Consider the following 57671-nt stretch of genomic DNA (forward strand, 5'->3'; position numbering starts at 1 on the left):
GGTTTATTGAGCATAAAAACACCTCACCATTTCTTATGATGAGGCTATCATACCGCGGCCGATACGCTATTTATAGTCGGTCTGTTATTGGGTGCTTACCTTAAGACTATTCTTCTTCCTGATAATGATACGAGCGTGAGCCAACCTTCCAACTTCCAACATTCTGTCTCCCAGCTTGCTGGCAAACTATAATTGAGCTGCAATCGGTTAGTTACGCTTTGACGATAGGCGATAGTCCAGTAGCTAATTGTTGTTATTAAGACGGAATCTATTTTTGACTGGTCTTTACTATAAAGATCAGTCAAAATAAAGTTAGTTCAAAATAGAAAATAGTTTTGGCACAACAATTAAAAAGAATTCGACAAAAGCGTTGTCTCAGAATACGATGTTGATTTCTTACCAGAGAGTTACTTGTTGGGAGAATGTTACCAGGTTAACTGAATCAAATTTGTGGCTGGCTTAGCTGGTTTTGCTAATAAACTATGCGCAGGCTTCCTTAAGTTGAATAGCAATCTCGAATTATGAGCAACAAAAAAGTCCACCAAGCGGTGGACTTTTCTTGTTACACTCAATTTTTCAGGTAACCTATTACTTAATTACGTTCTCTTTTCTTGAAGCCGAATAGTGAACCACCTAATAATAAGGTACCTAACATAGCCAGAACACCAGCTTGGGCAGTGTCATCACCAGTTTGTGGTAAAGCAGTTGCCTTGAAGGCACCAGTTGCTTTCAATTGTGATGCGCTGGTTGTCGCTTTGTCAGCAGCATCTAAGGCAACGTTGATTGCTTTAGCAGTAGCGGTTTTAGTGCTTTGTGCCTTTTTAGCAGCTGCGGCATTGTCAGCCTTAGTTGCAGCTGCTAAAGTTTCTTCAGCTTTGTCCAAATCAGCTTTAGCAGTAGTTAAAGCGGTTTGGGTTGTTTTAACCTTAACATTAGCTATAGCTAGAGCAGTTTGAGCTTCTAACAAGGCCTTACGAGCAGCGGCTAAATTAGCGTCAGCATTCTGTAATGCATCTAATTTAGCTGTGTCGGTAGCCAAAGTTGATTTAGCAGTAGCCAAAGCTTTTTGAGCAGCCGTTAAAGCCTTTTGAGCTGTAGTTAGAGCAGCATTAGCTTTGTCTAAAGCAGCTTCCTTAGTTGTGGCAACGGCTTGAGCAGCAGTTAAGGTAGCTTGTGCATCAGCTAACGTTGCTTTAGCAGCCGCAATAGCAGCAGGTAAGTCAGCTAGCTGGCCTTGATAAGTGGCTAATGCAGCCTGATCAGTGGCTAATTTATCTTTAGCAGCAGTTTGAACGTCTTCGGCAGCGCTTAAGATAACTTGTTTAGCATCTTCATCTGCAGTAGCAGCGTCTAAGGCTTTTTGAGCAGTATCTAAAGCTTTGGCAGCAGTATCAGCAGCGGCTTGTTTGTCTTTAGCTGTTGCCGTAACGGAAACCAAGGCAGTCTTAGCGGCAGTTAATGCGTCCTGAGCGTTTGCTAAGGCGTCTGGGTCGGCTTGTTTAGCTTGTAGATCAGCTAAGGAAGCTTCGTCGGCCGCTAATTTATCTTTAGCAGCAGTTTGAACAGCTTCAGCAGCACTTAAGACAGCTTGCTTAGCATCTTCGTCTGCTGTTGCGGCATCTAAGGCAGTTTGGGCATCGTCTAATGCTTTGCTGGTCTTGTCAGCTGCAGTTTGTTTTTCAGTGGCAACTGCTTGCGCCGCGGTCAAAACTTGATTGGCGTTATTAAGTGCCGTCTCGGCTGCAGCTAAATCATCAGCTTCTGCAGCTTGCTGGGCCTTTAGCGTATCGAGTGTGGCCTGATCTTTAGCCTGTTTGGCCTTCGCCGCAGTTTGAACTTCCTCAGCAGCGCTTAAGATTGCTTGCTTGGTATTTTCATCAGCAGTAGCAGCATCAAGGGCTTGTTGCGCCTTAACAATTGCGGACTGATCGCCTGATTTTGTTGCTTCATCTAAGGCATCTTGTGCAGCAGCAGTAGTAGCCTCAGTGGCTTGCTTGTCTTTCAAAGCAGCTTGAGTTGCGCTGCTAGCAGCATCAACGTCGGCTTGGTCGCTAACTAAAGTTGCTTCAGCAGCATCAATGGCCGTTTGTGTTTTATTGAAATCATCAACTGATTTTTGTGCGCTGTCGGCTTTTCCTTGAGCGGACGTAACGGCAGCATTAGCAGTGGTCAATTCGCTTTGAGCACTGTTATTAGCCTCAGTAGCAGTATCAACATCAGTTTGAGCTGCAGCCGTTGCTTTTTCAGTTTCTTGTTTATCAGTTAAAGCTGCTTGGGTTGCGCTGCTGGCAGCATCAACTGCTTCATTATCATCGGAAACTTGTGTGGTCAGTTTATCAATGTTATTTTGCAAAGTTGTTGGATCTAATTCAGTAACAGCGGCTTGAGCGTTGTCAACGTCAGTTTGAACACCAGCGAGAATTTCGTTAGCGGTATCAGAAGCATTCTGAGCGTCGTTGTTGGTCTTTGTTGCGTTATCAACATCAGTTTGAGCTGCAGCTGTTGCTTTTTCAGTTTCTTGTTTATCGGCTAAAGCAGCTTGAGTTGCGCTGCTGGCAGCATCAACATCGGCTTGATCATTCACAATGTCAGCTTGTGTATCTTTGATTTTATCTTGTAATTTATCAACTGTCAGATCATCCAAAGCTTGTTGATCGTTGTCAACATCAGTTTGGGCTGCATCGACTGCTTTTTGTGCAGTTGTTGCGGCCGCGTTAGCATTGTCAGCGTTAGTTTTGGCTGTGTTAGCCGCAGTTTGGGCCGCGTCCGTTGTGCTTTGAGCTTTATCGACGTTGGTTTGATCAGTTGCAACTTGTGTTTTTGCAGCACCAATCGCTTCATCAGTTGCAGCTGCTTTATTAGCAACGGCTTCATTAACGGCTTGGCTGGCGTCACTAACTTGTTGTTGTGCGTTAGCCTGGTCAGTTTTGGCTGTATTAGCCGCAGTTTGCGCAGTATTAACATTAGTTTTAGCTGTGCTGACTGAATTTTGTGCAGTTGCTTTAGCTGCTGTTGTGTCAGTAGCTTTAGCAGTAGTGGTTGCTGCTGTAGCAGTTGTCTTAGCTGCAGTAGTGGTATCCGTCTTAGCTGAGGTATCAGTTGTGGTTGCAGTATTATTAGTTGTTTGCGCTTGATTTTCGGTTGTTGGTGTATTTTCTGTAGTAGTAGTCGACGATGAGCCGGTTGAAGCAGCAGGTACAGTAGCACTGGTTGCAGCGTCTGCATTTTGAGTATTAACTGTGAAAAGTGCCCCAGCAGCGACAAGTGTGCCTGCTGCTAAAACGGTGTGACGTAATTTGGTTGTTGTTGACATATGATGTTCCCCCATATCCATTTTTTTAATTTTGATACACAGATGAACTTGGAACCCGACCGGCAAGCACCATAACAGCGATTGCCCTAAAATTTGTGATGAAAAAAACTACCAAACAATTAATAAGCATAGTCTACCATTAATTCGCTTACATTTACATTCTTTTTTGAACATTATGTGAATTTTTTTTGAAATCATGTGCATTAACGTGTGTTTGTGAAGCTATCCGCAATTTTTAACCGAAAAATAGGCACAAAAAACAGTTCACAAAAGAAGTGATATAGACCATTACAATAGGAAATAAGTTGCTGATCAAGTTGTCGGCGTTTGCGGTGATTTTAGTTTAAACGTTTGCTTGAAAACGAAGAACATTATCTTTCTATAATCAGACTAATAAAATAAATAAGCGCAAATAGATTACTTGTCTGGACACTGATCGGCCGATCCCATTAAAATAATTATCAAAAGCTAATTAAAACAAAAACTCTGGTCGTTAATTTAAGTGAAAAGACAATGGTCTAATCGGGCTGAATGGCGGCAAACTAGTACAGCTGACTGGCCTTTTTAAAATTGATTTTGCTACCACTATGTCTAGAAAAACATTGTTAATGATCACTATTATGCAGATAATGATCATTTACCGAACAGGAGAAAATGATCAATATGACCAAACAGATAAGCTATTTTACCATGCCATTAAGCTGATCTTTTAATAAAAAGTAATCAAGCACTTTTGTGAATTAATGAATATTTGAATATCTTTTAATTCTATTCATAATAACTTAAATAGAATTTCACAGGTGATGATGTCACGATTAAGCGACAGCTGACCAGCGTGTTGATGAGATATTTTTAATCCTAAATGGCTTTACAAAATGCTAGAATCCTGTATAATTATTTATGTTGTTATGGCCCGTTGGTCAAGTGGTTAAGACACCGCCCTTTCACGGCGGTAACATGAGTTCAAATCTCGTACGGGTCATGTCTAATGCCGTCTTAGCTCAGTTGGTAGAGCATCGGTATCGTAAACCGAGGGTCACAGGTTCGACTCCTGCAGACGGCATAATTGAAGAAGCACGCTAAGTCCTTGATACAAAGACTTAGCGTGCTTCTTTTGTTTTCAGAGCTGAAAAATTGATCACAGCAGATTTAGTGCCGCGTTTTGAGATAGAAGGGATCCAAATAACATTGTTGACATCATTTGGATTTAAACATTCCATTCAGTTGTTTAAACATTTGCCGATCAAACATTTTATACGATAATTTACGGGCGGCAATAACTAACATTGTCATTGCGAAATTAGGCTGATATCTGGTTTTTGGTTTTCTTGCGTTAATTGACTTTAGAATCAACGCCGCGATTTGTTCCGGTGTAGTGGAGAAGTTAGCAAAGCTACCGTTGGCGTAGTTAGTGACCCAGTCACGATAAGCAGAGGCTGGCGGTGTTTGTTCCAGTAAATTCTTCATTGCGATGTTACCCCACTCGGTTTTTGTGCCCCCTGGTTCAATGATGATCACATCGATTCCAAATTGTTTGACTTCCATTCGCAGCGTATCACTTAGTGCTTCTAGTGCATGTTTCGAGGCGTAATACCAACCGGCGAGTGGGGCGTACATTTGACCACCGACAGATGAAATATTGACAACTTTACCGAAATGCTGCTGGCGCATGAGCGGTAACACCAGCTGGGTCAGGTTCATCAGGCCAAATACATTAACCGCAAATTGATTTTTTGCTTCTTCTGGGGACACATCTTCTAAGGCACCTTGTGAGCCATAGCCAGCTGAATTCACGATCACGTCAATTGATGAACACTGTTTTTTTACGGCGTCTATAAATGCTTGGTTTGATGCTGGTTTCGTAACATCAAGTGCGTGGATGGTAATATTTTGAGCGGCGAGGTCTTGCATATGATCAACTCTACGAGCACCGGCAAAGACTTGGTAACCTTGATTGTGTAAAAGGATTGCAGTGGCCTTGCCAATACCTGCAGAAGCACCAGTAACGATGGCGGTTTTTTTATTCATTTTTTAGTTGCTCCTTTTTATAAGTGATCGGTCAGTTATAAAACAATCAAAAAATTAAAGCTGATCACTGATCAGCTTTAATGACCTTCCAACATAAATTAGTTGCTTTTTCAATTTGTTCGCGAGTTAAATTTAAATTACGTGTGTAGGTGACTTCAAGTAAGGAGTTAAGCGCATTAAACGTGAAAGCAACGATCACATCTAAAGTTAAATTTTCAATTTGACCTATTTGTTGCCCATACTTGATCAAATCGATAATATCATGATTGCGGTTCGTTAGCGCTTGATAAACATTGGTTTCGATAAGCTCAGGGGTGTTATTAATGATATTCATAAACAGTGCCTGTTTAGGATTATCCCACAGCGCTTGACAGTAATTTGTAAATAATCGTTTAATTTCTTTTTCAACATTTGGTGGTTTCGCGACAACTTTTGTATGACTAGCGAGCATGTCCCTTGTCTCAACGTAAATTGAAGTCAGCATTTTTTCTTTACTTTCGTAATTAAGGTAAATAGTAGCTTGTGGGACGTTGGCCTGCTTAGCAATTTTGGACATACTAAGATTTTGATAACCATCGTTGATCGTAATGTCATAAACTGCATTTTTGATTGCAATTAGATTTTGAGGATTTTTTTTTCGCATGAGGCTAATATAACTGATCGCTCAGTTATTGTCAATAAATATGGTGTTGTCAGGCCAGAATCAATTGGGTAAGTGAGCATAAAGTTGTACTTTTGGTCGTGTCAGGGGGCTTAGGTTTTGTCTGTTGTTTCTTTCGATAAACTTAAATTTAATTACTTTTACTGTGATAATAATTGTGTATTCTTGAATACTTATCAAATAAGGAACCGTAACATTGGCGTTTAAATTGGCCGCCATACAAGCGACTAGTTTATTCAAAACCCAGCTGGATACTAACCACTAGCGGTTTTGCACTACTATTTTTGTGCTATAGTTGAGCATAAATAACGCTGTTAGTTGCTGAAAGCCATCATACTTGGCCTGGCAGCTTTTTTAGAACAAGTATCAGAAAGGGCGGGTACAGGATGATTATATAAATTGTCGTGGACTGCTGATTTAAAGGGATGAGCAAAATAGTAGACAGTAGAAATTTACGCTTACGCGGTATTGGCTTGGCAATTGCTGGGCCACTATTATGGGGATTTTCTGGGATCGCCGCACAAGCATTATTCACTTCCTATCAGGTGGCGCCACAGTGGTTAGTATGTGTACGTATGATCGGTGCGGGCATATTACTGTTATTATTTGGTTTTGTTACTAGGCCTAAAGTAATGCGCACATTATGGCAGCAACCGCGGGCAATCGGTGCGTTGGTCATTTTCAGCTTTAGCGGCATGTTGCCAGCACAACTGACTTATTTCATGGCGATCAAGTACAGCAATGCGGCTACAGCGACAATTTTACAGTTTCTTAGTCCGGTATTGATCATTATTTATTTAGCTTTACGGCATTGGCGGATGCCGCGCAAGGTGGATATATTCTCATTGGTGTTGGCCTTAGTGGGAACTAGCTTATTGGTCACACATGGTCAGCTTGATCGGCTCAGCATTTCCCATGTTGGTTTTTTCTGGGGGTTATTAACGGCACTGAGTACAGCAGTTTATACGATTTTTCCTAGGCAGCTATTACGTGAATTTGGTGCAATTGCCGTTGTTGGTTGGGCAATGTTACTTGGTGGCTGCGGTTTATTACCTTTTTTACACGGTACGCCAACGCCAGTGCTGAATTTTCAAAGTATTCTGTTGCTCGTTTTTGTGCTCGTATTTGGCACTTTATTTGCTTACTTATTTGTTCTACAGAGCTTGCGCTTTATTGCACCAACCATGACCAGTTTGTTAGGCGCCTTCGAGCCGCTTACAGCAACGATTTTGGCGGTTTTGATTTTTCAGATTCGCTTTGGTTGGCCGGAATTGCTGGGCACCTTATTGATCCTTGGTACTACTGGTCTACAGGCATTGGCTACTTCAAAAAGTAGTATGTAAGAAAAATAAGCAGACGTGACCGTCACAACGGCTTCTGATATTGAAAGTTAGTTTGATAATTTAAGAAAAGTAAAAAAGATAATAGATGTTGATGCGGCGGGCTTAGCTTCGTTTTTTTGTTGCTGACTGGACCTGATTGTTCAAGTTATTTTGGTTCATTGATTTGTTGGCTAGTTTTACAAAGTGAAGAGGTTCAGGTATGAAGAAAGCGACTAAATTAACGCTTTATTGTGTGAGCACGATTATTGTTTTGCTGCTGATCGGTTATCTGTACATCGATTTTCATACTGATGTGACCACTTTTCTTAATGCTTTTGAACATAATCATGAATTGCGACATGATATCCAACGGCATCAAAATGACCCATTGATCATGGCCCTACTTGTTATCTCGATCGGTTTGATGGCCGCAATTCCATTTCTGCCAATTTCAGTTTTTTGTATTATTATTGGCGGGGTTTATGGTGTTTACTTTGGCGGCCTGATCAATTTGTTAGGCATTGCGCTTGGTAATAGCTTAGTTTTAGTGAGTCTACGCTACACGCATTTATCACATAAACTGCAAACTCATCCCATGCGCTTTATTGATAAGATAGCCCAACGCGGTCATCCGCTGATCGGATTAACGATCGGTTATGGTGTACCAGCACTGCCAACTATTTTTGTAAATCTAATGGCGATCCATTTGCAGTATAAGCCGAAACAATTAATCGGACCAATATTAATTGGCAGCGCACCGGTGGCTTTTGTCTATGCTTTTGGCGGCGATCTTTTCAGTAATGGTAATATTATGATCGGAATTTTAGTGTTACTGTTGCTCACTTTAAGCCTGATCGTATTTTTTAAACGAACGGCGGCTACTAAGTGATTTTAGCCTTCACGACATGGAAGCATAATTGTGGTGGCTGCCTTTTAGTCACGCAGTGCTTGTACGATTGATTTTGTTAGTAATTTATTAGTTAGGCAGCCTTTCCCACAACTGACATTTTCACTTACAAATGATAAGATACAGCTGAAACTAACTAAGCTAAGGAGACTCAGATGAAAACTTATTCGATCGGCGAAGTAGCCAAAATGATGAAGCTGTCGGTAGAGGCCATTCGCTATTATGACCATGCTGGGCTGTTGCCATTTGTTAAACGTGATTCAGGTGGTCGACGGCGTTTTACTGAAGATAATGTGCAGTTGATGCGTATGATTCTTGATCTTAAAAAGGCAGGCGTACCGATCAAGGAGATTGCTTATTTTGTTTCTTGGCGGCTGGATGGAGATGACTCGTTAGCTACACGATATGATTTTTTGAGTCAGCATGAGCAAGTACTGGAGGATCAGATCGCACAATTGGAATCTTCACTAGCTTATTTGCGCTTCAAGAAATGGTACTACAAAACCGCCGCTGCCGCCGGTACTGAGGCAATTCATTTGTTACCTAATTCCAAACAAGTCGATCCAAATACTTATAAGAAATACGATCACCTACTGGCTTCAGGTCACACGGCACGGGAACTTGGCGATAAATAGTTAAACAAAGTGCTTGACCTATAGTTAACTACAGCTTGTAAGATACACTCATTGACTTATCAATAATAAGTATTAAGGAGTGATCTTATGTTTTTACTTGCGTTAGTTCCAGTACTGATGGGTGGTGGCCTAGCAATGCAGACGGCCGTTAATTCGAAGTTACGGCAATATGTTGGTTCACCATATTTGGCTTCGGCGGTGTCGTTTACCGTCGGTGCGTTATTCTTGCTTATTTTGACCGTATTTTCAGGTGTCGCGCCGTTTATTTCGTTAAATATTTTTACGAGTAATCCTTGGTGGATCTGGCTTGGTGGCCTGCTAGGTGTTTTGGGGATGACAGTTAATTTATTGTTATTTCCGCGTTTAGGCAGTATTCAAACGGCAGTGTTACCCTTATTTGGTCAGATCATCATGGGAATTCTGATCGATCAGTTTGGCTTGTTTGGTTCACTACGATCTGGGCTTACCGTGGCGAAGATGATCGGTGTCTTGTTAGTTACGGTGGGAATGGTCGTTGCAACTGGGATGCTTGGTGGATCAACGAAGTCAACTACAGCTAAAGCGCCTAATCATTTTCTATTACAGTTATTGGGCATCGGTTCTGGTTTTTTGATGGCTAGTCAAACTGCGATCAATGGGCATCTGGGCGTTGTACTTGGTTCTTCTGTTCACGCAGCCTTAATTTCCTTTTTTGTCGGTGCAGTCCTATTGCTATTTTTATTATTGGGATTACATTTACCGTTGCGTGAATTGGGTAAAGCCGTTCAGGCCGGCGGTTCGTACTGGTGGATCTGGCTCGGTGGCTTCCTTGGTGCGCTGTATGTGTTTGGCAGCGCATGGCTGGTGCCGCAGATCGGCACCGGCCAAGTCGTGGTCATTGCCTTATTTGGTCAATTATTTTTTAGCGCGTTGATCGATCATTTTGGATTATTCGAATCGATCGTCAATAAAGTAGCGCTGGCGCGGATCTGCGGTCTAGTGACGATGTTTCTAGGCGTTGCCGGAATTCATTTTCTATAATGCTAGTGTTGATCATCTTCCTTGGAGGATGATTTTTTTGTCCCCAATAATACGGATACACACTGATTTACTTTTATCGGTATCCAATAATAATAAATACTAAATACAATATAAAATGTTTGGTATACCTAAAAAAGTATTCAAATTATCTAATTTACGTTGTATAATGGTGTTGGTCGAATGAATCGATGGCCAGAAAGGTGTGTAGTAGTATGGGAAAAAACGAAACAACACCGCGTAAGCATAAATTGATTCAATACGCGAATGGGCCTTCATTAGAGGAGATCAATGGCTCGGTCGAGGTGCCTAAAGGCAAAGGGTTTCTAAAGACTTTGTTTATGTATTCTGGACCGGGGGCGTTGGTGGCGGTTGGTTATATGGATCCTGGGAATTGGTCGACGTCGATCACCGGCGGGCAAAATTTTCAGTACTTATTGATGTCTGTTATCTTGATGTCAAGTTTGATCGCGATGTTACTGCAATACATGGCGGCTAAACTTGGCATCGTGAGTCAGATGGATCTTGCCCAGGCGATTCGTGCGCGTACTAGTAAGGCATTGGGAATCGTGCTGTGGTTACTGACGGAGTTAGCGATCATGGCGACCGATATTGCCGAGGTCATTGGCGCTGCGATCGCCTTGTACTTACTTTTTCACATTCCGCTAGTGATCGCCGTTTTTGTCACAGTGTTAGATGTTTTGTTATTGCTATTATTGACCAAAATTGGTTTCCGCAAAATTGAAGCGATCGTGGTTTGCTTGATTTTAGTTATTTTACTGGTATTCGTTTATCAAGTGGCGTTATCGCATCCTGATTGGGGCGGGGTTTTTGCTGGTTTGATGCCCCGAGCAGAAACTTTTTCCAGTGCAACTAAGATCGGTGGCCAAACGCCTTTGACTGGGGCTTTAGGGATCATCGGGGCCACGGTGATGCCGCATAATTTGTACTTGCATTCGGCTATTTCACAAACGCGGAAGATCGACCACAATGATGAAGCCGATGTGGCGCGGACGGTGCGGTTTGCTAGCTGGGATTCCAATATTCAGTTGACGGCGGCTTTCTTCGCCAACGCATTATTGTTGATCATGGGCGTGGCCGTATTCAAAACTGGTGCGGTCAAAGATCCGTCATTCTTCGGTTTATTCCAAGCTTTGTCAGATACGTCAACGTTAAGTAATGGTTTATTGATCAGCGTGGCGCGGTCAGGTATTTTATCAACGTTGTTTGCGGTCGCTTTGTTGGCCTCCGGGCAAAATTCAACGATCACCGGAACGTTAACGGGTCAGGTGATCATGGAAGGCTTCGTTCATATGCGGATGCCACTATGGTTACGGCGGTTAGTCACGCGCTTGATCTCTGTGATCCCAGTTTTGATCTGCGTTATGATGACCAGCGGTAAAAGTGCGATCGACGAGCATACGGCGCTAAATACATTGATGAACAACTCGCAAGTCTTTTTGGCCTTTGCCTTGCCGTTTTCAATGTTGCCGTTATTAATGATGACTGACAGTGCTGTGGAAATGGGTCAACGATTTAAAAATTCACTTTGGGTCAAGATATTAGGCTGGATCTCAGTTATCGGGTTGACTTATTTGAACTTGATCGGCTTGCCTGGTCAGATCGAAGGGTTCTTTGGCACGAATGCAACCAAAGGTGAGTTACATTTAGCGGATAATATTGCTTATTTGCTGATCGTTGCTGTGTTGGCATTATTAGTATGGACGGTTTATGATCTGTACCGCGGCAATAAAAAATACGTTGCCAAACTGGCAGCAAATATTGGTTAGGAGGCGTGTTGATCAATGAAATTTTCCCGAATTTTAGTTGGTGTTGATGATTCTGATGATGCTTTATTAGCGTTTAAATATGCGATTGATCGGGCTAAAACCGATCGGGCCGAATTGATCATTGTTTCGATCTTAGAAAATGAAGAAATGAATGTCTATGAAGCGCTTAGTAAAGACTACGTTCATGGGCAACGGGCTGATCTAGAAAAGCACATTCTAGACTATCAACGGCAAGCTCGGACAGCGGGTGTCGAAATTGTGCGCACCATCGTTTCTGAAGGTGAACCAGGTGAAGTGATCGTTAAGGATATTATTCCGCACGTTAAGCCTGATTTATTAGTTATTGGCTCTGAATCGAAGAAGGGCTTAGCCCAACATTTTGGTAGCCAAGCCGCCTATATGGCTAAATACGCACCGATCTCAGTGTTGGTGATCCGGTGAATTAATTTGTGACGGCCTTAAGTGAAACGCGATTGCGGCGTAGCTTAAGGCTTTTTTATTTTGGCTAAGTTAATTCAGTGCATTTTCCAGCTAATTCAGTAATAATACAGTTAAAATCTTGGCGCAGTGAAAGGAGCACCGGTGATGAATGCTGAACAAACTGACCGGCTAAACGACATCTACAACTTGATCCTCAATCCAGCAACCCGTGATTGGGAACGGCAACAATTAGTTGTTCTGAAAAGCGCGGTTGAAAACGGTGCTAACTTTAAGGCGGAATTAGCGCGTTTAGAGGCTAGTTTGCGGCCGTTAGCGGTGCGCAACAATCTGACCCCTGATCTGACTGATTTTTATCAACGGATCACAGGAAACACAGTGGCGACGTTTGACTTAACGCGGCACTATGCTGTTGATGGGCCAAATGAAGAACGCGCCATTTTTGCTGGCGGTTGTTTTTGGTGTATGGTCGAGCCGTTTGATACGCGACCAGGGATCATCGCGGTGATCTCTGGTTATACTGGTGGGCACACAAAAAATCCCACTTATGAGCAGGTGGTCGGCCAATACACCGGTCACGTGGAGGCGGTGGAAATTATTTTTGATCAGCGGATTGTCAAATACGTCGATTTAGTCAGTTTATTTTGGCAGATCACTGATCCCACCGATGACCAAGGCCAAATGGATGACCGCGGTAACCATTATCGACCGGTGATTTTCGTGCGTAATGCCCAACAACGCCAGATCGCCACTGCTTCTAAGGCAGCGTTGGCAGCCTCCGGTAAATATAAAAAGCCGATCGTTACTGCGATTGAGCCGGCACAAAAGTTTTGGCCAGCGGAAAATTTTCATCAGGAATTTTATAAGAAGAATCGCCAGCGGTATAAGCGGTTGGAACACACGCGCCAACAGTATTTGGCGCTGCAACATCTGCGTAGTAAGATTCGGGTAAGATTACAAAAGTTTAAGCAGAAATTTTAGGGCAAAAATTGTGGTCAATTTGGTTGCTAAATGTAATTAAAAGTATTACAGTTAAAAACGTAGAGCCATGTTTCTTGCGGCGCGATTCTTGCCACAAGAATGGTCACCGTCCGTAACATCAGGAAGTTATTAGCGTCTTTTGCTAATAACTTATCACTTTTTGTGGAGTAGAGCCATGTTTCTTGCGGCATGATTTTTGCCACAAGAATGGCCACTGTTGCCGGTTTTCGACAACCCTGTTTAGCAAGTATCGGCTAGACCATTTATTCGCCAAATAGAACTTGCTTCCCGTTGTCGATTAGACTAAGCCGAAAACCGGCAAGTCTAAGTCGCATCGTCCGTAACATCAGGAAGTTATTAGCGTTTTTTGCTGATAACTTATCACTTTTTGTGGAGTAGAGCCATGTTTCTTGCGGCATGGTCTTGGCCACAAGAATGGCCATCGTCCGTAACATCAGGAAGTTATTAGCGTTTTTTTGCTAATAACTTATCACTTTTTGTGGAGTAGAAAGGAAGGATATCATGAGTAATGTATTGATTCTAGGGGCAGCCGGCAAGATCGCTCGGTTGGCTGAACAGCAGTTGTTAGCCGAAACCAAGGCCAAATTAACTTTATTTTTGCGCCAGTCGCAGCGTTTGGGAACCGTTGATGCTAGTCGGGTGCAGGTGATCGATGGGGACGCCACAAATCAGGCTCAGTTGGTCAGCGCTATGGACGGTCAAGATATTGTTTACGCCAACTTGGCCGGTGCTAATATTGAAGAGCAGGCAACTAAAGTCGTGGCCGCCATGCAACAAACTGATGTTAAGCGTCTGCTTTGGATCTCCACATTAGGTATTTATGATGAGGTTCCCGGCGCGTTTGGTAAATGGAATCATCAGATGTTAGATGGTGGTTATTTGCAGACATATGCCGCTGCGGCTAAAGTGATCGAAGCCTCTGATCTGGATTATACGATCATTCGGCCTGCATGGTTATCCAATAAGGATGAAGTTAAGTTTGAAACAACGGAAAAGGGCGAGCATTTTAAAGGGACAGAAGTTTCCCGTAAAAGTGTTGCTGACTTAGTCACTAAATTGATTCAAAAGCCAGATCAAGAAATTCGCCACTCAATTGGGGTCAATAAACCGAATACTGCCGGTGATAAACCTGAATGGTATTAAAAATAACAAAAAATGAAAGCTGTTTTAGAATTTACTGATTTAGTCGGTAAATTCTTTTTTTTGCGCGGAATTATGCGGATAGGCTGCATTAATATGAGAAAAAGTCAGCCCATAATTGACGGTGTTTACTACTTTGCATTATAATACTAATTATGTGACAACTCTAAGAAGAGGATGTGAAGCGCCGGTTAAATTGATCATCGGTTTTAATACAACTAGATACATATTAGTAAATTTAGTTGGGTGACTATGAGTAGTGTGTATTTACAGTTAAGAAATTAATGAGATAAGTAAATGGTGAAAGGAAGTTAAAATTGAATAACAAAGAGGAAAAAACCTTCTTGGGCCAACCACGTGGCTTGATGACACTGTTCTTCACTGAATTCTGGGAGCGGTTCAGTTATTATGGGATGCGTGCGTTATTGGTCTTCTACTTGATCGACACAGTCAAACGTGGTGGGTTAGGTTTTGATGAGGCAACGGGTGCCTCGATCATGTCGATTTACGGTTCGTTAGTGTATATGTCTAGTGTGATCGGTGGCTTTATCGCTGACCGTTTACTAGGTAGTCGCCGGACGGTTTTTTGGGGTGGCGTACTGATCATGTTTGGGCATATTGTTTTGGCCATGCCATTTGGCCAGGGTGCACTGTATGGTTCCATCGCCCTGATCGTATTAGGGACCGGCTTACTGAAGCCTAACGTTTCTGAAATGGTCGGTACTTTGTACACCAAAGACGATGTTCGCCGTGATTCTGGCTTTACGATCTTCGTCATGGGGATCAACGCCGGTTCACTTTTGGCACCTTATGTTGTCGGTTCAATTGGTCAGCAAGTTAACTATCATTTAGGTTTCTCACTCGCTGCGATCGGGATGTTCTTCGGTTTGATCCAATACTGGCGTGGCGGTAAAAACTTAAGTGAAGCCAGCATGCGGCCTGGCGATCCAGTTTCAGAAGATGAAAAGGCTGGCTTGATCCGTAAAATTGCTGCGATCGTGATCGTCGCGTTGGTGATCTTCGGTTTGATGGCTGTTGCCGGTAAGTTTAACGTGACTAACGTTATCTTAGTCTTCAGTATTTTAGGTGTCTTACTACCGATCAGTTACTTTGTCATGATGCTTTCCAGTCGTAAAACGACTAAGGTTGAACGTTCACGGGTTTGGGCTTACGTGCCATTGTTCATTGCCAGTGTTCTTTTCTGGTCAATTGAAGAACAAGGTTCGGTTGTTTTAGCTTTATTCGCTAAAAACCAAACTATTTTAAACCTTGGGTTCGTTAATCTGTTACCATCTTGGTTCCAGTCATTGAATCCATTATTCATTATTTTGTATGGACCAATTTTTGCTTGGTTCTGGGTTAAATTAGGTAAACATCAGCCATCAACACCGGCTAAATTTGCCTATGGTTTACTTTTTGCTGGGGCTTCATTCTTAGTAATGATCATCCCAGTTTCATTGTTCGGTCAGCAACGGGTCAGCGCTTTGTGGTTGGTTCTCAGCTGGGCGATCGTCGAAATTGGTGAAATGTTGATCTCACCAGTCGGCTTGTCCGCAACCACTAAGTTGGCGCCAAAAGCGTTCCAGTCGCAGATGATGAGTATGTGGTTCTTAGGTGATGCTGCTGCCCAAGCAATCAACGCGCAGATCGTGCGCTTGTACACACCAGCTAACCAGATCATGTACTTCGCAGTGATCGGGATCATTACCGTTGCTTTCGGGATCATCCTAGGATTCATGGTACCGAAGATCAAAGGTTTAATGGAAGGAATCAACTAGCAGGTTAAAAAAGTATTGTTGCGAGCAAGCGACAATACTTTTTTTACATGTTTCCGCAAAATCAGTTTAAAGCATAAATCTAATCAAAAATGTGTTAGGCTTAGCCTGACACATTTTTAGTGCCTTGAGAAAGTAGGTGGGTGAAATGCGTAAAGTGGCGATGACCAGTGACAATCATTTTGATATCAATCGAGTAGATATTGCTGCAGTAGTGGCGCAACAAGTGACCTATTTACTGACACAACAGGTCACCGATTATTTGATCGCCGGTGATCTCTTTAATGATTTTCGTGAAACGGTGGCTTACGTTGAGCAAATGGCGCAGCAATTGCAGCCGCATTGTCGGGTTTTCTTTATTGCTGGTAATCATGATATGGTGCGCGGCACTGATTTTAGCGAATTACAAAGTCGCGTTAATACGCATTATGCCCATCAGAAGTTAATTACTTTTCCCGGCACCGATTATGTTTTGATCGGTAATAATGGTTGGTACGATTATCAATTTGCCCAGCTACCAGGTAAAACGATGACCGATTTTGCCCACTGGAAAAAAGCGTTTTGGATCGACGGGGTGATCGAACAGCCGCTTAGTGACCCAGAAAGAATGGACCTGGTATTGGCGACCACAGAAAAGCAATTACGGCAAGCAAAGGCGCAGCATAAAAAAGTATTATTTATGACGCATTTTGTTCCCCAAGATGCTTATATCATTCACCAACAACGTGCACTGCTGGAAACAGGGAATGCGTATATGGGTTCGCCACGGTTAGGTGCCTTGTTGCAGCAATATCAGGTGGCATACGTGTTGTTTGGGCATACGCATTTTAAATATCCGCCGCATCAAATTGCCGGCACCACTTATTTGTGTCGCCCAGTGGGCTACGGAACAAAGCGGCGGCATGAGTGGCGCTTTGGCCGTGACTTTATCAGTGAATGGCGCGCATGTTTGCAAATTTTAGATTTGACTTAGGGTCTGGCTGGCTAGATAGAAAAAGCTTGCATTTTGTAGAAAAATTAGATAAACTATTTAGTGTTGAAAAACTTATGGAGGAGTAGCGAAGTGGCTAAACGCGGCGGACTGTAAATCCGCTCCTTCGGGTTCGGTGGTTCGAATCCACTCTCCTCCATTGATTGGGATATAGCCAAGCGGTAAGGCAACAGACTTTGACTCTGTCATGCGCTGGTTCGAATCCAGCTATCCCAGTAAAATAGCGGCGCTTTGAGAAGTAACGGTAAACTTTGCCGTTACTTCTTTTTTTGTTGACAGTCGCGCAAATTTTCGCTAGGCTCAAATCAACGCCTAACTTTTTAGTTGGTGCAGTAGGTTAATGAAGTTAGTTAAATAGTTATTATTTGCCAATGAATTTGGCGTAAAGGTGGCGCGAAATAACCGCCTTTTGAGTGTCATGTATTATTAGCTTAGGAGGCTTAGTATGAAAATTGGTTTTATCGGCGCTGGGCATATGGCGCAAGCAATCATGATCGGTTTGTGTCAACAAAAGTACGTTCCCGCGGCGGATATTTTGGTTCATAGTGCGCATGAAAGTACTTATCAACCTTTTGCTGACGAATATGGGTTGACCGCCGTTGCCAGTAATGCTGAGGTGGTCAAGCAGGCGGAGATCGTGATCTTAGCAGTACCAGCGGCCCAAACGCTGGAGATTGTGGCGGTTTTACAGGAAGAATTAGCGACTAACCGGCCAATTTTAGTTTCAGTTGCTGGCGGGATATCGCTGGCGCAGTTGCAGGAAAACGCTGATAGCACTGGCCTGAGTATTATTCGAGCAATGCCGAACGTTAATGTAGCCATCGGTCAAGGCATGACCGCTTTAGTAACTGGTCAGGCAACGCCAGCCGCGGATCTAACCCAGATCGAACAATTATTTAAGGCCTTAGGTGATACCACACCATTAGCGGAAAAGGATTTTGCCACTTTCAGTGCTTTGGCCGGTAGTGCGCCTGCCTACGCTTATCTCTTTATTGACGCATTAGCGCGCGCGGGGGTCAAATACGGTTTGAACAAACAGATCGCGACTAAAATTGCGGCGCAAACGGTGTTAGGTAGTGCGGCTAACGTAGCGGAAAGTGCCACTAATCCGTGGAATTTGATCGATCAAGTTTCTTCACCTGGGGGCACGACCGTTGCTGGTTTGTTGGCCATGGAAGAAGCAGGGTTAATGACGGCGGTGGTCAAGGGAATTGATGCCACCATTGCCAAAGAAAATAAGGCCTAGTGGTGTTGTGTCACCGCTACCAATAGTGGTTAAGCTTCAGAAAAAAAGCAAAGCGTTTCTAGATGCGGCTTGCCAGGTAAAGTTAAGTTGGCTTGAAATTTTGGTCTATACCGATTATAATGTGATTGTTGATTAAAACAGTTGGCAAAAGGTGCTATTAAAATTGGAATTGAAATGAAAAGGTGGAAGATAAGTAATGACTGTAAAAGTGTTAAAGCACGCGACGATCTATACCGGTGACGATATCATCGACGATGGTTTTGTACGGTTTGACGACAAAATTTTGGCGGTTGGCGCAATGGAAGATTTCAAAAATTATCCTGGCGATGAAGTTATTTTAGCAACCGGTAAGACGATCATCCCTGGTTTCATTGATGTCCACAGTCATGGTGGCTATGGCTTTGATGCCATGGACGGTAACGCTGACGAGATCGACGCTATGGTTCAAAAAATGACTAAAAACGAAGGTATCACCACTTATTTTGCTACAACCATGACCCAATCTAATGCTAACATCGAAAAAGCGATGCGCGGTGTTAAAACTGCTGCCGATCGCAACCCAGTTATCAAAGGGGTTCATTTGGAAGGCCCATTCATTTCTGCTAAGTTTAAGGGTGCACAGCCTGAACAATATATTAAAGATCCTGATCCTGAATTACTCGATCACTGGAACGAATTGGCGGGCGGTTTGGTCAAATTGATCACTTACGCCCCAGAAGATGATCACGCTAAGGAATTTGAAGATTATTGCTTAGCCCATAATATCGTGCCGGCCGTTGGTCACAGTAATGCAACCCGGGAACAATTATTGACCAGTAAAGCTAGCCACGCAACCCATTTGTACAACGCTCAGCGTGAATTCAAGCATCGTGAACCTGGTGTTACCGGCCACGTGATGTTGGAAAATAACATGTACGCCGAATTGATCATGGATGGTTTCCACATTGTGCCAGACATGCTTGAACTAGCTTTCGATCAAAAAGGCCCAGAACGGATCGAATTAGTGACTGATTCCATGCGTTCAAAAGGGATGCCTGAAGGCGAAAGTGAACTGGGTGGACAAAAAGTCTTCGTTAAAGATAAACAAGCCCGCTTAGCTGATGGGACCTTAGCTGGTTCCGTTTTGGAATTCCCGGACGCGTTTAAGAATGCCATGAAATTTACTGAAGCTGATTTGTACGATGCTGTTTTGATGAGCTCGGTCAACCAAGCTAACGAGTTTGGTTTGACCAGCAAAGGCGGCATTGCTGTTGGCAAAGATGCGGATATGAATATTATTGATAATGCAGCTAATTTATTAGAAACATACAGCTACGGCCGGCATTTTGTTCGTGATGCTGACTAAAATTTTAAAAAAACAACGACAGAGTTCGCCGATCATTGCCGAACTCTGTTTTTGTTAGGTGTGCCCTAAAAGCAGTTAGATTTTAAGCTATGGTGCTACTAAGTTAATTGGTCAACCTTGTTTTCCAGCATACTTTAAGTTAATAGTTGCCTTTTTGCGCTAAATTGGACTATATTATTCTTAATTAAGCGATTGTTGGGGGAACCAGGTTTCTTGCGGCGTGGTCTTGGCTACAAGAATGGTTAGCGACCGTAACAGCCATGCTCATTCGCCTGTTCGGCCAATGAGCAACTTATGATGTGAAGTAGAGAGGAGGTAAGCTCATGGAATCACCGGTTTATATCAAGATTCATAATTCAATCAAACGCGATATCGAAGGCGGTAAATGGGCGGTTGGTGACCGCATTCCGGCGGAACGTGAACTAGCCGTGACTTTTGGCGTCAGTCGGATGACTTTACGCCAAGCCATTCAGACTTTGGTGGATGAGGGGATTTTAGAACGACGCGTAGGTGCCGGTACTTATGTGGCTAATCAGAAAGTTCAGGAAAAAATGTCGGGCGTCACTAGTTTTACTGATATTATGTTGGCGCAGGGTAAAACGCCGTCTAGCAAAACGGTTTCCTACCACGTGGCCAATCCATCCTTATCAGAAAAAGAGAAATTGAAGTTAGCTGAAGATGCTCAGGTTTTGCGAATGGAACGTATTCGCTATGCGGATGGGGTACCGATCAGTTTTGAAGTGGCGACGGTACCGGAAGCTTTAGTTCGGCAATTCAGCAAGCCAGAAGTTACTAGTTCGCTGTACCGAACTTTAGAGCGTAAAGCTGGCTTAACGCTAGGTGGTGCGCAACAAACGGTGACCGCGCAGACCGCGTCAGAACGTATTGCAGAATTATTGGACATTAAGCGCGGCGATCCTATTTTGCGTTTGCGGCAGCTATCCTTTTTAAAGGGCGGCGAACCTTTTGAGTACGTACGCACACAATATGTAGGTAGTCGTTTTGAGTTTTATCTAGAACGCTAAATAAACCGCTTACCGGTCAGTCTACTGGTAAGCGGTTATTTTTTAACAGATTAAGGGCGCTTAAATTTTGCGTTTAAGTTAAATTTAGCGGAAATTAGTGCTATTTTTGGCGTAAATTATATACAATAGGATAAATGGCTGTCGTGCTTGGTGCGCGCAGCAAACTCGGTACCCGAAAGGTAGAATTTTAATGAATACTCAAGTAACGGCAGTGATCGTCACCTATAATCGCTTAGCATTGCTCAAAGAAAGCATCGCTGCGGTATTGGCGCAGACTTATGCGGTGACCAAATTACTGGTGATCAACAATCATAGCACTGATGAAACGCAGGCCTATTTAGCAACACTTGATGATCCACGGCTACAAGTGTTTAATCTCAGTGAAAATTTAGGTGGTGCCGGTGGGTTTACCTTAGGCTTACAACGGAGCTTCAACGAAACGCCAAGCGATCTAGTCTGGTTGATGGATGATGATACGATTCCAGAAACTGATACTTTGTTGGAGTTGGTTAAAGCGGCGCAGCAATTAAACGGTCAGTTTAGTTTCTTAAGCTCAAATATTCGCTTACTTGATGGTCGCCCGAATAATGTACCAGAAACCACTAAAAATTGGTCGGCCAAGTCAGCGGCTGGTTTGATCCAACTGCAGTCAGGGTCCTTTGTATCCTTACTAGTTGCCCGTTCGGCGGTAATGGCTGTCGGTCTGTCGATCCCTGAGTTCTTTATCTGGTTTGATGACATTGAATTTACGCGGCGCTTATCCCGTTACGCACCGGCTTATATGGTGTTAGCGGCTAATGTGTTACATAAAACAAAAGGTGGCCGGGAGCCAGATATTTTGACCGATAGCCCGCAGCGGCTACCATTGTATTTCTACTATTTCCGTAACAAATATTATTTAGAGCGCGTGACTGCTGGTCGCAAAGGCGCGTTTAAAGAGTCTTATCGGAATTTCGGTAAGTTGCTGCACGTGTTATTTGGTAAGCAACCACAGCGCTTCCGTAAAGCACGGATTATTTTACGTGGTTGGCATGCAGGCAAACAATTTCGGCCGAAAATTCGCCGGATCAAAGTAGAGTAGGTGACCGAGATGCAATTAACGGCGGTGGTCGTTTTCTACCAAACTGAATTAGCAGCTGCGCCAACACTACAGTCGCTGCAACAGGCAATAACGCCGGCATTGCAGCCTTTTTTGGCGCATATCCATTTTGTACTTTATGATAATTCACCTCACGCGCATACGACCGCAGCGTTGACTTGGTTACCGGATTTTGAATATCAACATGATCCCCGTAATTTGGGCATCGCTACTGCCTACAATGCTGGATTACAGGTGGCTAAGCAAAAGCAAAGTCAGTATTTATGGCTGTTAGATCAGGATACCCAGTTAACCGCTGCGTTTTTAACTGAATTACAACAACAATTGCCGACAACGACGGCGCAGGCAATTGTACCTCAGATCGAAGCCAGCGGCGTGCGAATGTCACCGCGCGATATTCGCTCACCTTTCAAGGTGGTTCCGCTGGCATCTGGCCTGCAGCGTCATGTTTTAGCAATCAATTCGGCGGCTTTGCTCCAAGTTGCTTTTTTACATCAGCTTGGCGGTTTTAGTGCGGCCTTTCAATTGGATTTTTTGGATAACTGGTTATTTTATCAATTAGACCAACAACAAGGAACGGTTCAAGTTTTGCCAAGTGTTTTACACCATCAATTGTCGGTGATGAATACTCAGCAGATCAAAATGCCCCGCTACCGCAGTATTATCACCGCAGAGTGGCGCTATTATCATCAATACCAGAAAATCAGTGAGTGGCATTATCGTGGTCATTTGCTATTGCGTTTTGCTAGCCAGTTATTACTAAAGCGCGATTTTACTAAGGCCAGTTATTTATTGAAATTTATCTTCGGGCGGCGGCCGGAGTAGTTTTTTACCCCTTGTGGTTTTGTGGTAAACTATTGGAGGTTAGACCGAGTTACACTTGGTCAGAAAAACGATTAAAGTGATTTAGGAGGAACGTTCAAATGAAAGGTATCATTTTAGCTGGCGGCTCGGGAACCCGCTTGTATCCCGTTACGCGGGCTATTTCAAAGCAATTGATCCCGGTCTATGATAAACCGATGATTTATTACCCCTTATCCAGTTTAATGCTGGCGGGAATTCAGGATATTTGTATCATTTCTACACCCAAGGACACCCCGCGGTTTGAAGAATTATTCCAAGATGGGCATGAATTAGGGTTGAACATTTCCTACAAAGTCCAAGCTAAGCCTAATGGATTGGCCGAAGCCTTTCTATTGGCGGAAGACTTTATTGCCGGTGATTCCGTTTGTTTGATCCTTGGTGACAATATTTTCTATGGCGGCGGGCTCTCCAAAATGTTGCAACAAGCAGCGGCTAAGCAAGTTGGCGCTACGGTTTTTGGCTACCATGTTAATGATCCAGAACGGTTTGGGGTGGTTGATTTTGATGAAAATCATCACGCTATTTCCATCGTCGAAAAGCCAGCGCACCCAACTAGTAATTACGCGGTCACTGGCTTGTATTTCTACGATAACCAAGTGGTGGATATCGCTAAGCAGATCAAGCCGTCACCGCGCGGCGAGTTAGAGATCACGGACGTCAATCAAGAATATTTGCGTCGGGGTCAGTTGGATGTCCAATTAATGGGCCGCGGTTTTGCTTGGTTGGACACCGGTACCCACGCGTCATTGCAACAAGCATCCAGTTTTATCGAAACCATCCAAACGCGCCAAAATTTGGAAGTTGCTTGTTTGGAGGAGATTGCCTACCGGATGGGCTACATCGGTAAGGATAAATTGCTGGAGTTAGCGCAACCATTGAAGAAAACTGAATATGGTCAGTATATGATCCGTTTGGCAACGGATCAATTGGATTATTTAGGCTAGTACGGCCCAAAAACACTTAGTTTTTACGCACCAGCCGACTATTTCACGATAATGGCCGTTTTATTTTATGTCATTAAGAAGGAGAAACTCATGAACGTACTAAAAACAAGCTTACAAGATGTCCGTATCGTTGAAACCGACGTATTCGGCGATCACCGCGGCTTTTTCACAGAAACTTATACGAAAAACAAATTCATCGCCGCTGATATTGATAACGACTTTACTCAAGACAACCAATCCTTGTCCGTTGAACCCGGCGTATTGCGCGGGATGCATTACCAATTAGCGCCTTACGCGCAAACCAAGTTATTGCGCGCCATTACCGGCGTGATCTATGACGTGCTAGTTGATGTTCGGAAAGGTTCACCGACATACAGTCAGTGGGAAGGTTATATTCTCAGTGAATATAACCATCGTCAATTATTAGTACCAAAAGGCTTTGCCCATGGCTTTGTCACCTTGACGCCAAACGTGAACGTGGCCTATAAAGTGGATGGCTACTACGAACCTAAAGCTGACCGTGGCATCGCCTATGATGATCCAGCGATTGGCATTAAATGGCCGATGCCGTTGGATCACTTAGTCTTGTCGGAAAAGGATCAACATCATCCATTGTTGAAAGACGCGGAATTAAACTTTACTTGGGAGGCTAAATAATGAATCTGTTAGTTACCGGTGGGGCCGGCTTTATCGGCGCTAATTTTGTCCATTACTTTTTGGCCGCTCATCCCGCAGATACGATCGTCAACTTGGACTTATTGACCTATGCTGGCAATAGCCATAATTTGGACGATCTTAAAGACGAACCGCGTCATCATTTTGTTCATGGCAACATTACGAATCGTGAGTTAGTGACCCATTTGGTTCATGAATTCAACATTGATGGCATCATTAACTTTGCCGCCGAATCCCATGTAGATCGTTCAATTTTACACCCGGAAGTCTTTATCGAAACCAATGTTCAAGGCACGTTGGCCTTATTAGATGTGGCCAAAAAAGAAAACGTGGGTAAATATTTGCAAGTTTCCACCGACGAAGTTTACGGCACACTAGGCGCTGAAGGCTATTTTGAAGAAACCTCACCGCTACAACCAAACTCACCATACTCCGCTAGTAAAGCATCCGCGGATATGATTGTGCGCGCTTACTATGAAACTTACGGGCTGAACGTGAATATTACCCGCTGCTCCAATAACTACGGCCCGTACCAATTTCCGGAAAAGTTGATTCCTTTAATGGTTTCCAACGGTATGGAAGGCAAGGACTTGCCAATTTATGGTGACGGCAAAAATATTCGCGACTGGTTATACGTCACCGATCATTGCCGCGCCATTGACCTCGTTTTCCGTGAAGGTAAAAAAGGCGAAGTCTACAATGTGGGCGGGCATAATGAACGGACCAATAACCAAATTGTCCACCGCATCGTTGAAGCCTTGGACTTACCGGATTCACGGATCAAATACGTGGCGGATCGTTTAGGTCATGACCGGCGTTACGCTATCGACCCGAAGAAGATCGAAACCGAACTGGGTTGGCAGCCGGAATACACGTTTGATACTGGCATCGTCAAGACCATTAAGTGGTTTGAGGATAATGAAGCTTGGTGGCAGCCGCTGAAACAACGGGCAGGGTTAAAATAAGCAGTGAAGTGCATTTTAACTAGCCAGTGTGATTTAAAAAATACCAGCGTTTATGCTTAACCGCGTTTGTGAATAGCGAGTGTTGAATTTGTTTTCTGATGCGGTTTGTTGCGCTACCTGTTATCAAGGTAGCAGCTTACTTTGTGGCGGTGAAGCGGCCGTTTTTTGAGCGATACTTCTAGTAAAAAGATACGAATAGAAACTGGGGGCAAATGACAACGTGCTTGAATAAAGCCGGAGCGTACGTTTGCCTACCTTGCTTTACCACGATCAGACATCATCAAAAAGGCGTTTGTCCGCTTGACTGGGTTTTAAGTCAGTTGGCCGGCAGCGGCTAACTTTATTTTGGAAAAGGAGCAGTGATCATGCGAATTTTAATTACCGGCGCTAACGGCCAATTAGGGACTGAATTGCGCCATTTGTTGGATGGTTGTGAAACGGCCTATCGAGCACCTAGTAGCAGTGAGTTAGATATCACCGATCAGGCGACAGTGACGGCTTATTTCACTGACTTTCAACCGCAGGTGGTTTATCATTGTGCGGCTTATACTGCCGTGGATGCGGCGGAAGAAGCACCTGGAAAAGCAATCAATCAGCGGGTCAATGTTGATGGGACTGCTAATGTTGCGGCGGCAGCTGAGCACGTGGGGGCAACCTTAGTCTATATCAGTACGGACTACGTTTTTGCTGGTGATCAGACCGCGGAGTACACAGTTGACGCGCAGCCAGCACCACGCAATGAATATGGGCGTGCGAAGTATGAAGGTGAACAGGCTATCCAGCGTTTAGTAACAAAATACTATATTATCCGCACATCTTGGGTTTTTGGGGAATACGGTAAAAACTTTGTTTATACCATGTTAAACTTGGCCAAAACCCATGATCAGTTAACGGTAGTAGATGATCAATTTGGCCGGCCTTCTTGGACCCGAACGTTAGCCGAATTCATGACTTTTGCCGTTGACCACCAGTTGGCTTACGGCATTTACCACTTATCTAACCAGAACAGCTGTAACTGGTATGAATTTGCGCAGGCCATTCTTAAGCATCAGCAGGTAACGGTAAGTCCAGTGACTTCAGCTGAATATCCTCAAAAGGCTTGGCGGCCCCGGCATTCACTTCTTGATCTTAGTAAAACAGAAGCGACTGGTTTTAAAATTCCCACTTGGCAGGAAGCATTGGCGGCCTTTATTCAGGATATCAATGCCTAGTCTTTTGAAAAAGGTGAAAACATGTTAGAAGTCAAAAAAATCAGTTGGCGCGAAATCAGCAATATTTTAAAGCGCCGCGCTTTGATTGAAATTTTGGTGACGGTAGTGATCCTAGTCGGTGGTTTTTTTGCACTCCATTTAGGTCGTGCGACGCCAGCTGCCCCAGCAAAATATAATGCCACTAGTCAAATTTTACTTAGCTTGCCAGAAAGTAAGGAACAAGTGGTACTTGATCAAACGGTGAATCCACAATACGTTTCCACATTTGGGCAAGCCATCACCACCGATCTGGTGAGTAAGCCGGCCCAAAAGAAATTAGCAGCTTGGGGCGTGACGCTCTCCCTGCGTAAATTGGAAAAAATGGTCAATGTTCACACCAACAACAATAATTCCATGGTGCAAATTAATGTGGTTGCAGGCAAGCGGACTACGGCTAAAAAAATTGCCACGGTTTACGCCCAAGTTGCTAGTCAAAAAGTTAAAACCGTGATGGGCTTAGGTCGCGGGCAAGTCGCACAGCGGACACAGGTCAACCAAGTTGTTGCCTTACAAAAATTACCGGTCAAGCGAATCATAGTGGTGATCGCTGCTGCCGTTATATTAGGTTTAGCCAGCGGGTGCGGTGTTGAAATTTTGGATCGCCGTATCCGCAGTCCTTATTTTGCGAATACAACTTTAGGGACTACACCATTGGTAATGGCGGCCCAACCGACAACAACTCAACTGGCGGCGGTGCGTAATACCTTGGATATCGCACTGACGCGGTCGCAAGTTATTCTGGCGCAATTACCAGTTGCCAGTTCACAACAGCGCGCCGCGATCCAGGCGCTGGCACAGCAATATGCTGCGACCGGCGAGCGTGTTTTGCTAGTGGATCTAGCGGCTGATGCAGCAATGTTGAAACAATTGGCGTTGCCCACCACGCCTGCAGATTATCAAGGGGATTCTGTGGCGACGTTACCGCAATTGGCTACTGCTGCGCCGGTGTTATTGACGCTCACCGAATTAAAACGTAGTTTGGCGCGTTTACAGGCTGATTTTCAGCGGGTGATTTTTGTTGCTACTGGGGCACAAACTGCTGGTAATCAGCAATTATTGCTTCACGTGGTCGACGCACGCTTGCTGGTTTTGGAACAAGGTGTGACCACTAAACAGGCGGCTTATCAGTTACAGCAGCAGGCACCAGCACCGTTTAGTGTCGTGCTTTACTTAGGTAATTGAGGTGGGTAGATGACACAACCAAGTGTAGCGTTAAAGCGATTATTTCATCTATTCAAAGTAATGGCGCTCAGTACCCTGATCGGTAGTGTGATCGGGGGCGGTTTTAGCCTGATCTGGCGCCCGCAGGCAACGCCGCTGTATCACAGTCAAGTACTGATCAGTTTAACTAAAGTTCGCCGGCAAAAAATTAACGGGACCACGTATATTAATTATGATAATGGGGCCCAGTTAACTGGTTTGTTTCAGAACAACTTTAAAAGCCCAACCACTGAACGAGCATTACGTCAGGCTTTTAAGCAGGCTAAATTAAGTACTGCTTTGACGCAGCCTAGTGAGCTTAACTTAACCACGGCGCATAATTCAAGTCTGATTCGGGTGGACGTTACGGACCACAAACAACAGACTGCGGTTAAAGGCGCTAATGTGGCCGCCAAAGTGGCGGTTACACAATTTGAAAAGCAGTATCAATTACGTAATAGCCGGGTACTAGCCTGGGCTACCAGTGCAGACCGCCAGGTGATGACGATCTCAAGGAGTGAAATTATGTTGAAATTTATGATTGCCGGTATGTTACTAGGCTTTCTCTGGGTTTTTGTTCGTGAGTTATGGCAGCGCCGCGTTGCCTCAAAGTAAGGTTGGGATACCGTGTATTTATTAACTGCAACATCAATAACTTACCTGCTAAACCTTGTCGCCAGCTGCCGCCGCCAAAAAATGCGTTGGGCAGAGTGGCTATTTGTGTTGTGCTTAATCGTTTTACTCGGTGGTAACAATAAAAACGCTGATTTTTTCACCTATCAATGGTTGTATAGCGCACATATTCCGTATGGTGAGCCTGGCTATCAGGTGCTTACGCGGCTTGGACCCATGCTGGGGTTGAATTACCAGCAGTTTCGATTGATACTGACGGCGATCTTTATGATTGTTTTATATCGTGGGGTTCAGAAATTAACGCCGCACACGGCTGGATTTATGGCTTTTTATTTTTGCTATCCATTTTTCTTAGATTTGATCCAGTTACGTAATTTCATGATGATGGCGTTATTGGTGTATGCTAGCCACTTTTTACTGGAAAAAACTTACCGTAATTTGGCACTGTTCACCTTATTTGTGTTATTAGGCGCTAGCCTGCAGGTTTTAGGGTTGCTCTACTTACTGGTAATTCCACTGTATTATTTTGATGCGCATAATTTATGGAAAATTGGATTGCTAACCGTTGTTTTCCTACTTTCGGTTGTTGTCATGGTACCTGTCTTTTCACAAATGATGTTGGCTGTGTTAAGCAGCCTGCACTTGAATCATTTATCCTTGTATTTTGTTCAAAAGGTGCGTCTAGGCTACATTCCGTTTTGGATCTTTAGTATGTTTGATCTAGCATTTATGTACTATAGTTACCAATATTTAGCTGAGCGCCAATTGTTGACTGCCCGAAAACGGCGCATTATTTGGTTAGTTTTTACCTTCACCGTGGTGGGTGTTTTAACGATGCCGTTGTACACATTTGAGTTTTCTTTTGCCCGGGCTTTGCGTGATGTGTTGCCCTTTATGGTGATCGGTTACTTAGTAACGTTGGATGCGTTGCCGCGGCGCCACTACCTGCGTTGGCTGTACATTGGTTTATTTATAACCTATATGTTGGCCTTAGTTTATTTTGAAATGGTTCCGTTACTGCAGGACACGATCATTCCGGCGTTTAGCCATAACTGGCTCTTGGGTAGCTAAAGTTAGGCACATTATGCTAAAATACTTGTTGTCTGCGTTGCGCGATCAGGCGCACGCAATTCTAGCGGCTACGTTCTAACTTTGAAAGGAAGAAACCATGAAAAATTATGACTATTTAGTTGTTGGCGCCGGGCTATTCGGAGCAACTTTTGCTTATGAAGCGGCTAAACGCGGCAAGCGGGTCAAAGTGATCGAAAAAGATGATCATATTTCTGGCCATATTTATACCGAAGAAAAAGATGGCATTCAAGTGCATAAATTTGGGGCCCATATTTTCCATACTAGTATTAAGAAGACTTGGGATTTTGTGCAGCAATTTGCTGAATTTAATCGGTATACCAATGAACCAGTAGCTAATTATAAGGGTGAATTGTATAACTTGCCTTTTAACATGAACACATTTAATAAAATGTGGGGCGTTGTGACCCCAGCTGAGGCTAAGGCTAAGATTGAAGAACAGCGCAAGGTTTTAGGCGACAAACGGCCGGAAAACTTAGAAGAACAAGCCATTTCTTTGATCGGTACGGATATTTACGAAAAGTTGATCAAAGGCTATACAGAGAAGCAATGGGGGCGTAAAGCCACTGAGTTACCGGCATTTATTATTCGGCGCTTACCTGTACGTTACATTTACGATAATAATTACTTTAACGATACGTACCAAGGCATTCCGATCGGTGGCTATACGCAGATCGTTGAAAAAATGTTAGCTGATCCCTTGATCGATGTTGAGTTGAACCAAGATTTCTTTGCCAAGAAGGCTGATTATTTAGCAACCTACCCGCGGATCGTTTTCACGGGGATGATCGATCAATTCTTTGACTATCAATTAGGTGAATTGGAATATCGGGGTTTGCGTTTTGAAGAAGAAGCACTGGACGTTGATAATTATCAAGGCAATGCCGTGATCAACTATACTGACGCGGAAACACCTTACACCCGGATCATTGAGCATAAACACTTTGAATTTGGTAAAGGTGATAAAAATAAGACGATCATTACCCGTGAATACCCAGAAAACTGGCAGCGCGGTGACGAACCCTACTACCCAGTTAATGATAAGCGCAACAATGGTTTATTTAAGCAATACCGGGAATTAGCTAGCAGCCAACCTAATGTGATTTTTGGGGGACGCTTAGGCCAATACAAGTATTACAATATGGATCAAGTCATTGAAGCGGCACAAAAAATCGTGACCCGCGAATTTGGTGACACAGAGGCATAATTTTCAGTTAATTAAACAAGGGCTAAAGGGCAGCGGTGCTTTTTAGCCCTTATTTGTTGGATCAAGGCGTGTTTTACCAACGAAGTGAGAACCGTTTTTTGAATGAGATTTTAAGCACAGGAGGTGAAAAAATGGAACCAGTAACAGTCAGCATTGTGACCTATAATAGTGAGCATGTTTTTGAAGCAATCGCACGTTTTAAAAAAGAGATCTTGCCCTATTATCCGGTAACACTACGGCTTTTTGACAACCATTCGACGCCTGCTTATGTCGAAAAATTACGGGCATTAGCGAGTAAGCAGATCTTGATCACTGCTGCTAAACATAATCATGGTTTTGGTTTTGGCCACAATGTGAACTTGGCGCAAACACGTGATCCGTATTTTGTTTGTTGTAATCCGGATATTCTGATCAATCGCGCCAGTTTTGTGACGATGTATGAGTTCCTAGCGGCTGATGCAACGATCAGTATGATCACGCCGAAAATCACCGCTCCTGATGGGCAAGTGCAATATTTGATTCGGGATAAACTTGATGTGTTTGATTATATGCTACGCTTTACACATTCGCCTTGGGTCAAGCGGTTATTTGCTAAGCGCCTGGCACGCTATGAATGTCGGGATCTAAGCGAAGAGCGGCAGCAGATTCGTTTCGGTTCCGGTGCGTTTATGTTTTTACAGGCGGAGTTATTGCGGCAGATCGGCGGTTTTGATGAACGCTTCTTCATGTATTTTGAAGACAACGATCTGTGCATGCGGATCAACCAAGCCGGGGGTAAAATATTCTACTTACCAGATGCGCCAGTGATCCATTACTACGCTCGCGATTCACATAAAAGTACTAGTGGCTTTAAAATGTTCCTAACTTCAATGTACCGTTACTTCCACAAGTGGGGCTGGCGCCTTTTCTAAATCAAGCCGCCACAGTTTTCTTTGAATCTAGATCGTAGGATAGATAATGAAAGGCGGTTCACAATGCTTTCTGTTTGTATGGCAACTTATAATGGTGCCGCTACGGTGGCGCGACAATTAACTTCAATTTTGGCGCAATTGACCGCTGCGGATGAAGTTGTGATCGTGGATGATCGCTCTCAGGATGAAACGGTGGCGGTGATCAAAAAAGTGGCGGCGGCGAGCCCAGTGCGCGTGCAAATTTTAGTGAATGCGCATAATCAAGGACCGGTTAAAAGTTTTGCTCGTGCGTTGGAACAGGCTCAAGGCGAGCTTGTTTTTCTCGCTGATCAAGATGATTATTGGTATGCCAATAAGGTGGCACAGGTGGTGGCAGCATTTAAGCAACAAAAAGCCGACCTGATCGTCCACGATGCGCGGGTTGTTGATGGGCAAATGCAGTTGCTCGCGGCTTCTTGGAATGCGTACAATCATAATCGTTTGCCGCAGTCGCTTGTCGGTAATTTATTGAAAAATGGGTATACTGGTGCGATGATGGCGATCAGTCAACGTCTCTTGCGGGCGGCATTACCGTTTCCGGAGCAAATTGAAATGCACGATCAGTGGTTATTTTTAGTGGCACAGCGGTACCATTTAACTACGGTCGTGTTGCGGCAGCCGTTGATGGATTACGTCCGCCACGGTAATAATGTGACGGGAATGCACAGCCGCAGTTGGGGTACTATGGCGGCAGGTCGTTGGCAAATGTGGCGGCTTTATCACCAATTACCGCAGAAATAGTCGCAACTCAGGTTTAAAAATGCTAAAATGACTGTAAAACTAAAAGTGGAGAATGATGATGACAAAATTATATCCGGATGACAGTTATACACTGCATACTGATTTATACCAAATCAATATGATGTCGACTTATTGGCAAGAAGGCATTCATAATCGCCGGGCGGTTTTTGAATGTTTCTTCCGTAAGATGCCTTTTGGTAATGGGTACGCAATTTTTGCTGGTTTGGAACATGTCGTTCGTTATATTCAACAACTTACTTTTACGGATACCGATATTGCGTATTTACGCGAAGCGGGGGACTATCCGGAAGCGTTTTTAACGTATTTAAAGAATTTTAAATTCACTGGTACGATTCGTTCGGCGGTTGAAGGCGATCTTGTTTTCAGCAACGAGCCAATTCTGCAGGTGGAAGGAACCTTGTCTGATTGTCAATTGGTAGAAACGGCGATTTTGAATATGGTTAACTATCAGACTTTGATCGCGACTAAGGCGGCGCGGATTCGTTCCGTTGTCGGGACTGATGGCATTATGGAGTTTGGCACGCGGCGGGCGCAGGAAATGGACGCCGCTATTTGGGGGACACGGGCAGCCTATATTGGTGGCTTTGATGCAACAAGTAATGTTCGTGCGGCTAAGATTTTTGGCATTCCGGTCAGCGGCACCCACGCGCATTCCTTAGTTCAAGCTTACCGTAGTGATTATCGCGGGTTTAAAGCCTACGCCGAAACGCATAAGGACTGCGTTTTTCTAGTCGATACTTATGATACGCTGAAAAGCGGGGTACCGAATGCGATCCGGGTGGCCAACGAAATGGGTGACAAGATCAATTTTCAAGGGGTGCGCATTGATTCTGGTGACATGGCGTATATTTCCAAACGAGTACGGCAAAAATTAGATGAAGCTGGCTATACTGAAGCTAAAATTTATGCTTCCAACGATCTAGATGAAAAAACGATCCAGAATTTAAAAATGCAGCACGCTAAGATCGACGTCTGGGGTGTCGGCACTCATCTGATCACAGCCTATGATCAGCCGGCTTTAGGGGCGGTTTACAAGTTAGTTTCGATCGAGGATGAAAATGGTGACATGCAGGACACGGTCAAGTTGTCCAGTAACGCCATCAAGGTTTCGACACCAGGTCGCAAACAAGTTTGGCGTATTACGAAACAAGAAGACGGTAAATCAGAAGGCGATTATATTACGTTGTGGGATGAAGAACCACTGAAAGAACCGTCGTTGTATATGTTCCATCCGCACTATACGTATATTAACAAAACAATCTCTAACTTTGACGCGCGGCCGCTATTGAAAACGATCTTCAAAGAGGGTCAATTAGTCTACGACTTACCTGAATTGTCAGAAATTCGCCGTTATTCTGCTGCGATGCTGGAATCCTTGTGGGACGAATACAAACGTGATCTGAATCCACAGAACTATCCAGTTGATCTGTCACAAAAGTTGTACGACCATAAAATGAAAATTATTAGTCAGTTGCACAATCAGGTCAGTGACAAGCAGGAATAGTGCCTTAGGTTAGGTTGAAAAAAACTGCCAAAATGGTTTTTACGATATAAAATTCGCCACCTGCAGTGTGATCAATTTTGATTTCACTGCAGGTGTTTTTTGTTAGTTTTTACGGTCATTATGAGCGTCCGTTTCGCGCATAAATGAAGCTGAAAATTTTGGACCACACCCTTTTTAATGTGACATTCGGTGTCAGTTTACCGGCCGTTGGCGTTGCCGCGACGTGGTATAATAAAAAAATAGTCGGTTAAAGCCATTTTACGAAGTGGACTTGCGCCGGCAATAGTCGTAAAAAAACGGTTGCGCTGTAGATTCCGCAGCCAGAGATTGAAGGAGTTGAGCCTATGCGCCCGTTACAAAAAGAAATTATTGCGGCCATGAAAACACAAGCTGTTATTGATCCGCAAGCAGAAATTCGTAGAAGTGTAGATTTTTTGAAAGCTTACATGAAAAAGTATTCGTTTGTAAAAACGTTAGTCCTTGGCATTTCTGGCGGTCAGGATTCGACTTTAGCTGGTCGTCTAGGGCAAATGGCGGCTGAAGAGATGCGCACGGAAACCGGCGATGCGGCCTATCGTTTTATCGCCGTCCGCTTACCTTATGGCGAACAGGCCGATGAAAGTGACGCCATGGCGGCAATTGATTTTATCCAGGCCGATGAAACGCTACGTGTTAATATTAAGCCCGCAGTAGACGCAACGTTGGCAGCTTTGACGGCCAATCAGTTAACGATCAATGATTTCAATAAGGGAAATATCAAGGCACGGCAGCGGATGATCGCCCAATACGGAATTGCCGGTGCGCGCCAAGGTGTGGTATTAGGGACTGATCATTCTGCTGAATCGATCACAGGCTTTTATACCAAATTTGGTGACGGCGGGGCGGATCTAGTACCGTTATACCGGCTTGATAAACGGCAAGGTAAGCAAATGCTAAAAGTGTTAGGCGCACCAGAACATCTTTACCTTAAGGTCCCAACTGCGGATCTTGAAGAAGAACGGCCAGCCTTACCGGATGAAGTCGCTTTAGGCGTGCGTTACGATGATATCGACGATTATTTGGAAGGTAAGGCAGTCACTGCTGCTGCGGCTGAAAAAATTGAGGCTTGGTATTTAAAGACTGCGCATAAGCGACATTTACCGATCACGGTTTTTGATCAATTTTGGCGGTAGAACGTTTTTTCTTGTCAAACAGATAAACAATCAGTTATACTATGCTTAATTCATAGGGGAGTAACTTGCGACCACACATGGCCGTGATAACGTCGTCAACAAGAAAGTCTACCCGACTTTTCTGGTGTTATCTTAAAAAGTGAGACTTATGTGTGTTTCTGCAACATACATGGGCCTCACTTTTTGTATGCTGCGAATCAACTAAAAGGGGGAATCATCTTTGGCCCAAGCAAAGAAGTTTTACAGCACAACAACAGCAGAAACTCAAGCACAGTTGCATACTGCCAAGCAAGGCTTGAGTAAAACGGAAGCCCATAAACGGCTGACGGAAGGTGACGCCAATAGCCTAGTGGCGAAGCGGCGAAAAACGATCATTGAGCGCTTTATTGATCAGTTTAAAGATTTCATGATCGCCGTCTTATTAGTTGCGGCGATCGTGGCGGCCTTTAGCGGTGAAATGGCGGATGCCGTGATCATTTTACTGGTAGTGGTTTTAAATGCCGTTTTCGGTGTTTTCCAAGAGGTTCAGGCTGAGGCGGCGATTGATGCACTGAAAGAAATGTCGGCCCCGATGGCGCACGTTCGGCGCGATGGTGAACTGATCACGATCAAAAGTGAAGACGTGGTGCCTGGCGATATTGTTCTGTTGGAGGCCGGTGATGTGGTCCCAGCCGATCTGCGCCTGATCGCAGCACAAACGTTGCGGGTGGAAGAGGCGGCCTTGACGGGGGAATCGGTTCCGGTGGAAAAACAAACGGCCGCGTTACAAGTCAAACCAGATGAAAAAATTAGTTTAGGTGACCAAACCAACATGGCCTTTATGAATAGTAATATCACCAACGGTCGGGGCACGGGGATCGTGGTGGCGACAGGGATGCAAACCGAAGTGGGGCGGATCGCCGGCATGTTGAATCAAGCCGATGAAACCAAAACACCTTTGCAGGAGAATTTAAATTCATTAGGTAAAACACTGACTTGGTTGATTTTGTTCCTATCCGTTTTGATTTTTGCCCTAGGATTATTAAATCAGCGCGAAACGATCTTGAATATGCTGCTGACGGCGATCTCCTTGGCCGTTGCGGCGATTCCTGAAGGTTTACCAGCAATTGTAACGATCACCTTAGCATTAGGTACCAAGCGAATGGCGAAGCGTAATGCCATTGTCCGTAAATTACCGGCAGTAGAAACCTTAGGCAGCACTGATATTATTGCTTCTGATAAAACCGGAACATTGACCCAAAATAAAATGACCGTGGAACGATTATTCACTAATAATCGTTTAGAAGTTGCTAGTGAGAGTAAGGTAACTTTTGACAACATGACGGTCCAGATCATGACGTTGGCCAATGATACCAAAATCGACAAAGCTGGCAAGCTGCTCGGTGATCCCACCGAAACAGCGTTGGTCCAATTTGGCTTGACCCATAAGTTGGACGTGTCAGCGTTGCTAGATCGTTTGCCGCGGGTCAACGAAGTACCGTTTGATTCAGAACGTAAATTGATGACCACGATCCATGAACTGGCAGATGGGCGTTATCTGGTAGCGACTAAAGGCGCGCCAGATCAATTATTGCAACGAACAACTAGCTATGAAATTGACGGTACTGAAGCGACTATGGATGACACCGAGCGGGAGCTGATTTTAAGTACTAATACGCAATTGGCGCGCCAGGCCTTGCGTGTTCTGGGAATGGCGTATAAAATTGTGGATGAGATCCCTGCACAGGTCAATACAGATACTGTGGAACAAGACTTAATTTTTAGTGGCTTGATCGGGATGATCGATCCCGAACGGCCAGAAGTTGAAGAAGCCGTGCGGGAAGCCAAAGAAGCCGGTATTCGCCCAATGATGATCACCGGTGATCACCGTGATACTGCCGAAGCGATCGCTAAACGCTTAGGTATTATTAGTGATCATGATGAAAAGGCGATCATCAGCGGTAACGAACTCGACGACATGAGCGATGAAGAATTTGCTAAGCGCGTGGATGATTACGCGGTGTACGCGCGGGTCGCACCGGAACATAAGGTGCGGATCGTCAACGCTTGGCAAAAGCGCGGCAAAGTCGTTGCCATGACTGGTGACGGGATCAATGATGCCCCAGCGCTGAAGGCAGCCGATATTGGTATCGGTATGGGGATCACGGGAACTGAAGTGTCCAAGAATGCTTCCGACATGGTTTTAGCCGATGATAATTTTTCGACGATCGTTGTGGCCGTTGAAGAAGGGCGTAAAGTTTTTGCCAACATTCAAAAAGCGATCCAGTACCTGTTATCGGCCAACTTAGGTGAAGTATTGACTTTGTTTATGATGACGCTATTGGGCTGGCAAATTTTGGCGCCAGTTCAGATTTTGTGGATCAATTTAGTGACTGATACTTTTCCGGCGATCGCCTTAGGCATTGAACCAATGGAGCGGGATATTATGAAGCGTCAACCCCGCGGGCGGCAGTCAAACTTCCTTTCCGGCGGCTTAAGTCATTCGATCATTTATCAAGGCTTGTTGGAGGGAATCATCACGTTAACCGTTTATTGGATCGGGATCACTTATCCGGTGCATGCTAACGGTGCTCTGGCCCACGCTGATGCGCTGACTATGGCTTTTGCGACCTTAGGTTTGATTCAGTTATTCCACGCTTTTAACGTTAAATCAATTTATGGTTCGATCTTCCATCGTGGTATTCTTGCTAATCATGCCTTTAACTGGGCAGTGCTTGCATCCACGATTTTGATGGCGGCCACGATCTTAGTTCCTGGATTCAACCAATTATTCCACGTCACGCCACTTGACTGGCATCAATGGCTGACCGTATTAGGCGCTTCCTTCTCGATCGTCATTATCGTTGAGATCGTGAAGTTTGTGCAACGCCGTCTAGGTATGAACAAATAATTCTATAGATAGGTCGGGTAAAAATGGTAAAAGTACAACAGGTTATGGCACACTATGCCCAAGTGATCGATGCGCTGATCACCACTACGGAGCGTTTAACCGGTGAGTTAAATGGTGATTACGAATTACTAAAAAATGCTTTGGCAACTGATACAACGGCTGATATTAGCAATGATCAATGGACCAGCATCAAAGCTAATTTTGATCAAGGCGTGGCGAGTTACCAGGCCAGCCTTGCCACTGTTAAAGCAGTACGACCACCCGCAAAAGCATTGGGGATCCATCACTTATTGTTGGCGGCGTACGCAGATTATGTGGCCGGCTGTGCCCAAATGGCAGCTAGCGTTGACGCAACGGCACATAGGATCGATGCGGCGGCCTTTACAGCAGCGGAAAAACAGCAAGATGATAGTTCGCTGGCGTTAAACAAACAAATTGCACGGATCGCACAGATTTTGCGCTAATATTATTGAAAAAGCTTCTGACTTTACCGATTGGTAAGCCAGAAGCTTTTTATTAGTTTATTTTAGGGCGGCGCCAAATGGACAGCAGTAAACTACCAACAACGATAATATAGAGAATACTTAGTTGTGTCAGTGACAGTAGTGGTGCCCACCATTGATGAACAACTTTTAATAATAAGTAGCGCTGCTGTGGCTTTGAGGTTAGGGGCTTTAGCTGCGGAACAGCATGATATTGCCAGCTTCTTAAAATGGCTACTTTAACCACTTTTGTTTGCGGGTTATGGATCACTAACTGGTACGTGCCTGGCTTTAGGTTAAGCCGACGCTGCCAGGTTTGGTGGTCTTTTTGTTGGTGCAAGGTCCAGGTTTTCTTAGTTGTAACTTGGTGCACCGTGACTTGAAGGCCAGATTTTCGCTGGCTACGAGGATTGAGCCAGGTGATCTGATTAGCCGCGTGTTTTAATTTAAATTGTTGTACCAACTTTTTTTGACTAGTTAATTTGATGGTACCGTAATCCTTAGTTTGCATGATCCGCGGTTGTTGCTGTACCTGTGGCTTAGTTAACCAATGTGATTGCCAGAAACCTAGCACAGCACCGATTAAAATAACGGTACTTAAACCTAAACGCCACCAATTAGACCGATGCGCTAACCATTGCTGTGCTGGTTGAATTTCAGTACTGGTCAGACCGCCACTAGCAAGGATCAACAAAAACGGTAGTAACAAGTAAACGTAACGTGCCTCGGCTTCCCAGAATAATAAGTGAAAGGCACCGACGCCTAGAATCGTTAGTATGATAAAGCTCGTTGTTGGTGCTAATTTGCGCCGGTGAATAAAGAGTTGGCCGACTAACAACAAATTGCTAAATAAAATAGTCAAATATAAAATTTGATTCCAAGTGCTTAATAGGGGTTTCTTAGAACCATAAAGGTAACGAAAAACGGCCGGATAATGCTGGGCTTGATTGATAGTTTCTAGTGCATCCATGTCGCCATAAGCCCACATCAAACTTAATTTACGGACTAGATGATAGCCAATACCAACCGACCCCATATTTTTCAAGCGCTGTTTAATTTCGTATTTTGCCAATGCTTGTTTTTTAGTATAGGTAGGCTGGTTTTGAATCATACCAGTATCAGCATGACTGCTGGAGCCTTTAGTACTTTTGTTCCAGCCCATCATTGTCCAGGTCAAAGCCGGCATTTTTTTACTGAGCGGTTGTTGGTAACCGTAGGCACTTTTAATTTGTGGCGCTAGAAGTTGCTGCCCACTAAAGAAAATAATGCCGATCACGGCGATGCTGACCACCGTTTGCCGCCAACCGAAATGATGCTCGATCAGTAAAACTAAAATCAAAGCAATTAATAAAATGGCATTGTTGCCTTTGATCCAGAAGCCTAACCACAGTTCGCAGCCCAAAAGAACGACAAGCACCCACCGACTGCTCCTGCGTTGCGTACCAAAATAACGATCAAGTAACCACAAAGTGAGCACCGGAAAAAGAACCGCCAAGCCGTCAGTGTAGAAGAAAAGTGCGTAGCCATAAAAAGGAAAATAGACGGTAGCAATTAAAATTGCCAAAAAGCCAGCTTGTAGGCTGAAATGCCGACGCAACCAATCCCAACTTAAGGCTAGGGTTAAGTCGACAATAGCAAACAAAAATAAGTTCAACCCGATAAATCCATTGATATGTAGCACTTTAAAGCCTTGCAATAGCCAAAATTCGATCAAGGTCAGCGGCACATTATTTTCAGCTAATTGGTGAAAATATGGAAGCCACTGCCGCGAGCCTTTCAATAAATTGATCACTTGGAAGCGCGTATCCATGCCGTCAAAAATATTATCACCAATAATTTGAAAGGCTAGCCAAAGCTGAAAACCAAGACTAAGTAACACGATCGCCCCAGTTAAAAGACTGATCAAGCGGTTAGATTGTCGGTTTAGCCAGCGCTTCAAAGCAAATAATAGTAAAAGCACCACAGCTGCAGCCATAAGGATCAAAAATCGATCTAAGCGCACCGTGCCATGATGATAGGAATCAGGAAAGGCTGCCGCTGCTAGACCAAAAATTGCTAAGAGAATTAAACCGTATAACCCTAAATAACTTTGTTGCCACCAAGAACCAATTGTCTTTTTTTTAAGCATAAGATCACCGTCCCAAAAATAACCAGCGTTTCAGCACTGGAATTAAGCTTAGTACCCCAACGACTAGATAACTAAGCACGAATAAAACGAACCAAACGACAAAAGTTTGCCGGGTCACCGACAAGGTCGTGAACCAATTTAATTTAATAAAAACTAAGCTAAAACCACGATGGATCAGAAAAACACCAAAGGATAACTGTGCTAACCGGTAAAAGATAAAGCGACCAGCTGAATTGTGAAGTTGCCAATGTTGAGCTAAGTTCATCAGTCCCCATGCACAGGGTAGCAGTAATAAGTAGCCGTACGGCATGTTAAGTTGACCGCCAGTGTACTGCTTATATTGTGTGAATTGGAAGTAATACTGCGTAGTAACGATCAAAGCAGTTAAGATAAGTGTACCTAGACCCACCAACCATAAAGGCGGCTGATGACGTTGTGTTCGCAATAAATAACCGGCAAAAAAGTAGGTTGCACTTAAACCGCCAAAGTAAGATAGATCTAGTTGGGAGACCGAAATTCCTGGTAGGCCTTGCGCGTTAAAAAATAAAGTTATTGTTGGTACTAGCATTGTTTGACTGACGACCAAAGCGTAAATTGCCAACAAATAGCGGCGCGGAAAGTGCTGAACCGCGCGGGCTACAAATGGTACCGCCAGATAAAGGCCTAAAATTGCTGGAATAAACCAGTAATTAAAGAAATAATTGCCGACGCCGATACGCCCAGTTCGCGAAATAAAAGTCATATCCAAAAACACTTGGAACAAATCGGTTGGTCGGTGGAGCCATAATTTTAAGAATAGGGTATAGGCCAGCACCCATAATTCTAAAGTGATCAGCAGGGGCCAAAAATGGGTACGATAAAATTGCCGAATTTTTGTTGCATCCGAATAATCACGTTTCAGTAAAAAATAGCCAGATAACATGAAAAAAATGGGAACGCCTAAATGTCCGATTGCGATCACAGCGGCATTTAACCATTGATCCACAGGACTAAGCTGTTGAAAATTGATTTTTTGCGGTAGGGCATGGCTAAAAACGACACAGCCAATAGCGAAAACGCGTAAAATGTCAAAGCCAGTTTGGCGTTGTTTTAATTTATTTTGCATAATCAACCTCCTGTGGTCGGTGCCAAATTAGTTCACCAACTAAAAGTAAAAAGAGCAGCGTATTGATAATGCCTCCCAAACGCAAAGCCAGTGCAAATCCTTGTAAGGAACTGATCTTCAAATAAACAGATAAATAAAAGACCGCCTGATTCAGGAAGGTCATCAAGGTCACACTGCTATACCACAATAACGGTCGTACTAAGTCATTTTTTTCTGTTTGACTGAGTAATAATAAAATGACGAAGGCGAGCATGCTTAATTGGTAGCGTTCATGTTGGCCCATGGTGAACATGAAAATCAGACCACTATAAATTGCTCCGGTGTAGGCCAGTGGTAACGCCGCTACTTTTTTCTTAGCTACGCACCAAAACCAAATACAGCTGCTGATAATGATCAGCACTAAGATGACGGTATTCAGATGGTTATAAGTTAGCCAGGACGTAATGTGATCAGTGTTTCTAAGTTGCTTACTCCAGATTCGTGCTTTTAAAGCGCCCGCCCAAAAATTAAAACCATTGGCGATGATCTCGGTATACTGGGTGACGCCGCTGGTGAAAACTTTAAGTGGTAGTAGCGGCTGGCGCATGGCCAACATAAAAGGTAACCAGCCGAGTAAATTAAGGCCAATGATTCCACTAACGCAAGCTAATACTTGGGGCCAACGGGCTTTTAATAATAAGTACAGGCCAAATAAAGGGGCCAAGTACATGAATTGCAGCTTAGTCAGGCAACCTAAGGCAAACCAAAAACTAGCCCAACCAAAGCGTTGTTGTTGTAGATAGTAAAAACTAACAACGATGAAGAAAATTAAAAGTGCGTCTGCCTGGCCCCAAAAACTTGCGTTAAACCAAATGCTGGGATTAAGTAAAACCAGTGTACCTAGTACTAAACTTAAACGCCGCGAATTGGCCTTCCAGTAAATAAAGCCGGCAGTGAGCCACTGAAAGAGCATGCCTAATAATTTGATCGTTAGAAATGCTGCCGCTTTGTGGGCACCAGAACCAGTAGTTATGCTTAGCCCAAAATGATTGATTATTTGACCAAACGGCCACAGTAGCGTCGGTACCAATGGTGGATAATTAACTTGGTAAGTGCCAGCATATTGCGGCCGATAAAGGCCTAGCCAGTGTTGAGCAGAAATCTGTGCCCACGGAAAATTATAAGTCAGTAGATCGATGTTGCCCCAAAAGGTTGCGGCGATCACGCATTCGCTGATCGCTGCGCTAAGTAATAATAACCAAAATAAAATGTGACTTTTTTTAAGCACAACTATTGTCCTCGCTTCATATGTAATCTTTAATCAGAATAGCACAAGTCTAACAATAATTGCGGTAAATTTTTTACAGATTGAAAATAGACTTTTGAACGAGTATGATAATTAAGATTTAACAGTTAGACAGCAAAAATAGTATAATTAAGTTTACCTTTTTAAAAAAATATAATCTCTGCTTAAGCGATATTTACATAGGGGAGGCTAGCTATGCAGCTTTTTTTACGCCGCAGTATCGCCATGATCACTTTGCTGGTTTTAAGTATGGTCACGGTGCTTGCTTTATTAGTCCCAGTGGATCGGCAAGTGACTATCCACTGGCTGGCTGCGCCACTATTATTGATCTTAGCGTTAACCGGACTGTTCTTTCTCGTTCATGGCTATCATTGGCTAATGCGGCGTCCGCACAGCCAAAACAAATTAAGTTGGTTGTTGGTTGTGTTGGTGCTGGCGATACAAGGCTGGCTGGCTTGGCAGATCGTCGGGATGGGTTCACTGGATCCCGCTGCGGTTCGAATGCAGGCCGCTGCCTTAGCACGTGGTCAGCAACATTGGTTCCGTTATTTTTCTTGGTATCCTAACAATGTTAATATTACGGTGATCTTGGCTGGAATTATGCATCTTACAGGTCAGATCCAAGGCGTCGCTTTTGGGCGTTTCCTGAATGTTTTATTATTTTTACATATTGATTTAGCAATAGGTCTAGTATGGCACTGGTTATACCGCCATTATAGTCAAACTGCGGCAACTTTTTCATTAGTTCTATTACCACTATTTTTACCCTTTTTTGGGTATGCGCTAGACTTTTATACGGATGGGTTAGTGTTACCTTATCCGTTACTATTATTGACTTGTGTGGACTTGGCCTACCAGCAAAAAAAGTCATTAAGTCGTTATTGTTGGCTAGGCGGTGCTATTCTGGCCTTTATGCTCGGTTATTTGATCAAAGGTAATACGATCGTTTTTGGCATTGCCGCCTTATTGGGTTGGTGGTTGTTACGACCATTAAATTGGCGTCGTTGCGGCCAAATTGTTTTAGTTGCTGGATTAGCCTTAGTGCTGCTGTGGGCAGGCAATGCTGGTAGTAAGCAACTTGCAAGATCTACCGGCTATCAACCGCAGGCGGCCAGCGTTTTTCCTACGCGTTCTTGGATGTTAATGGGGTTGAATCCAACTAGCTTTGGTACTTATTCACAAAGTGATATTGATGCTACGACACGCTTAGGTTCGGTTCAGGCCAATAAAACAGCAGTTGATCAAGCGCTTTGGCGACGCTTGAAACACTTAGGACCATTTGGTTTACTGCGGCAATTTTATCGTAAAACAGTGACGATGTGGTCAACCGGCACAATGGGCATGTTATTATGGCCGGATAGTTTTACGAAAATTCCGCAAGTCTTATTGCAGCGGCAAACCCAGCTTCGGACTGTGATTGCTAATTTTAGCCAAGTTATTTATTTGATCTTGTTAAGTTTAGCTTGGTGGACGGTTTGGAAAAGTTGGCGCGAACCGACTTTTGGACAACTCTTTTTTGAATTAGGGTTATTGGGGATCTTCTTGCTACATGTTTTGTTCTGGGAAGTCGAAGCCCGTTATGCCTTTTTAGCGGCGCCGTTTCTATTTGGCCTTGCTAGTGGTAGTCCGCTTGATCAAATCCATTTGTGGCGGCAAAACCGACTTTATTATGCTGGTTTAATTGGGTTAATGGTCGCAAATTTATATGGTTATCTAAAAACAGCTAGTTGGTCGCAGGCTACATCACAAACTAACCCGGTGACGATGCAGCCAGTGCGAAGTTATTTTCAAATGAGTCAGTTGCAGGTGCAGCCTGGTCAGCAATTGGTTCAGACAATAAAAATTCCGCAGGCCTTTAATCAGATTCAAACGGCGGATATTGCGACTAGTGGAAAGGCGTTACGCTTGACCTTACAGCAAAAGCAGCATCATTGGGTAGCGCAGCAACCAGGTCAATGGATGCAAAAAACGCTGCTGCCTGCTGGCAAATATCAGCTTAAATTAAAAAATACTAGTAGGCATACAGTTGCAGTGTCGGTGACCCATAGTCCCTTGCTTAAACTGGCCACCACTCCAGCAGCCACAAATGGCTATTACTTCAGGTATACAGTTAATGTGCAAACAACGGCCGCTTTAGTACCAGCAAGTGGGCGGATAGCTTTATTAGGTGTTAATCTAAGTGGTTTATTAGGCCTAGCAATTAAACGTAAAAATTCCTAGTTGACAATTTCTGTTGGACTGACTTATACTCTAAGTAACTTAAATCGAGAAAAGAGGAACTACAATGCAAGTTAGTCGTCTACAATTAAACAATGCCTGGTGGCAAAGCCAACTGTAGACAGACGACTATCTTAGACAAGATAGATACGATCTGTCAGAGGATCGTATCTATGTTGGCCTTGTTGTTTTTCATGCCCGCATAGATAATCTATGCGGGTTTTTGTTTACTTTTAAGCAATCACCCCAAATTGGTGATTGCTTTTTTTCTTGAAAAGATTAGGGGGAGTTTGATATGAAACGTATGTTGTCGTTCATCGGTTTGTTACTGGTTTTTCTGGGCTTTGCGTTTTTCCAGGAAGGCGGCGTCAAATCTAATAAACCACAGGCGGTGAAAAAGCCGACCATTGGGATCTTGCAGACCATGTCCCATCCGGCCTTAGATGATATTCGCCGGGGGACCATTGATCAATTACGTAAGCGGGGTTTTGTTAATGGTAAAACCGCCACGATTGATTTTAAAAACGCTGAAGGTGATCAGAGTAATTTGAAGTCGATCGCTGAACGTTTTCAAAATGAAGGCACTGATCTTAATATTGGGATCGCTACGCCAGCTGCGCAGGCGATCGCCAATACAGATAAAACTACGCCGTTGATTTTAGGTGCTATTTCCAATCCTAAGTCGGCCGGGTTAGTGGCAAATAACGCGCATCCTGGTCACAATATTACTGGGGTCTCCAACCGGACACCAACTGCCGATCAATTAAAATTGATCCGCGAGATCATGCCGGATGTGAAGGTGCTAGGGGTCATGTATACATCCAGTGATCCATCTGCTCAGGCTGAAGTTAAAGTGGTACGTAAAATTGCACCTAAGTACGGTTTTACCATCAAAGAATTCACCGTTTCTAATTCTAATGATGTTGATCAAGTTGCCCAAACAATGGCGCGCCAAGTTAAGGCCGTTTATGTACCGACGGATAATACGATTGCCAGTGCCATGCAAACATTAGTTAAAAACACGAATGCGGCGAAGATCCCTGTTTTCCCACCGGCTGGCACCATGGTTGAAGATGGTGGCTTAGCGACCTACGGGATCAACCAATATAAATTAGGCGTGGTCACTGGGAATATGGCGGCAGACGTATTGGAAGGTAAATCCAAACCAGCTACTACGCCGATCAAAATCGTGGCCAAAGGTGATTTGATTTTGAATCAAAAGGAAGCGGACTTGCTGGGGATCAAGATCCCGGCTAAGTTGCAAAAAGAAGCACAGCAGAAGGGAGAGGTTTATAAATGAGTCTAATTACATCAGCGATCGGTCAAGGTTTAATGTGGGGGATTCTCGGTGTCGGCTTGTTTCTGACTTTCCGGGTGCTGAATTTTCCTGATATGACGGTTGAAGGCACTTTTCCGTTTGGTGCGGCGGTGGCCGTTACGGCGATCACCCACGGGATGTCACCATTATTGGCAACGTTGTTGGCGTTTGTTGCCGGGATGTTAGCCGGTTTAGCCACAGGGCTGCTTTACACCAAAGGCAAAATTCCAATCTTATTAGCCGGTATTTTAGTGATGACCGCCTTGTATTCAGTCAATTTGCGGGTCATGGGTAAGGCCAATGTTTCCCTATTAAACGAGAACACCTTGTTTAAGGCCAAATTTTTAACACGATTACCACAATACTTTGACGGTGTAGTGGTCGGCTTCTTGTTTGTACTTGTGACCTTGATCATTTTAAGTTATTTCTTGCAAACCGAATTAGGGCAGGCCTTTATTGCCACTGGTGATAACGTTACGATGGCGCGTTCTTTAGGTATTAAAACTGATGGCATGACGATCATGGGCTTGATGGTTTCCAATGGCTTTATCGGGATTTCCGGTGCCTTAATGGCGCAAAGTAACGGTTATGCCGACGTCAGCATGGGGATCGGCGTCATCGTTATCGGCCTAGCTTCGATCATCATCGGCGAAGTTGCTTTTGGTGAATTGACCTTGAATCAGCGTTTAGTAGCGGTAGTTTTAGGCAGTATTTTATACCGTTTCGTTTTGTTAATTGTCTTACAATTAGGTTTCAATACCGACGATTTAAAACTGATCTCGGCCATTGTTTTAGCCTTAGCGTTAATGTTACCAACTTTGCAGCAAAAATTTCACGTCCAAAAAATAATTCGGAACGGGGTGGCACGGCATGAGTGAGCCAATTTTACAATTAAAAAATATTGTGGTCAGTGTTAATACTGGTAATGAACAGCGTGACATTCTGAAACAATTGAATTTAACCATTAATCGTGGTGATTTTGTGACTGTGTTAGGCACTAACGGGGCTGGTAAAACAACGTTATTCAATACCATTGCCGGTAATTTACAGCCTGCTGCTGGCCAAGTCATTTTACGTGATCGCGATATCAGCCGGGATAACGAAGAAAAGCGGGCGCAGCACCTTAGTCGGGTTTTTCAGGATCCTAAAATGGGAACTGCACCGCGAATGACCGTTGCGGAGAATTTATTGTTAGCCCAACAGCGCGGCCAACGGCGAACTTTGAAGTTGCGTAAGTTACGCCAAAATCGTGATAAATTTCATGAAATGGCCGCTGAGATCGGTAATGGCTTAGAGGAACATTTGGATACACCCACCGGTAACTTATCTGGTGGGCAACGTCAGGCATTAAGCCTACTGATGGCTACGATGACGACGCCAGATATTCTACTATTAGATGAGCATACGGCAGCGCTAGATCCGAAAACTAGTGAGCAGTTAATGCATTATACGCAACAGCGGATCACGCAAAGCAATCAGACTTGTCTAATGATCACGCATCATTTGGAGGATGCTTTGGCCTATGGCAATCGCTTGATCGTTATTGACGATGGTCGAATTGAAGCAGATTTTAATACTGCGGAAAAGAAAAAGTTAAGCCGGGAACAGTTGTATGAGTTCTTCGATGAGACTTTAAGCTAGGCCGCAAGGTCGCTTAAACAAATAGTTAAAGATTATCGCACCCGCAAACGCTGATGAAAACGTGGATTTTTCACTACTTTCATCAGCGTTTTTGCGTGGGGGCTCTGATACGATTTTAAGTTTAGAAAATAAAACAGTATGCTAACAAAATAATTCACTTAGTCAGTAGGCAAGGTTCTGTATAGCGGCGACGGAATGGGGGCTAACTAGTGATTTAATAACCCGATCTGAGCAGGATGATTATTTTGTTGCAGCATTTTTTTGTTCAATTACCTGATTTTAATCCATGTTATACTACAACTAAACTAATTGTGAGGTGGTTGACTTGGAAATTTCGCGGCGAACGACGGGCCTATTTTTATACGGGATTTTGTTGAGCATGTTCATTGGTTTACTGGCGTTTACATTTTTATTTCTAGAAAATAAGTTAAGCGCATTGCTGTGGACCCATTTGCCAACTGACCCGCTGGTGAGCAGTGGGTATAAGTTACTTTTGGTGGCTGGTGGCACGTTTTTATTGCTTAAATGTCAGCGCCGTTGGGGGACGTTACCGCAAAAGCTAAATGTCACGTTGGCAGCATTGCGCACACCGCAAGGAATTAGTGGCCAGCGGGTCATTCCGGCACTAATCAGTGCCTTGGTGATTTTGCTGACCGGCGCCGGGGTCGGCCCAGAGGCTGCCTTACTGAGTGCCGTTGTTTTATCATCAGTGTGGGAAAGTGAGAAGTTGCGCTTTTACTATTTTAATTTCCAACAACTACAGCAACAAACCTGGTCGCAAAGGGCTGCGGTGTTGTTGGCGCCGCACCGTTATTTAGCGCCTTCTCGGCCGACGCCTTTAACTAATGTTCAAGCATTGCAACGGCAAAAAAAGTTTTTTTACGGTCTTTTTATCGTGAATGGGCTGGCCACCTTTAGCGCTTTGATGCGCGCTACCGATCAACCGGCGTTTATCACTAAAATTGGACTGACCCATTGGGTGGCGGCCGATTTATTATGGGTGCCGCTTTTAGTCGCCCTAGGTGTTGGTTACGGGCGCCTACTCGGTTTTTGTGGTTATCAGTTGACCCAATTTATTCCCCGTGTGTTTAAAACCGTGCGGCAACGGATCTTGGTTGGTAGCCTAGTCATTATTGTAGTAGCGCTTTGGTTGCCGGACTTACTTTTCTCGGGGCAACACGCGTTTCATTTATTGACCGGCGCTTGGTTGACGCGCTCAAGCGTATTTTTAACGTTAATGGCGTTGAGCAAGTTGCTGTTTATGCTACTCTGCGTGGCAACTGGCTGGATCGGCGGTGATATTTTTCCAATTATTTTTGCCGCGATCACCCAAGGCTTGGCGGTCACTTCCTTGCTGCCTCAGGTCGATCATTTATTAGTGATCGCCGTGATCAGTGCCAGTATGGCGGCGACTTTGTTGCAACGACCTGTGTTGGCTAGCATTCTGCTGGCGTTATTTTTCCCGGTTCAATTGTGGCCGGTGATTTTAGTCACGTTATGCTTGTTATTAGGACTTAAAAAACTAACTGGAGGCTTTTTATTTGGCAATCACAACTAAAAAAATATTAGCATTATTAGAAGAACAAGCCGATAGTGCCCATCCTGGAGTTGAAGTGCTCACCGATTATATGCAGTTAAACGTTAGTTATCAGTCGGCACTGGATGAAGTCACCACTAAGTTGAAAATTATTGATCGAGAATTAAGTAGTGGCACTACGATCGGCCGCAAAAACGCGATCCATCAAATTCAGACCCGCATTAAATCATTAAAAAGTATTGTTAAGAAGTTAGATAAAAAAGGTTTAGCTTATTCACCAGCGATCATTGAACAAAACTTGGCGGATATTGCCGGTGTGCGCGTTATCTGTTCCTACACGGATGATATTTATTTGATTTTACATTCCTTAATGCAACAAACTGACGTTAACGTTTTGCAGATCAAAGATTATATTAAGCAACCGAAACCATCTGGTTATCGTAGTTTACATGTGATCGTACAAATTCCGGTTTTCTTTTTAGAGCAAACGCGGCAGTTAAAGGTTGAGATTCAGTTTAGAACGATTGCCATGGATTATTGGGCTAGCCTTGAGCACGGTTTGCGTTATAAAAATAACTTAGCACACAGCGAATTAACAACGCGTTTGGAAAAAGCAGCGGTGCAGATCAATGATTTAGAAACAGAAATGCTGGCGATTCGACAACAATTAGAACACGATCACCCAGTTGACATGTAGGTGACGATTGCGAAAAAGGGTTAACTTTGACTGGATAGGTCGGTTAACCCTTTTTTGTGTGCTGGTATTTCACGAACGGGCTACGTATAATAGTAGGTAAGTAAATTAATAGAATGAGGTCGTTATGGACAACGAAATTTTACAGCGGACAATTGACCGTTTACCGGAGTATCACGCTAAACAAATTAAAAGCACCCTTGGCTTATTAACGGATGGCAACACCGTTCCCTTTGTGGCGCGTTACCGCAAGGAAGTTACGGGTAACTTAGATGAAGTGCAAATTCGTGCGATCGAAAGTACCTACAACTATCAACTTAGTTTAGTCGAACGCCAGAATGAAGTTTTAAATAGTATTCAAGAACAAGGCAAATTAACACCTAAGCTGCAACAACAGATTCAAAAAGCCACTAAATTACAGCAGGTTGAGGATCTTTATTTACCCTATAAGCAGAAGCGCCGGACTAAGGCTACCATTGCTCGGGAAAATGGGTTAGCGCCATTGGCTGCTTGGTTATTAACGTTTCCGCAAACCGCAATCAATACAAAAGCACAGGCGTTTATTGATCCGGCCAAGAAGCTGGCGACAACCGCTGATGTTTTGGCCGGTGTGCATGAGATCTTAGCCGAAGAATTCAGCGACAATGCGACTTATCGTGAATGGGTCCGGCAATATACGACTAAGCACGCTAAGTTCACTGCGCAGGTCAAAGATAAAAGTTTAGACGAAAAACAAGTCTATTCAATTTATTACGATTTTGCCGAACCATTAGCTAAAATGGTATCGCACCGCGTTTTAGCGGTTAATCGTGGTGAAAAAGCTGGTATTTTAAAGGCCAGCTTAGCGGTGGAAACGCGGCCGATCCAGTGGCATTTAGAGCAGGTGGTTATTCGCGGTCAGCAAGGGCCGGCGGTAGATGTGGTTAAGGCGGCGATCGCTGATGCGTATAAACGGTTTATTGGGCCAGCCATTGAGCGGGAGATCCGCAGTAATTTGACTGATCAGGCCGCAGATCAAGCGATCGCGGTGTTCGGTGCTAATTTACGTAACTTATTATTGCAGGCACCTCTGAAAGGGCGCGTCGTAATGGGCTTTGACCCGGCTTACCGAACAGGTTGTAAGCTGGCGGTCGTCGATGCAACCGGTAAATTTCTCGACAAATTAGTGATCTACCCGCATAAACCAGCGCCGCAAAGTAAACGGCAAGCGGCAGCAGGAATCTTTAAAACCTTTATTGAAAAAAATCAGGTAGAAATGATCGCCATTGGTAACGGCACGGCTAGTCGGGAATCAGAACAGTTTGTGGCTGAAGTGCTGAAAACTTTGGATCGTAAAGTTTATTATGTGATCGTCAATGAAGCGGGTGCCAGTGTTTATTCCGCTAGTGACGTGGCGCGGGCAGAATTCCCTGCTTTTAATGTTGAAGAACGTAGTGCCGTCAGTATTGCACGCCGGTTACAGGATCCACTGGCAGAACTGATCAAAATTGACCCGAAAGCAGTGGGCGTCGGTCAGTACCAGCATGATGTTCCGCAGAAAAAATTAAGCGGCCAACTCGACATTGTTATTGAAGACGTGGTCAATAGCGTTGGCGTTAATCTGAATACAGCTAGTCCAGAATTACTAGAACATATTTCGGGTTTAAGTAAGACAACTGCGCATAACATCGTCACTTACCGGAATGAACAAGGTAATTTTACCAAGCGCCAAGAATTGAAGAAGGTACCCCGGTTAGGGCCAAAAGCCTTTGAACAGGCAGTTGGGTTCTTACGAATCATTGCCGGAAAAAACGTGTTGGATAACACTGATATTCATCCTGAAAGTTACGCAGTCGCTAAGCAAGTTTTAGCTAAATTTGACTTAACTTTGGCGGCGGTTGGTACCACTAAGATCGAAAAGATCACGGCAACGGCCGCGTTGGCAGCAGAGCTAGGGGTTGGCCTAGTGACTTTGCAGGATATTGTCAGCGGCTTACGTAAGCCAGGTCGCGATCTACGTGATGATTATGCGCAACCACTTCTGCGCACCGATGTTTTGGCGATCACGGATTTAAAACCGGGGATGGCATTGGAAGGGACAGTGCGCAATGTCATTGATTTTGGTGCTTTTGTTGATATTGGCGTGAAGCATGATGGCTTAGTCCATATTTCGCAGTTAGCTGATCACTTTGTCAAAAATCCAAGTGAGGTGGTTGCGGTTGGCGATATTGTTCACGTTTGGGTGCTGGCAGTTGAACAGCAGCGCGAGCGGGTCCAATTGACGATGATCCCACCGCATAAAAATGACTGATTTAGAATTAACGCATTATATTCAGCAAGTTTCGCAAAAATATTTCCAACGGCCTTTTAAACACCGGGCAAATTTTAATCGACGCTTAAAAACAACGGGTGGTCGTTATCATTTAGAGGATCATCATATTGACATTAACCCGCGTTTCGCGGAAGATAGTGATAAATCTATTTTGCTGGGCATTGTTAAACATGAATTGTGCCACTATCATCTTCATTTGGCGGGCGGGGGCTACCGGCATCGTGATCATGACTTTAAACAATGGTTAGCAGCAGTGGGTGGTAGTCGCTACGCACCAGCATTGACCGTTGCTAAAAAGGTTCAGTGGCATTACCAATGTCGGCGGTGTGGGCAAAACTATGCACGCCAGCGGCGGTTAAATACGCAACGTTATGTTTGTGGTAAATGCGGCGGCCGGCTAAAGTTACTGTAACACCAACGCTTAGGCTTGGTAGGTTAATTCTCAATTGATAGCGGCATGTTTCAGCTAAATAACTTTAATGATGAAATGGGAGGATACAAAATGCGACAAATAGGTATTGGTTTACTTGGTTTAGGAACGGTTGGCAGTGGGGTCGTTCGCTTGTTGCAATCGCATAAAGACAAGATTTCCGCGATCACTGGCCGCGAGTTAGTGATCAAACGTGTCGTGGTGCATAATCCAGCCAAAAAGCGGGCAGTTGAATTACCTGATGTGCCGGTGACTGCGAATATTGCGGATATGGTCCAGGATCCAACGGTTCAGATTGTGGTTGAAGTTATGGGGACGGTTGATCCTGCTGAAGGGTATATTGAGCAATTATTACGGGCCGGCAAGCATGTTGTTACCGCTAATAAGGACCTGATCGCGCAAAAAGGCGCACGCTTAGTCGATATTGCGCAAGAAAAACAGCGCGATCTCATGTATGAGGCAAGTGTTGCCGGCGGGATCCCGATTCTACGAACGATCGTCAATAGTTTTGCGGCGGATCAGATTCTGGAAGTCAGCGGGATCGTTAACGGCACAACTAATTATATTTTGACGCAAATGAATCAGAAAAAAGTCAGCTACGCGGCGGCTTTAAAGTCAGCTCAGGAGCTGGGCTTTGCCGAAAGTGACCCTACCAATGATGTAAAGGGGATCGACGCTGCCTATAAAATGATCATTTTGACGCAATTTGCCTTCGGGATGAATTTGACTTTGGATGATATTGCGGTTGAAGGGATCGACAAAATTCGTTTAGAGGATATCCAGCAGGCACAGAGTCTGGGCTACACGATCAAATTGATCGGCACCGCCAAACAAATTGCGGGGCAGATCAACGTTGCCGTTGGGCCAGCATTAGTACCGTTAGGCAATCCTTTGGCTGCTGTGCAAAATGAAAATAACGCAGTGGTTGTCAAAGGGGCTGCCGTTGGCGAAACCATGTTTTATGGCCCTGGTGCTGGTGAATTGCCAACTGCTAATAGTGTGCTCAGTGATATTATTTCGGTTACCAAAGATATCGGTATCGGCATTACCGGTAATACGTTTAACAACTACCGGCAAGGTGCGTCCTTAGCGCCGGCTAAAGTGGTGAAATCGGCTTATTACTTTGCGCTGAAAATGCGCGATATTCCGGGGCAAATGTTGACCTTAACGAAGATCATGGCGGAAGTGCAGGCCAGCTTTAAACAGTTGACGCAAACTTCCAGTGATGGTGATTTTGCGCATGTGGTGATGATCACACATGAGATCGATTTAGACCAATTGCAAAAAATCACGGCGGCAGTGGCTGAATTAGATAATATCAACTTATTGTCCACATATAAGGTTCTATAAGCGTGTGGTCAATTGAGTTATCCGCTGCACAGACATAAACTGCAATAAAATTTGCGGCGGTAGGGTCATTGAATATGGCCGTTTAATTTTTATTAGGGGGGAACAACAGTTATGACAACAATTCGAGTACCGGCAACTAGTGCTAATCTTGGCCCTGGTTTTGATTCGATTGGTTTAGCGCTGAATTTATATTTGACCATCACCATCGGCGAAGCACGATCAGATTGGTTTATTGATCATGAGATGGGGGCTGACGTTCCCACCGATGAGCATAATTTGATCATAAAAACAGCGCTGGCCTTGATTCCTGATTTAGAGCCGCATCGGCTAGTTATGCGTTCAGAAATACCTTTGGCGCGCGGCCTTGGCAGTAGTTCTTCAGCGATCATTGCTGGTATCGAATTAGCGAATCAGCTGGGCAACTTGGATCTAACGGATTATGATCTATTGCAGATCGCGGTTAAGTTGGAAGGGCATCCCGATAATGTGGCGCCAGCGATCTATGGTGGTTTTGTGACCGCAACTTATGATGAAGTCGAGGCCGACGCGGTTAGTGCACCATTTCCGGCGGCGCGGGCGCTGACTTTTATTCCCGACGCTGAGCTGTTGACCAGCGCTAGTCGGGCGGTTTTACCGGCTAAGCTTCCGCTACGAGCGGCGGTGACCACCAGCTCAGCGGCCAACGTGTTAGTTGCGGCAGTATTACGTGGCGATCTAGAGCTAGCCGGTCGGATGATGGAACGCGATCAATTTCACGAAACCTATCGTGGAAAATTAGTGCCGCATCTAGAACAGATTCGTGAACGTGCCCGTGAATGCGGGGCGTGTGGGACTTACCTAAGTGGTGCTGGGCCAACGGTTATCAGCATGGTGCCCACCCAAAACGCCGCTGCGATCCTTGACGAATTAGAAACGTTGCCGTTAAAGGGCCGCTGGCTGAATTTAGCGATCGCACCAGCTGGATTAGCAATCGAAAAATAAGGTGAAAAACACGCTGCTGTAGGGCATGTTTCTTGCTAACATTAGAAATTAGTAAAAAGCGTTGCGTCACTATCTTTTTTTTGCTAGAATAAAACAGTTGGCTATTTGCGGCTGTGGCGGAATGGCAGACGCGCTAGATTAAGGATCTAGTGAGAAATTTTTCTCATGCTGGTTCAAGTCCAGTCAGCCGCATCAAGATAGTTTCAAAGCGTAAAAAAACGTTGCTCGAGCAGGCTTATTATTAGCCCGCTTTGGCAACGTTTTTTACTATTGTTTTTTAAAAAAGGTTCGGTAAAAAGCAATAAATAGAACTTAGCTTTGATCATTTTGGCAGTAATTGACTGCCCAACGAGAGCGCCTTTGTATAGGGCTTTAAATACCGAAACAGCAGCGACTGCGAACAAAGCCGGACATCTAAAAATAGGCGCAAACAAAAAATCAACTGAATAGGGATTTAATTATTTGAAGTGGTTTCTTAAGTCGATGTTACGCAAATTTCATCTGCCAAGGAAATATTGAGTTGCTTCTAATTGTGATGTCTTAAAAACCAGCCTTGGCGTTATAATAAAGTTACTCACAAATAGAAAGTAGGTCAACAATATGACAGATAACGAAACGATCCAGCAGCAACTCGATCACCGCACGATTCGGGCATTCACCGAGCAACCAATCGCACCGGCTTTGATCAGTCAGCTAGTTGCTGTAGCGCAGCATACGGCAACTTCACATTTTCAACAGGCATTTAGTGTGATCAGTGTAACTGATCCGGCCGAGAAAAAGCAGATTGCCGCAATTTCTGGGCAAAATTACGTGGCGGATAATGGTCATTTGTTTATCTTTATTGCGGATCAACACCGTAACCAACAGATTGGTGTCGAAATGGGGCAACCCAAGAATCATTTAGGCAGCGCCGATCGTTTTTTGGCGGCGTGGTCAGATGCTAGTTTAGCGGTACAAAATACAGTTGTTGCCGCTGAAAGCTTAGGCTTGGGCACCGTGATCCTTGGTAGTATTTTAAATGACTGCCAGCAAATGATCGATATTTTAGCCTTACCGCAACTGACTTTTCCGGTATTAGGATTAGCACTTGGCTGGCCCAATCAGCAACCACAACTGAAACCACGTTTGCCCGAACAATTTGTTCATTTTGAAAATAGTTACCAGTTGCCGCTGCCAATTAAAGCGGCATTGACTGACTATGATGCAGCAGTGCATGAATATTATGATCTGCGCGATACTAATCGGCGCGTCGATACCTTTACCAATCAAATTCAGCAAGCCTTGTTACAGCAACCGGCTAAACGGGCAGCAATGTTACACGTTTTACATCAGCAAGGCTTTTTGCTTGAATAGGGTTTGCAGCGGTTTTCTTGTGTATCGGTTTATGATACACTAGTGTATATGAAACGTTACAGATCACGGCAAAAGGGACGGGGTATCATATTTGAAACGAATTGAGCGGGTTTATCAACAAGTTGTTAGAATCTCACGGCAATTGACGCCAGCCGAGATCGGGCAAGGGGCTGGCGCGACAACTAAGCAGTTGGTAACGGATCTGGGTATTGTACGACCGAATGTGTCCAAAGCATTGAATGATCTAGTTCGTACGGGTAAATTAGTCAAACTCGCCGGGCGTCCAGTTCGTTATTTAACGCCAGAATTAGCCCAACAGCCAGTGCCGGCACCACCAGCAGTTGTGCCACCTGCGCCGCCAGTCGCCGCCATGCCCACTGATTTTTTTGACAAAATGATCGGTGCGCACGGGAGTTTGAAAAATCAGGTGGAACAGGCTAAAGCGGCGATGCTTTATCCCCCTAAGGGATTGAATACCTTGATCATTGGGCCAACTGGTTCTGGGAAAACCTTTTTCGTCCACGGTATGTATCAATTTTCCACTGTTCATCAGATCGTGACCACCGATAAACCCTTGATCACCTTTAACTGTGCCGATTACGCCCATAATCCGGAATTATTGATGTCGCATTTATTTGGCTACACCAAGGGGGCCTTTACTGGCGCTAATGAGGACAAAGACGGGCTGATCCAAGAGGCTGAAGGGGGCATGCTGTTCTTAGATGAAGTTCATCGTTTGCCACCAGAAGGTCAGGAAATGATTTTTTATTTCATGGACCATGGAACATACAGTCGCTTGGGAGAAACGGCGAAGACGCATCATGCTAATGTACGCCTCGTTTGTGCAACAACGGAAAATCCAGAAAGTAGTTTATTGGCTACCTTCGTCCGGCGAATCCCGATCACGATCCAGCTACCAGCGTTTAATCAGCGACCAGCTAAGGAACGAATTCAATTGCTACAGTCTTTATTTTCATTGGAAGCTAATCGAATTCATAAA

The 57671-nt window shown here is 44.2% G+C and carries 47 protein-coding genes and 5 tRNA genes (1 of these 52 running past the window's edge); 46 read left to right on the forward strand and 6 right to left on the reverse strand.

Annotated features, from left to right (window positions below; all coding sequences use genetic code 11):
- Positions 1-592 precede the first annotated feature (592 nt).
- Complete coding sequence (locus FFM78_RS01835) at positions 593-3313, reverse strand: LPXTG cell wall anchor domain-containing protein (protein WP_171001814.1); 2721 nt, start codon at positions 3311-3313, stop codon at positions 593-595.
- A gap of 910 nt (positions 3314-4223) precedes the next feature.
- On the opposite strand from FFM78_RS01835, the gene FFM78_RS01840 reads away from it, so the two are divergent.
- Together FFM78_RS01840 and FFM78_RS01845 are read left to right on the forward strand one after the other, a co-directional pair.
- Positions 4224-4295, forward strand: a tRNA-Glu gene (locus FFM78_RS01840).
- 8 nt (positions 4296-4303) lie between these two features.
- Positions 4304-4376 (forward strand) — tRNA-Thr (locus tag FFM78_RS01845).
- 134 nt (positions 4377-4510) lie between these two features.
- Here FFM78_RS01845 and FFM78_RS01850 read toward each other — a convergent pair.
- Positions 4511-5341 carry an oxidoreductase gene (locus FFM78_RS01850; protein WP_137636740.1) on the reverse strand — a complete coding sequence of 277 codons (831 nt, stop codon included), beginning with the start codon at positions 5339-5341 and terminating at the stop codon, positions 4511-4513.
- Positions 5342-5405: 64 nt separating this feature from the next.
- Positions 5406-5984 carry a TetR/AcrR family transcriptional regulator gene (locus FFM78_RS01855; RefSeq protein ID WP_137636741.1) on the reverse strand — a complete coding sequence of 193 codons (579 nt, stop codon included), beginning with the start codon at positions 5982-5984 and terminating at the stop codon, positions 5406-5408.
- A gap of 443 nt (positions 5985-6427) precedes the next feature.
- Here FFM78_RS01855 and FFM78_RS01860 point away from each other — a divergent pair, with 443 nt between their 5' ends.
- The 31 genes from FFM78_RS01860 to FFM78_RS02010 all read left to right on the forward strand — a co-directional run bounded on the left by FFM78_RS01860 (position 6428) and on the right by FFM78_RS02010 (position 38303).
- A complete protein-coding gene (locus FFM78_RS01860) occupies positions 6428-7345 on the forward strand; it encodes an EamA family transporter (RefSeq protein ID WP_137636742.1) in 918 nt (305 codons plus the stop codon).
- Positions 7346-7544: 199 nt separating this feature from the next.
- A complete protein-coding gene (locus tag FFM78_RS01865; protein ID WP_137636743.1) occupies positions 7545-8213 on the forward strand; it encodes a VTT domain-containing protein in 669 nt (222 codons plus the stop codon).
- A gap of 173 nt (positions 8214-8386) precedes the next feature.
- Positions 8387-8866 carry a MerR family transcriptional regulator gene (locus tag FFM78_RS01870; RefSeq protein WP_137636744.1) on the forward strand — a complete coding sequence of 160 codons (480 nt, stop codon included), beginning with the start codon at positions 8387-8389 and terminating at the stop codon, positions 8864-8866.
- Between the two features lie 87 nt (positions 8867-8953).
- Complete coding sequence (locus FFM78_RS01875) at positions 8954-9886, forward strand: DMT family transporter (protein WP_137636745.1); 933 nt, start codon at positions 8954-8956, stop codon at positions 9884-9886.
- A 212-nt stretch (positions 9887-10098) separates the two neighbouring features.
- A complete protein-coding gene (locus FFM78_RS01880) occupies positions 10099-11673 on the forward strand; it encodes an Nramp family divalent metal transporter (RefSeq protein WP_137636746.1) in 1575 nt (524 codons plus the stop codon).
- Positions 11674-11688: 15 nt separating this feature from the next.
- Entirely contained in the window at positions 11689-12114 is a 426-nt protein-coding gene (locus tag FFM78_RS01885) for a universal stress protein (RefSeq protein ID WP_137636747.1), read from the forward strand.
- Between the two features lie 144 nt (positions 12115-12258).
- The gene (gene msrA, locus FFM78_RS01890; protein ID WP_137636748.1) at positions 12259-13092 is read left to right on the forward strand and encodes a peptide-methionine (S)-S-oxide reductase MsrA; all 834 of its coding nucleotides are present in this window, start codon (positions 12259-12261) and stop codon (positions 13090-13092) included.
- Between the two features lie 522 nt (positions 13093-13614).
- On the forward strand, positions 13615-14256 hold the full coding sequence (locus FFM78_RS01895; RefSeq protein ID WP_137636749.1) for an SDR family oxidoreductase: 642 nt from the start codon (positions 13615-13617) through the stop codon (positions 14254-14256).
- Positions 14257-14570: 314 nt separating this feature from the next.
- Complete coding sequence (locus FFM78_RS01900) at positions 14571-16031, forward strand: peptide MFS transporter (RefSeq protein ID WP_137636750.1); 1461 nt, start codon at positions 14571-14573, stop codon at positions 16029-16031.
- Positions 16032-16176: 145 nt separating this feature from the next.
- The gene (locus FFM78_RS01905) at positions 16177-17001 is read left to right on the forward strand and encodes a metallophosphoesterase (protein WP_137636751.1); all 825 of its coding nucleotides are present in this window, start codon (positions 16177-16179) and stop codon (positions 16999-17001) included.
- Positions 17002-17077: 76 nt separating this feature from the next.
- A tRNA-Tyr gene (locus FFM78_RS01910) sits at positions 17078-17158 on the forward strand.
- A 5-nt stretch (positions 17159-17163) separates the two neighbouring features.
- A tRNA-Gln gene (locus tag FFM78_RS01915) sits at positions 17164-17235 on the forward strand.
- Positions 17236-17464: 229 nt separating this feature from the next.
- Positions 17465-18265, forward strand: coding sequence for a pyrroline-5-carboxylate reductase (gene proC / locus FFM78_RS01920; RefSeq protein ID WP_137636752.1), 801 nt, complete (start codon positions 17465-17467; stop codon positions 18263-18265).
- A 196-nt stretch (positions 18266-18461) separates the two neighbouring features.
- Entirely contained in the window at positions 18462-19610 is a 1149-nt protein-coding gene (gene nagA, locus FFM78_RS01925; RefSeq protein ID WP_137636753.1) for an N-acetylglucosamine-6-phosphate deacetylase, read from the forward strand.
- Between the two features lie 323 nt (positions 19611-19933).
- Positions 19934-20635 carry a GntR family transcriptional regulator gene (locus FFM78_RS01930; protein ID WP_137636754.1) on the forward strand — a complete coding sequence of 234 codons (702 nt, stop codon included), beginning with the start codon at positions 19934-19936 and terminating at the stop codon, positions 20633-20635.
- Between the two features lie 190 nt (positions 20636-20825).
- On the forward strand, positions 20826-21716 hold the full coding sequence (locus FFM78_RS01935) for a glycosyltransferase family 2 protein (protein ID WP_137636755.1): 891 nt from the start codon (positions 20826-20828) through the stop codon (positions 21714-21716).
- Between the two features lie 9 nt (positions 21717-21725).
- On the forward strand, positions 21726-22559 hold the full coding sequence (locus FFM78_RS01940; RefSeq protein WP_137636756.1) for a glycosyltransferase family 2 protein: 834 nt from the start codon (positions 21726-21728) through the stop codon (positions 22557-22559).
- A gap of 98 nt (positions 22560-22657) precedes the next feature.
- Positions 22658-23542 (forward strand): glucose-1-phosphate thymidylyltransferase RfbA, encoded by an 885-nt coding sequence (rfbA, locus tag FFM78_RS01945; protein ID WP_137636757.1) that lies wholly within the window; start codon positions 22658-22660, stop codon positions 23540-23542.
- Positions 23543-23632: 90 nt separating this feature from the next.
- A complete protein-coding gene (gene rfbC, locus FFM78_RS01950) occupies positions 23633-24199 on the forward strand; it encodes a dTDP-4-dehydrorhamnose 3,5-epimerase (RefSeq protein ID WP_137636758.1) in 567 nt (188 codons plus the stop codon).
- Positions 24199-25182, forward strand: a complete 984-nt coding sequence (gene rfbB, locus FFM78_RS01955; protein ID WP_137636759.1) for a dTDP-glucose 4,6-dehydratase — start codon at positions 24199-24201, stop codon at positions 25180-25182. Before rfbC ends, rfbB begins: the two co-directional genes overlap by 1 nt.
- 365 nt (positions 25183-25547) lie before the next feature.
- Entirely contained in the window at positions 25548-26393 is an 846-nt protein-coding gene (gene rfbD / locus FFM78_RS01960) for a dTDP-4-dehydrorhamnose reductase (RefSeq protein WP_137636760.1), read from the forward strand.
- 21 nt (positions 26394-26414) lie between these two features.
- A complete protein-coding gene (locus FFM78_RS01965) occupies positions 26415-27614 on the forward strand; it encodes a YveK family protein (protein WP_137636761.1) in 1200 nt (399 codons plus the stop codon).
- A gap of 9 nt (positions 27615-27623) precedes the next feature.
- Complete coding sequence (locus FFM78_RS01970) at positions 27624-28247, forward strand: YveK family protein (protein ID WP_137636762.1); 624 nt, start codon at positions 27624-27626, stop codon at positions 28245-28247.
- A 108-nt stretch (positions 28248-28355) separates the two neighbouring features.
- Positions 28356-29336, forward strand: coding sequence for an EpsG family protein (locus tag FFM78_RS01975; protein WP_171001815.1), 981 nt, complete (start codon positions 28356-28358; stop codon positions 29334-29336).
- Between the two features lie 97 nt (positions 29337-29433).
- Positions 29434-30561 (forward strand): UDP-galactopyranose mutase, encoded by a 1128-nt coding sequence (gene glf, locus FFM78_RS01980; RefSeq protein ID WP_137636764.1) that lies wholly within the window; start codon positions 29434-29436, stop codon positions 30559-30561.
- Between the two features lie 131 nt (positions 30562-30692).
- Positions 30693-31472 (forward strand): glycosyltransferase, encoded by a 780-nt coding sequence (locus FFM78_RS01985; protein WP_137636765.1) that lies wholly within the window; start codon positions 30693-30695, stop codon positions 31470-31472.
- 63 nt (positions 31473-31535) lie between these two features.
- Positions 31536-32252, forward strand: a complete 717-nt coding sequence (locus tag FFM78_RS01990) for a glycosyltransferase family 2 protein (protein ID WP_137636766.1) — start codon at positions 31536-31538, stop codon at positions 32250-32252.
- A 58-nt stretch (positions 32253-32310) separates the two neighbouring features.
- On the forward strand, positions 32311-33777 hold the full coding sequence (locus FFM78_RS01995; protein ID WP_137636767.1) for a nicotinate phosphoribosyltransferase: 1467 nt from the start codon (positions 32311-32313) through the stop codon (positions 33775-33777).
- A 344-nt stretch (positions 33778-34121) separates the two neighbouring features.
- The gene (gene nadE, locus FFM78_RS02000; protein WP_137636768.1) at positions 34122-34949 is read left to right on the forward strand and encodes an NAD(+) synthase; all 828 of its coding nucleotides are present in this window, start codon (positions 34122-34124) and stop codon (positions 34947-34949) included.
- A 220-nt stretch (positions 34950-35169) separates the two neighbouring features.
- Positions 35170-37839 carry a cation-translocating P-type ATPase gene (locus tag FFM78_RS02005; RefSeq protein WP_137636769.1) on the forward strand — a complete coding sequence of 890 codons (2670 nt, stop codon included), beginning with the start codon at positions 35170-35172 and terminating at the stop codon, positions 37837-37839.
- A 23-nt stretch (positions 37840-37862) separates the two neighbouring features.
- Entirely contained in the window at positions 37863-38303 is a 441-nt protein-coding gene (locus FFM78_RS02010) for a hypothetical protein (protein WP_137636770.1), read from the forward strand.
- Positions 38304-38355: 52 nt separating this feature from the next.
- On the opposite strand, the gene FFM78_RS02015 is transcribed toward FFM78_RS02010, so the two are convergent.
- The 3 genes from FFM78_RS02015 to FFM78_RS02025 are packed head-to-tail and all read right to left on the reverse strand — an operon-like array spanning position 38356 to position 42821.
- A complete protein-coding gene (locus tag FFM78_RS02015; protein ID WP_137636771.1) occupies positions 38356-40449 on the reverse strand; it encodes a glycosyltransferase-like membrane protein in 2094 nt (697 codons plus the stop codon).
- A 4-nt stretch (positions 40450-40453) separates the two neighbouring features.
- Positions 40454-41554 (reverse strand): acyltransferase, encoded by a 1101-nt coding sequence (locus tag FFM78_RS02020; RefSeq protein WP_137636772.1) that lies wholly within the window; start codon positions 41552-41554, stop codon positions 40454-40456.
- Entirely contained in the window at positions 41544-42821 is a 1278-nt protein-coding gene (locus tag FFM78_RS02025) for a glycosyltransferase 87 family protein (RefSeq protein ID WP_171001816.1), read from the reverse strand. Before FFM78_RS02025 ends, FFM78_RS02020 begins: the two co-directional genes overlap by 11 nt.
- A gap of 213 nt (positions 42822-43034) precedes the next feature.
- Here FFM78_RS02025 and FFM78_RS02030 point away from each other — a divergent pair, with 213 nt between their 5' ends.
- From FFM78_RS02030 to FFM78_RS02090, 13 genes are all read left to right on the forward strand, one after another.
- Positions 43035-45059: a glycosyltransferase family protein gene (locus FFM78_RS02030; protein ID WP_137636774.1), complete on the forward strand. Its 2025-nt coding sequence runs from the start codon at positions 43035-43037 to the stop codon at positions 45057-45059.
- A gap of 292 nt (positions 45060-45351) precedes the next feature.
- Positions 45352-46356 carry a tryptophan ABC transporter substrate-binding protein gene (gene trpX / locus FFM78_RS02035; protein ID WP_137636775.1) on the forward strand — a complete coding sequence of 335 codons (1005 nt, stop codon included), beginning with the start codon at positions 45352-45354 and terminating at the stop codon, positions 46354-46356.
- A complete protein-coding gene (locus tag FFM78_RS02040) occupies positions 46353-47252 on the forward strand; it encodes an ABC transporter permease (protein ID WP_137636776.1) in 900 nt (299 codons plus the stop codon). The genes trpX and FFM78_RS02040 overlap by 4 nt, the downstream gene beginning before the upstream one ends.
- Complete coding sequence (locus FFM78_RS02045; protein WP_137636777.1) at positions 47245-48015, forward strand: ABC transporter ATP-binding protein; 771 nt, start codon at positions 47245-47247, stop codon at positions 48013-48015. The genes FFM78_RS02040 and FFM78_RS02045 overlap by 8 nt, the downstream gene beginning before the upstream one ends.
- Positions 48016-48340: 325 nt before the next feature.
- Complete coding sequence (locus FFM78_RS02050) at positions 48341-49573, forward strand: chloride channel protein (RefSeq protein ID WP_137636778.1); 1233 nt, start codon at positions 48341-48343, stop codon at positions 49571-49573.
- Complete coding sequence (locus FFM78_RS02055) at positions 49557-50249, forward strand: GTP pyrophosphokinase (protein WP_223876980.1); 693 nt, start codon at positions 49557-49559, stop codon at positions 50247-50249. Before FFM78_RS02050 ends, FFM78_RS02055 begins: the two co-directional genes overlap by 17 nt.
- Before the next feature lie 124 nt (positions 50250-50373).
- Positions 50374-52536, forward strand: a complete 2163-nt coding sequence (locus FFM78_RS02060) for a Tex family protein (protein WP_137636779.1) — start codon at positions 50374-50376, stop codon at positions 52534-52536.
- Complete coding sequence (locus FFM78_RS02065; RefSeq protein WP_137636780.1) at positions 52529-52969, forward strand: SprT family protein; 441 nt, start codon at positions 52529-52531, stop codon at positions 52967-52969. Before FFM78_RS02060 ends, FFM78_RS02065 begins: the two co-directional genes overlap by 8 nt.
- A 90-nt stretch (positions 52970-53059) precedes the next feature.
- Positions 53060-54337 carry a homoserine dehydrogenase gene (locus tag FFM78_RS02070; protein ID WP_137636781.1) on the forward strand — a complete coding sequence of 426 codons (1278 nt, stop codon included), beginning with the start codon at positions 53060-53062 and terminating at the stop codon, positions 54335-54337.
- Positions 54338-54448: 111 nt separating this feature from the next.
- A complete protein-coding gene (gene thrB / locus FFM78_RS02075; RefSeq protein ID WP_137636782.1) occupies positions 54449-55318 on the forward strand; it encodes a homoserine kinase in 870 nt (289 codons plus the stop codon).
- Between the two features lie 107 nt (positions 55319-55425).
- Positions 55426-55510: transfer RNA gene (locus FFM78_RS02080), tRNA-Leu, on the forward strand.
- A 408-nt stretch (positions 55511-55918) separates the two neighbouring features.
- Positions 55919-56671 carry an NADPH-dependent oxidoreductase gene (locus FFM78_RS02085; RefSeq protein ID WP_137636783.1) on the forward strand — a complete coding sequence of 251 codons (753 nt, stop codon included), beginning with the start codon at positions 55919-55921 and terminating at the stop codon, positions 56669-56671.
- A 91-nt stretch (positions 56672-56762) separates the two neighbouring features.
- Positions 56763-57671, forward strand: partial view of a sigma-54-dependent transcriptional regulator gene (locus tag FFM78_RS02090; RefSeq protein ID WP_137636784.1) — the 5' end (the start) only. Its footprint extends 1914 nt past the window's final position; the window shows 909 of its 2823 coding nt (coding positions 1-909); the start codon lies at positions 56763-56765; its stop codon lies off the right edge, out of view.

Origin of the sequence: Loigolactobacillus binensis (assembly GCF_005405165.1) — a bacterium.
In the GTDB taxonomy this organism is placed as follows: domain Bacteria; phylum Bacillota; class Bacilli; order Lactobacillales; family Lactobacillaceae; genus Loigolactobacillus; species Loigolactobacillus binensis.

What these genes read in the sequence shown, in the direction of transcription:
- nagA (WP_137636753.1), top strand. Translation starts at nt 18,462, where the DNA reads ATGACTGTAAAAGTGTTAAAGCACGCGACGATCTATACCGGTGACGAT.
- FFM78_RS01990 (WP_137636766.1), top strand. Translation starts at nt 31,536, where the DNA reads ATGCTTTCTGTTTGTATGGCAACTTATAATGGTGCCGCTACGGTGGCG.
- proC (WP_137636752.1), top strand. Translation starts at nt 17,465, where the DNA reads ATGAAAATTGGTTTTATCGGCGCTGGGCATATGGCGCAAGCAATCATG.
- FFM78_RS01985 (WP_137636765.1), top strand. Translation starts at nt 30,693, where the DNA reads ATGGAACCAGTAACAGTCAGCATTGTGACCTATAATAGTGAGCATGTT.
- FFM78_RS01930 (WP_137636754.1), top strand. Translation starts at nt 19,934, where the DNA reads ATGGAATCACCGGTTTATATCAAGATTCATAATTCAATCAAACGCGAT.
- FFM78_RS01995 (WP_137636767.1), top strand. Translation starts at nt 32,311, where the DNA reads ATGACAAAATTATATCCGGATGACAGTTATACACTGCATACTGATTTA.
- FFM78_RS01895 (WP_137636749.1), top strand. Translation starts at nt 13,615, where the DNA reads ATGAGTAATGTATTGATTCTAGGGGCAGCCGGCAAGATCGCTCGGTTG.
- FFM78_RS01885 (WP_137636747.1), top strand. Translation starts at nt 11,689, where the DNA reads ATGAAATTTTCCCGAATTTTAGTTGGTGTTGATGATTCTGATGATGCT.
- FFM78_RS02040 (WP_137636776.1), top strand. Translation starts at nt 46,353, where the DNA reads ATGAGTCTAATTACATCAGCGATCGGTCAAGGTTTAATGTGGGGGATT.
- FFM78_RS02070 (WP_137636781.1), top strand. Translation starts at nt 53,060, where the DNA reads ATGCGACAAATAGGTATTGGTTTACTTGGTTTAGGAACGGTTGGCAGT.
- FFM78_RS01970 (WP_137636762.1), top strand. Translation starts at nt 27,624, where the DNA reads ATGACACAACCAAGTGTAGCGTTAAAGCGATTATTTCATCTATTCAAA.
- FFM78_RS01855 (WP_137636741.1), bottom strand. Translation starts at nt 5,984, where the DNA reads ATGCGAAAAAAAAATCCTCAAAATCTAATTGCAATCAAAAATGCAGTT.
- msrA (WP_137636748.1), top strand. Translation starts at nt 12,259, where the DNA reads ATGAATGCTGAACAAACTGACCGGCTAAACGACATCTACAACTTGATC.
- FFM78_RS02085 (WP_137636783.1), top strand. Translation starts at nt 55,919, where the DNA reads ATGACAGATAACGAAACGATCCAGCAGCAACTCGATCACCGCACGATT.
- rfbC (WP_137636758.1), top strand. Translation starts at nt 23,633, where the DNA reads ATGAACGTACTAAAAACAAGCTTACAAGATGTCCGTATCGTTGAAACC.
- FFM78_RS01940 (WP_137636756.1), top strand. Translation starts at nt 21,726, where the DNA reads ATGCAATTAACGGCGGTGGTCGTTTTCTACCAAACTGAATTAGCAGCT.
- FFM78_RS02020 (WP_137636772.1), bottom strand. Translation starts at nt 41,554, where the DNA reads ATGCAAAATAAATTAAAACAACGCCAAACTGGCTTTGACATTTTACGC.
- FFM78_RS01935 (WP_137636755.1), top strand. Translation starts at nt 20,826, where the DNA reads ATGAATACTCAAGTAACGGCAGTGATCGTCACCTATAATCGCTTAGCA.
- FFM78_RS01875 (WP_137636745.1), top strand. Translation starts at nt 8,954, where the DNA reads ATGTTTTTACTTGCGTTAGTTCCAGTACTGATGGGTGGTGGCCTAGCA.
- FFM78_RS02015 (WP_137636771.1), bottom strand. Translation starts at nt 40,449, where the DNA reads ATGCTTAAAAAAAAGACAATTGGTTCTTGGTGGCAACAAAGTTATTTA.
- nadE (WP_137636768.1), top strand. Translation starts at nt 34,122, where the DNA reads ATGCGCCCGTTACAAAAAGAAATTATTGCGGCCATGAAAACACAAGCT.
- thrB (WP_137636782.1), top strand. Translation starts at nt 54,449, where the DNA reads ATGACAACAATTCGAGTACCGGCAACTAGTGCTAATCTTGGCCCTGGT.
- FFM78_RS01865 (WP_137636743.1), top strand. Translation starts at nt 7,545, where the DNA reads ATGAAGAAAGCGACTAAATTAACGCTTTATTGTGTGAGCACGATTATT.
- FFM78_RS01835 (WP_171001814.1), bottom strand. Translation starts at nt 3,313, where the DNA reads ATGTCAACAACAACCAAATTACGTCACACCGTTTTAGCAGCAGGCACA.
- FFM78_RS01870 (WP_137636744.1), top strand. Translation starts at nt 8,387, where the DNA reads ATGAAAACTTATTCGATCGGCGAAGTAGCCAAAATGATGAAGCTGTCG.
- FFM78_RS02010 (WP_137636770.1), top strand. Translation starts at nt 37,863, where the DNA reads ATGGTAAAAGTACAACAGGTTATGGCACACTATGCCCAAGTGATCGAT.
- FFM78_RS02060 (WP_137636779.1), top strand. Translation starts at nt 50,374, where the DNA reads ATGGACAACGAAATTTTACAGCGGACAATTGACCGTTTACCGGAGTAT.
- trpX (WP_137636775.1), top strand. Translation starts at nt 45,352, where the DNA reads ATGAAACGTATGTTGTCGTTCATCGGTTTGTTACTGGTTTTTCTGGGC.
- FFM78_RS01860 (WP_137636742.1), top strand. Translation starts at nt 6,428, where the DNA reads ATGAGCAAAATAGTAGACAGTAGAAATTTACGCTTACGCGGTATTGGC.
- rfbB (WP_137636759.1), top strand. Translation starts at nt 24,199, where the DNA reads ATGAATCTGTTAGTTACCGGTGGGGCCGGCTTTATCGGCGCTAATTTT.
- FFM78_RS01880 (WP_137636746.1), top strand. Translation starts at nt 10,099, where the DNA reads ATGGGAAAAAACGAAACAACACCGCGTAAGCATAAATTGATTCAATAC.
- FFM78_RS01905 (WP_137636751.1), top strand. Translation starts at nt 16,177, where the DNA reads ATGCGTAAAGTGGCGATGACCAGTGACAATCATTTTGATATCAATCGA.
- rfbD (WP_137636760.1), top strand. Translation starts at nt 25,548, where the DNA reads ATGCGAATTTTAATTACCGGCGCTAACGGCCAATTAGGGACTGAATTG.
- FFM78_RS01850 (WP_137636740.1), bottom strand. Translation starts at nt 5,341, where the DNA reads ATGAATAAAAAAACCGCCATCGTTACTGGTGCTTCTGCAGGTATTGGC.
- FFM78_RS01965 (WP_137636761.1), top strand. Translation starts at nt 26,415, where the DNA reads ATGTTAGAAGTCAAAAAAATCAGTTGGCGCGAAATCAGCAATATTTTA.
- FFM78_RS02030 (WP_137636774.1), top strand. Translation starts at nt 43,035, where the DNA reads ATGCAGCTTTTTTTACGCCGCAGTATCGCCATGATCACTTTGCTGGTT.
- glf (WP_137636764.1), top strand. Translation starts at nt 29,434, where the DNA reads ATGAAAAATTATGACTATTTAGTTGTTGGCGCCGGGCTATTCGGAGCA.
- rfbA (WP_137636757.1), top strand. Translation starts at nt 22,658, where the DNA reads ATGAAAGGTATCATTTTAGCTGGCGGCTCGGGAACCCGCTTGTATCCC.
- FFM78_RS02065 (WP_137636780.1), top strand. Translation starts at nt 52,529, where the DNA reads ATGACTGATTTAGAATTAACGCATTATATTCAGCAAGTTTCGCAAAAA.
- FFM78_RS02045 (WP_137636777.1), top strand. Translation starts at nt 47,245, where the DNA reads ATGAGTGAGCCAATTTTACAATTAAAAAATATTGTGGTCAGTGTTAAT.